53 protein-coding genes are annotated in these 56505 nt (G+C 68.7%); 29 read left to right on the forward strand and 24 right to left on the reverse strand.

Annotation, left to right across the window (positions count from 1 at the left end):
* Window positions 1-749: 749 nt before the first annotated feature.
* The 3 genes from AB0B82_RS18210 to AB0B82_RS18220 are packed head-to-tail and all read right to left on the reverse strand — an operon-like array spanning window position 750 to window position 4230.
* Entirely contained in the window at window positions 750-1607 is an 858-nt protein-coding gene (locus tag AB0B82_RS18210) for a carbohydrate ABC transporter permease (RefSeq protein ID WP_360169197.1), read from the reverse strand.
* Between the two features lie 56 nt (window positions 1608-1663).
* A complete protein-coding gene (locus tag AB0B82_RS18215; RefSeq protein ID WP_360169409.1) occupies window positions 1664-2608 on the reverse strand; it encodes an ABC transporter permease subunit in 945 nt (314 codons plus the stop codon).
* A complete protein-coding gene (locus AB0B82_RS18220; RefSeq protein ID WP_360169200.1) occupies window positions 2608-4230 on the reverse strand; it encodes an extracellular solute-binding protein in 1623 nt (540 codons plus the stop codon). The genes AB0B82_RS18215 and AB0B82_RS18220 overlap by 1 nt, the downstream gene beginning before the upstream one ends.
* Window positions 4231-4277: 47 nt before the next feature.
* Here AB0B82_RS18220 and AB0B82_RS18225 point away from each other — a divergent pair, with 47 nt between their 5' ends.
* From AB0B82_RS18225 to AB0B82_RS18240, 4 genes are all read left to right on the forward strand, one after another.
* The gene (locus AB0B82_RS18225; protein ID WP_360169203.1) at window positions 4278-5354 is read left to right on the forward strand and encodes a sialidase family protein; all 1077 of its coding nucleotides are present in this window, start codon (window positions 4278-4280) and stop codon (window positions 5352-5354) included.
* Between the two features lie 14 nt (window positions 5355-5368).
* Window positions 5369-6304 carry a dihydrodipicolinate synthase family protein gene (locus AB0B82_RS18230; protein WP_360169206.1) on the forward strand — a complete coding sequence of 312 codons (936 nt, stop codon included), beginning with the start codon at window positions 5369-5371 and terminating at the stop codon, window positions 6302-6304.
* 26 nt (window positions 6305-6330) lie between these two features.
* Entirely contained in the window at window positions 6331-7041 is a 711-nt protein-coding gene (locus AB0B82_RS18235; protein ID WP_360169209.1) for an FCD domain-containing protein, read from the forward strand.
* A gap of 112 nt (window positions 7042-7153) precedes the next feature.
* On the forward strand, window positions 7154-8062 hold the full coding sequence (locus AB0B82_RS18240; protein ID WP_360169212.1) for a hypothetical protein: 909 nt from the start codon (window positions 7154-7156) through the stop codon (window positions 8060-8062).
* Window positions 8063-8173: 111 nt separating this feature from the next.
* Here the strand turns inward: AB0B82_RS18240 and AB0B82_RS18245 are convergent, their stop codons facing one another.
* The 3 genes from AB0B82_RS18245 to AB0B82_RS18255 form a co-directional block, all read right to left on the reverse strand.
* Window positions 8174-9814, reverse strand: coding sequence for a DNA repair helicase XPB (locus AB0B82_RS18245; protein ID WP_360169215.1), 1641 nt, complete (start codon window positions 9812-9814; stop codon window positions 8174-8176).
* 115 nt (window positions 9815-9929) lie between these two features.
* Entirely contained in the window at window positions 9930-12212 is a 2283-nt protein-coding gene (locus AB0B82_RS18250; RefSeq protein WP_360169218.1) for a helicase-associated domain-containing protein, read from the reverse strand.
* A complete protein-coding gene (locus tag AB0B82_RS18255; protein WP_360169221.1) occupies window positions 12209-12781 on the reverse strand; it encodes a kinase in 573 nt (190 codons plus the stop codon). The genes AB0B82_RS18250 and AB0B82_RS18255 overlap by 4 nt, the downstream gene beginning before the upstream one ends.
* Window positions 12782-12888: 107 nt before the next feature.
* Between AB0B82_RS18255 and AB0B82_RS18260 the strand changes: the two genes are divergently transcribed.
* On the forward strand, window positions 12889-13668 hold the full coding sequence (locus AB0B82_RS18260) for an alpha/beta hydrolase (protein WP_360169224.1): 780 nt from the start codon (window positions 12889-12891) through the stop codon (window positions 13666-13668).
* Here the strand turns inward: AB0B82_RS18260 and AB0B82_RS18265 are convergent.
* From AB0B82_RS18265 to AB0B82_RS18280, 4 genes are read right to left on the reverse strand one after another with little or no spacing between them, the layout of a single operon-like run.
* Window positions 13632-14006 carry a DUF427 domain-containing protein gene (locus tag AB0B82_RS18265; protein WP_360169227.1) on the reverse strand — a complete coding sequence of 125 codons (375 nt, stop codon included), beginning with the start codon at window positions 14004-14006 and terminating at the stop codon, window positions 13632-13634. The two genes, AB0B82_RS18260 and AB0B82_RS18265, sit on opposite strands and share 37 nt — an antisense overlap.
* A gap of 54 nt (window positions 14007-14060) precedes the next feature.
* A complete protein-coding gene (locus tag AB0B82_RS18270) occupies window positions 14061-14828 on the reverse strand; it encodes a metallophosphoesterase (RefSeq protein WP_360169230.1) in 768 nt (255 codons plus the stop codon).
* 19 nt (window positions 14829-14847) lie between these two features.
* Window positions 14848-16083, reverse strand: a complete 1236-nt coding sequence (locus AB0B82_RS18275) for an Nramp family divalent metal transporter (RefSeq protein ID WP_360169233.1) — start codon at window positions 16081-16083, stop codon at window positions 14848-14850.
* A gap of 60 nt (window positions 16084-16143) precedes the next feature.
* Complete coding sequence (locus AB0B82_RS18280; protein ID WP_360169236.1) at window positions 16144-16755, reverse strand: SIMPL domain-containing protein; 612 nt, start codon at window positions 16753-16755, stop codon at window positions 16144-16146.
* Window positions 16756-16833: 78 nt separating this feature from the next.
* Between AB0B82_RS18280 and AB0B82_RS18285 the strand changes: the two genes are divergently transcribed.
* Complete coding sequence (locus tag AB0B82_RS18285) at window positions 16834-17775, forward strand: DUF6454 family protein (RefSeq protein WP_360169239.1); 942 nt, start codon at window positions 16834-16836, stop codon at window positions 17773-17775.
* A 363-nt stretch (window positions 17776-18138) separates the two neighbouring features.
* Here the strand turns inward: AB0B82_RS18285 and AB0B82_RS18290 are convergent, their stop codons facing one another.
* Window positions 18139-19293, reverse strand: a complete 1155-nt coding sequence (locus AB0B82_RS18290) for an MFS transporter (RefSeq protein WP_360169242.1) — start codon at window positions 19291-19293, stop codon at window positions 18139-18141.
* Window positions 19294-19343: 50 nt separating this feature from the next.
* Between AB0B82_RS18290 and AB0B82_RS18295 the strand changes: the two genes are divergently transcribed.
* A complete protein-coding gene (locus tag AB0B82_RS18295) occupies window positions 19344-19781 on the forward strand; it encodes a helix-turn-helix domain-containing protein (protein WP_360169245.1) in 438 nt (145 codons plus the stop codon).
* Between the two features lie 2 nt (window positions 19782-19783).
* Here AB0B82_RS18295 and AB0B82_RS18300 read toward each other — a convergent pair whose 3' ends face one another.
* Window positions 19784-20665 carry a LysR family transcriptional regulator gene (locus AB0B82_RS18300; protein ID WP_360169248.1) on the reverse strand — a complete coding sequence of 294 codons (882 nt, stop codon included), beginning with the start codon at window positions 20663-20665 and terminating at the stop codon, window positions 19784-19786.
* Window positions 20666-20752: 87 nt separating this feature from the next.
* Here AB0B82_RS18300 and AB0B82_RS18305 point away from each other — a divergent pair, with 87 nt between their 5' ends.
* The gene (locus AB0B82_RS18305) at window positions 20753-21931 is read left to right on the forward strand and encodes an MFS transporter (RefSeq protein ID WP_360169251.1); all 1179 of its coding nucleotides are present in this window, start codon (window positions 20753-20755) and stop codon (window positions 21929-21931) included.
* Here AB0B82_RS18305 and AB0B82_RS18310 read toward each other — a convergent pair.
* From AB0B82_RS18310 to AB0B82_RS18320, 3 genes are read right to left on the reverse strand one after another with little or no spacing between them, the layout of a single operon-like run.
* The gene (locus AB0B82_RS18310) at window positions 21902-22861 is read right to left on the reverse strand and encodes a R2-like ligand-binding oxidase (protein ID WP_360169254.1); all 960 of its coding nucleotides are present in this window, start codon (window positions 22859-22861) and stop codon (window positions 21902-21904) included. The genes AB0B82_RS18305 and AB0B82_RS18310 overlap by 30 nt on opposite strands.
* The gene (locus tag AB0B82_RS18315; protein ID WP_360169257.1) at window positions 22858-23451 is read right to left on the reverse strand and encodes a TetR family transcriptional regulator; all 594 of its coding nucleotides are present in this window, start codon (window positions 23449-23451) and stop codon (window positions 22858-22860) included. Before AB0B82_RS18315 ends, AB0B82_RS18310 begins: the two co-directional genes overlap by 4 nt.
* Window positions 23452-23506: 55 nt before the next feature.
* On the reverse strand, window positions 23507-24448 hold the full coding sequence (locus AB0B82_RS18320; RefSeq protein ID WP_360169260.1) for a TauD/TfdA family dioxygenase: 942 nt from the start codon (window positions 24446-24448) through the stop codon (window positions 23507-23509).
* 112 nt (window positions 24449-24560) lie between these two features.
* Here AB0B82_RS18320 and larE point away from each other — a divergent pair, with 112 nt between their 5' ends.
* Both larE and AB0B82_RS18330 read left to right on the forward strand, forming a co-directional pair.
* Window positions 24561-26036, forward strand: a complete 1476-nt coding sequence (gene larE / locus AB0B82_RS18325; protein WP_360169263.1) for an ATP-dependent sacrificial sulfur transferase LarE — start codon at window positions 24561-24563, stop codon at window positions 26034-26036.
* Window positions 26037-26175: 139 nt separating this feature from the next.
* Entirely contained in the window at window positions 26176-26559 is a 384-nt protein-coding gene (locus AB0B82_RS18330) for a cold-shock protein (protein ID WP_360169266.1), read from the forward strand.
* Window positions 26560-26894: 335 nt separating this feature from the next.
* Here the strand turns inward: AB0B82_RS18330 and AB0B82_RS18335 are convergent, their stop codons facing one another.
* Window positions 26895-27629, reverse strand: coding sequence for a TetR/AcrR family transcriptional regulator (locus AB0B82_RS18335; RefSeq protein ID WP_360169269.1), 735 nt, complete (start codon window positions 27627-27629; stop codon window positions 26895-26897).
* Window positions 27630-27728: 99 nt separating this feature from the next.
* On the opposite strand from AB0B82_RS18335, the gene AB0B82_RS18340 reads away from it, so the two are divergent.
* Entirely contained in the window at window positions 27729-29282 is a 1554-nt protein-coding gene (locus AB0B82_RS18340) for an MFS transporter (RefSeq protein ID WP_360169272.1), read from the forward strand.
* A 134-nt stretch (window positions 29283-29416) separates the two neighbouring features.
* Here the strand turns inward: AB0B82_RS18340 and AB0B82_RS18345 are convergent, their stop codons facing one another.
* A complete protein-coding gene (locus AB0B82_RS18345; protein ID WP_360169275.1) occupies window positions 29417-31378 on the reverse strand; it encodes an MFS transporter in 1962 nt (653 codons plus the stop codon).
* A gap of 118 nt (window positions 31379-31496) precedes the next feature.
* Between AB0B82_RS18345 and AB0B82_RS18350 the strand changes: the two genes are divergently transcribed.
* Both AB0B82_RS18350 and AB0B82_RS18355 read left to right on the forward strand, forming a co-directional pair.
* Complete coding sequence (locus AB0B82_RS18350; protein WP_360169278.1) at window positions 31497-32279, forward strand: DUF3027 domain-containing protein; 783 nt, start codon at window positions 31497-31499, stop codon at window positions 32277-32279.
* Between the two features lie 23 nt (window positions 32280-32302).
* Window positions 32303-32656 carry a VOC family protein gene (locus AB0B82_RS18355; protein ID WP_360169281.1) on the forward strand — a complete coding sequence of 118 codons (354 nt, stop codon included), beginning with the start codon at window positions 32303-32305 and terminating at the stop codon, window positions 32654-32656.
* A 27-nt stretch (window positions 32657-32683) separates the two neighbouring features.
* Here the strand turns inward: AB0B82_RS18355 and AB0B82_RS18360 are convergent, their stop codons facing one another.
* On the reverse strand, window positions 32684-33013 hold the full coding sequence (locus AB0B82_RS18360; RefSeq protein ID WP_360169284.1) for a DUF2530 domain-containing protein: 330 nt from the start codon (window positions 33011-33013) through the stop codon (window positions 32684-32686).
* Window positions 33014-33095: 82 nt separating this feature from the next.
* Here AB0B82_RS18360 and AB0B82_RS18365 point away from each other — a divergent pair, with 82 nt between their 5' ends.
* Window positions 33096-34568, forward strand: a complete 1473-nt coding sequence (locus AB0B82_RS18365) for an NCS2 family permease (protein ID WP_360169287.1) — start codon at window positions 33096-33098, stop codon at window positions 34566-34568.
* Here AB0B82_RS18365 and AB0B82_RS18370 read toward each other — a convergent pair.
* Complete coding sequence (locus AB0B82_RS18370) at window positions 34529-35629, reverse strand: hypothetical protein (protein WP_360169290.1); 1101 nt, start codon at window positions 35627-35629, stop codon at window positions 34529-34531. The genes AB0B82_RS18365 and AB0B82_RS18370 overlap by 40 nt on opposite strands.
* A gap of 83 nt (window positions 35630-35712) precedes the next feature.
* Between AB0B82_RS18370 and AB0B82_RS18375 the strand changes: the two genes are divergently transcribed.
* The 3 genes from AB0B82_RS18375 to AB0B82_RS18385 all read left to right on the forward strand — a co-directional run bounded on the left by AB0B82_RS18375 (window position 35713) and on the right by AB0B82_RS18385 (window position 38969).
* On the forward strand, window positions 35713-36162 hold the full coding sequence (locus AB0B82_RS18375) for a MarR family transcriptional regulator (protein WP_360169293.1): 450 nt from the start codon (window positions 35713-35715) through the stop codon (window positions 36160-36162).
* On the forward strand, window positions 36159-37487 hold the full coding sequence (locus AB0B82_RS18380; RefSeq protein WP_360169296.1) for an MFS transporter: 1329 nt from the start codon (window positions 36159-36161) through the stop codon (window positions 37485-37487). Before AB0B82_RS18375 ends, AB0B82_RS18380 begins: the two co-directional genes overlap by 4 nt.
* Before the next feature lie 78 nt (window positions 37488-37565).
* Window positions 37566-38969 (forward strand): mycothione reductase, encoded by a 1404-nt coding sequence (locus AB0B82_RS18385; protein ID WP_360169299.1) that lies wholly within the window; start codon window positions 37566-37568, stop codon window positions 38967-38969.
* Here the strand turns inward: AB0B82_RS18385 and AB0B82_RS18390 are convergent.
* Window positions 38952-40394 carry an LLM class flavin-dependent oxidoreductase gene (locus AB0B82_RS18390; RefSeq protein ID WP_360169302.1) on the reverse strand — a complete coding sequence of 481 codons (1443 nt, stop codon included), beginning with the start codon at window positions 40392-40394 and terminating at the stop codon, window positions 38952-38954. The two genes, AB0B82_RS18385 and AB0B82_RS18390, sit on opposite strands and share 18 nt — an antisense overlap.
* A gap of 33 nt (window positions 40395-40427) precedes the next feature.
* Between AB0B82_RS18390 and thpR the strand changes: the two genes are divergently transcribed.
* Genes thpR through AB0B82_RS18420 form a run of 6 tightly spaced genes read left to right on the forward strand, consistent with a single transcriptional unit; the run spans window position 40428 to window position 45292 of the window.
* On the forward strand, window positions 40428-40991 hold the full coding sequence (gene thpR, locus AB0B82_RS18395) for an RNA 2',3'-cyclic phosphodiesterase (RefSeq protein WP_360169305.1): 564 nt from the start codon (window positions 40428-40430) through the stop codon (window positions 40989-40991).
* Window positions 40992-41034: 43 nt separating this feature from the next.
* Window positions 41035-41883, forward strand: a complete 849-nt coding sequence (gene efeU, locus AB0B82_RS18400; RefSeq protein WP_360169308.1) for an iron uptake transporter permease EfeU — start codon at window positions 41035-41037, stop codon at window positions 41881-41883.
* 26 nt (window positions 41884-41909) lie between these two features.
* Complete coding sequence (gene efeO / locus AB0B82_RS18405; RefSeq protein ID WP_360169311.1) at window positions 41910-43049, forward strand: iron uptake system protein EfeO; 1140 nt, start codon at window positions 41910-41912, stop codon at window positions 43047-43049.
* Window positions 43046-44335: an iron uptake transporter deferrochelatase/peroxidase subunit gene (efeB, locus tag AB0B82_RS18410; RefSeq protein ID WP_360169314.1), complete on the forward strand. Its 1290-nt coding sequence runs from the start codon at window positions 43046-43048 to the stop codon at window positions 44333-44335. The genes efeO and efeB overlap by 4 nt, the downstream gene beginning before the upstream one ends.
* 25 nt (window positions 44336-44360) lie before the next feature.
* Window positions 44361-44600, forward strand: coding sequence for a hypothetical protein (locus AB0B82_RS18415; protein WP_360169317.1), 240 nt, complete (start codon window positions 44361-44363; stop codon window positions 44598-44600).
* Window positions 44576-45292, forward strand: coding sequence for a hypothetical protein (locus AB0B82_RS18420; RefSeq protein ID WP_360169320.1), 717 nt, complete (start codon window positions 44576-44578; stop codon window positions 45290-45292). Before AB0B82_RS18415 ends, AB0B82_RS18420 begins: the two co-directional genes overlap by 25 nt.
* A gap of 95 nt (window positions 45293-45387) precedes the next feature.
* Here AB0B82_RS18420 and AB0B82_RS18425 read toward each other — a convergent pair whose 3' ends face one another.
* From AB0B82_RS18425 to AB0B82_RS18440, 4 genes are all read right to left on the reverse strand, one after another.
* Window positions 45388-46227 carry a carbohydrate ABC transporter permease gene (locus AB0B82_RS18425; protein ID WP_360169323.1) on the reverse strand — a complete coding sequence of 280 codons (840 nt, stop codon included), beginning with the start codon at window positions 46225-46227 and terminating at the stop codon, window positions 45388-45390.
* Window positions 46220-47197, reverse strand: a complete 978-nt coding sequence (locus AB0B82_RS18430) for a sugar ABC transporter permease (protein WP_360169326.1) — start codon at window positions 47195-47197, stop codon at window positions 46220-46222. Before AB0B82_RS18430 ends, AB0B82_RS18425 begins: the two co-directional genes overlap by 8 nt.
* A gap of 88 nt (window positions 47198-47285) precedes the next feature.
* Window positions 47286-48602, reverse strand: a complete 1317-nt coding sequence (locus AB0B82_RS18435; protein ID WP_360169329.1) for a sugar ABC transporter substrate-binding protein — start codon at window positions 48600-48602, stop codon at window positions 47286-47288.
* Window positions 48603-49151: 549 nt separating this feature from the next.
* A complete protein-coding gene (locus tag AB0B82_RS18440) occupies window positions 49152-50231 on the reverse strand; it encodes a LacI family DNA-binding transcriptional regulator (protein ID WP_360169332.1) in 1080 nt (359 codons plus the stop codon).
* Between the two features lie 107 nt (window positions 50232-50338).
* Here AB0B82_RS18440 and AB0B82_RS18445 point away from each other — a divergent pair, with 107 nt between their 5' ends.
* The 6 genes from AB0B82_RS18445 (at window position 50339) to AB0B82_RS18470 (ending at window position 56419) form a co-directional block, all read left to right on the forward strand.
* Window positions 50339-51967, forward strand: a complete 1629-nt coding sequence (locus AB0B82_RS18445; protein WP_360169335.1) for an acyltransferase — start codon at window positions 50339-50341, stop codon at window positions 51965-51967.
* Window positions 51968-52138: 171 nt separating this feature from the next.
* Window positions 52139-53215 (forward strand): hypothetical protein, encoded by a 1077-nt coding sequence (locus tag AB0B82_RS18450; RefSeq protein WP_360169338.1) that lies wholly within the window; start codon window positions 52139-52141, stop codon window positions 53213-53215.
* Window positions 53216-53367: 152 nt separating this feature from the next.
* A complete protein-coding gene (locus tag AB0B82_RS18455) occupies window positions 53368-53733 on the forward strand; it encodes a hypothetical protein (protein ID WP_360169341.1) in 366 nt (121 codons plus the stop codon).
* 117 nt (window positions 53734-53850) lie between these two features.
* Complete coding sequence (locus AB0B82_RS18460) at window positions 53851-55137, forward strand: SAM-dependent methyltransferase (RefSeq protein ID WP_360169344.1); 1287 nt, start codon at window positions 53851-53853, stop codon at window positions 55135-55137.
* Between the two features lie 56 nt (window positions 55138-55193).
* Entirely contained in the window at window positions 55194-56237 is a 1044-nt protein-coding gene (locus AB0B82_RS18465; RefSeq protein ID WP_360169347.1) for a hypothetical protein, read from the forward strand.
* 26 nt (window positions 56238-56263) lie between these two features.
* A complete protein-coding gene (locus tag AB0B82_RS18470) occupies window positions 56264-56419 on the forward strand; it encodes a hypothetical protein (protein WP_360169349.1) in 156 nt (51 codons plus the stop codon).
* Window positions 56420-56505 lie beyond the last annotated feature (86 nt).

Consider the following 56505-nt stretch of genomic DNA (forward strand, 5'->3'; position numbering starts at 1 on the left):
CCCTTGTCGGAGATGACCAGTCTTGGAGGACCGGACATCCCTACAAGGGCTGCACCCATCTCACCAGCCGCAACGCCGCAACTTGCGCCACAAACACAATCCCTAACCGAACGGCGTTGCGGTTAACCCATCGTGTTGGCCCGGACGACCGTGTTGGCCCGGGTGACCGTGTTGGCTCGGACGACCCTTTTTGGCTCGGGCGACCATGGTGGTTCGGGCGACCGTGTTGGCCAGGGCGATCTGCCGCGGCCGCGGTACCTCGGCACGAGCCGACGACCACCAGGTCAACGTGGTCACCCCGGTTCCCAGGCCGTCATCCACCACCGCGGCTCCGTCGGCCGCCGTTGTCTGCCAGGTTCGCACCACTGCTGCACGGCGACCGCGGAAAACGCTCCTAGATGATTGATGCACAGCCTGGTCTGGATTCGGTGGTCGTGGTGATGGAACCGGGGACGCTCGGGCGTGTGGCGTGGGTGGCGTGTGGCGTGTGTCAGGTCGACAGGACGTCTCCCGTGCCAGGGGCCACAGCTGAGCGTGAACCAGACACCGAACACACCCGCCCCGCACCACACTAACTGTCGAGCGTGCACACCTTCGGGCCGCGCATCAATCATCTAGGAGGATTTTCCGCGTGACAGTGGAGGATTCTGCCCCGCCATACGGAGAAAACCCTCCTTAGATCCGCTCCAACAGTCCCCGCGACCCGTCATACGTCAGTCAGAAGACCTGAATGTCCCTCGGGTTAGTGGTCAGCCCTTGACCGCACCGGTCAGCACCCCCTTCGCGAAGTGCCGCTGCAGGAACGGGTACACCAGCAGGATCGGCACGATCGAGATCACCAGGATCGCCATCTGGATCGACGCCTGCGGCGGCAGCAACTCGGTGCCGAGTTCGGCGCTGCCCAGCTGGGTGTCGTTGATGACGTACGTCCGCAGTACCAGCTGCAGCGGCCACAGCCGGGAGTCGTTCAGGTACAGCAGCGCGGAGAAGAACGCGTTCCAGTACGCCACCGCGTAGAACAGGCCGATCACCGACAGCGCCGCCTTGGACAGCGGCAGCACGATGTAGGTGAACGTCTTCAGCTCACCCGCGCCGTCGATCCGCGCGCTCTCGGTGATCTCGTTCGGCAGGTTCATGAAGAACGCCCGCAGCACGACCACGTTGAACGCGCTGATCATCGTCGGCACGATCAGCGCCCACAGACTGTCCAGCAGCCCGACACCCTTCACCGTCAAGTACAGCGGGATGATGCCGGGGGAGAACAGCATGCTGAACAGCACGACCAGCAGGATCGGGCGCCCGGCCACGAACCCCGGCCGGGACAGCGCGTAGGCCAGCAGACACGACACGGTCAGACTGAGCAACGTCCCGACGACCGTAACGAACACGCTGACGAACAGTGCCCGCGTCACCACACCGCCGGCGAACAGCGATTCGTACGCCGCGAGGTTGATCGACTCCGGGAACAGGACCAGACCACCGGACTCGTTGATCTGCTTGTTCGGGGCCACGCTGGTCGAGATCACGCCGACGAACGGCACGATCACGACCGCGCAGAAGACCAGCAGCACGATGCCCTTGAAGATCCGCATCGGCCAACTGGGCATCGGGACGCCCTGCACAATCCTCCGGGGCACAATCCTCCGGGGCACGATCTGTCGGCTCATTTCTGGTACACCCCCTGCTCGCCGAAGATGTGGGCGACCTTGTTCGCGGTCAGGACCAGTGCCACGCCGACCAGGCCCTTCACCAGGCCGACCGCGGCCGCGACACCCCAGGCGCCGCCGAGTACGCCGTTGTTGTAGACGTAGGTGTCCAGTACTTCGCTGACGTCACGACCGACCGCCTGCTGCTGCAGGATGATCTGCTCGAATCCGACCGTCAGTGAATCGCCGAGCCGCAGGATGAAGAGCAGGATGATGATCCCGCGCAGTCCGGGCAGGGTGACGTGCCACAGCTGCTTCATCCTCGAAGCGCCGTCGACGCTCGCCGCCTCGTACAGTTGCGAATCGATCTGTGACAGTGCGGCCAGAAACAGAATGGTCGCCCACCCGGTGTCTTTCCAGATGATCTGCGACGTCAGCAGCACGTGGAACAACTCGGAGTTGCCGATGATGTCGATCGTCGCCAGGTCGTGCGACCGTAGGTAGTTGTTCAGCAGACCACTGCCGCCGAGCATCTGCTGGAACAGCGCGACCACGATCACCCAGGACATGAAGTGCGGCAGGTACAGGATGCTCTGCGCGATCCGCTTGATCCGCTCGGAGAACAACGAGTTCAGCAGCAGCGCGAGCAGGATCGGCGCCGGGAACACGAAGACCGCCTGCAGACTGGTCAGAATCAGCGTGTTCTTCAACGCCCGCAGGAAGGCCGGGTCGCCGTTGAAGATCACGCTGAAGTTCGCCCAGCCCGACCAGTCGCTGCCCGCGATCCCGAGGAACGGCTGGTAGTCCTTGAACGCGATCACGTTGCCCAGCAACGGCACGTAGTGGAACGTGATGATCAGCGCGATGCCGGGCAGCGCGAACAGCAGTAGCACGCGGTCCCGCAGCAGCCGCCGGCCGAGGCTCAGCTGCTGCTGCGGGCGCCGGGCGGATCTCTGTAGCATCACTTCCCTGCCGTGTCGGCGAACGCCTGCTCGAGCTCGCCGCGAATCTTCTCGCCGCCCGAGGACAGGAACGTCTTGACGCCGGCCGCCCACTCCGACACCGGCTTCTTGCCCTGCACGATCTGGTTCTCCAGGTCGGTCAGCGCGCCGGTCAGCTGACCCCATTGCTTCGAGGCGGTGTCGGAGTACAGCCCGTACGACGCGTCGTACACGAGTCGCTTCTCGATCGCCGTCTGGATCTTGTGCTGGTTCTGCGGCACATCGGGCCTGCCCGCCCAGTACAGCGCCAGCGTCGAGTCGGAGATGTACTGCAGGCCGATGCCGGTCTCCACCACACCGGCCTTCGTCGGTACCGGGTCGGTGCCTTCGAGCGCGTAGTGCCGGCCGGGCAGTCCGTACTTGCGGAACAGGTACTCCTCGGTCCCGAACGGTGCGGCCATCCAGTTCGCGACCTTGAGCAGCGTCTCGACCGAGTGCTGGCTGTCCTTGCTGAACGCCGTGACGTTGTTGAGCGCGGCACCCATCCACACCTTGCCGTCACCGCCGTCGAAGCCCGGTACGTCGAGCATGTCGACAGCGAAGGCGTCGCCCGCGGTGTTGTCGGCGTAGTACTGGTTCCACGCAACGAAGCTGTCGTAGTCGAAGGATGCGATGCCGCCGTTGAACCACTGCTTGCGCTGCGCCGCCTTTGCGCTGAACGTGTCCGGGTTGACGACGCCCGCGGCAACCATCGAGCGGGCTGCCTCGAGCGCCTCTTCGTTGCCCTGGGCCTCGTACACCGAGGTGAACTTGCCGCCTTCTTCCTTCCACTGGTTGGGCATTCCCAGCATCATTCGCAGGTACGAGGTCGGTACCCGGGTCCAGGCCCAGCGATTCTCCTTCGGTGCGGTCAGCTCCTTGCAGAGATCGAGGAACTCCTGGAAGTTCTTCGGCGCCGGATCCTTGATGCCCTTGGCGGCGAGCAGGTCGGCGCGGTACAGCGGCAGCGACGTACGGGACATCCCGCGGGGCACCGGGACGCCGTAAATCGCGCCGTTGAAGACGCAGCCCTTCCAGTATTCGGCGGGAATGTTCGCGAGGAACGGGTACTGCTTCACCGCGTCGCCGGACAGGTGCTCGGTGAGGTCGGTCGCCTTGGCCTTCAGCAGCCCCGGCACCTGCGGTGTGCCCGGCGGGATGTTCAGGATGTCCGGCAGGTCGCCGCCGGCGATCCGGGTGGCGAACTTGTCCTTGTACTCGTCGTTCGACGCCATGCTGATCTGCAACTCGGAGCCGAGCCGCTTGTTCAGCTCCTGCCAGAACTGGTTCTTGTCCACGGCCGGCGGGATCGCGCCGGGGATGTTGGTCATGAACGTGATCGGCTTGCCGTCACCAGGCGCCTCGGCGATCGCCTTGACCGGATTCGCCGGGTACTTCAGGAAGCCGTCGAGCACGACGTCGGTGCCGGGCAGGTCCGGCGTGATCTCGCCGTAGCGGGTGTACGTGGGCAGCTTCACGGCCGCGTTCGCCGCGGCGGCGTTCTTCTTGTCGGACGCGCACCCCGCCAGCAGCGGCGTACCCGTGACCGCGACAGCGGCGGCAGCCAAACCGCCGCCGAGGAAAGATCTTCTGCTGACCGGCATGAGGCCTCACTTCCATCGGAGGCCCACACCATGACATAGTACGTCCTATGTCATCAAGTGTCGGTGTGCGGGAAATCGCGACGACGCCGGTGTTCGAGCCGGCGGGCAGCGGGTATCACACGTTCCGCATCCCGTCGGTGCTGGCGCGCGGGTCGTCGGTGCTGGCGTTCTGCGAGGGGCGCCTGCACGGAGTCGGCGACGCGGGCGAGATCGAGGTCGTGCTGCGCCGTTCGCTCGACGGCGGCCGCACCTGGCTGCCGCTGCAGGTCGTGTCGGCCGTGCCCGGCAAGACCTGTGGCAACCCGGTGCCGTTGGCCGATCCGGCGAGTGGCGACCTCGTCCTGGTCACGGTGCAGAACGGTGCGGACGCGGTCGAGATGTCGCTTGCCCGAGGCAAGGATCCGGTCGACGGGCGGCGTGTGTTCGTTCAGCGCTCGTCGGACGACGGCGCGACCTGGAGCGAGACGGTTGAGATCACCGCGCAGGTGAAGCCGGACGACTGGGGCTGGTACGCGACCGGCCCGTGCCACGGCATCACGTTGCGCTCCGGGCGTCTCGTCGTACCGGCGAACCACTCGTACGTCCCGTCGGAGCCGGTCGAGGACCTGATCCGGCTGAACGGCGGCCACTGCATCTACAGCGACGACGGCGGCTTCACGTGGGCGCTCGGGTTCGTCGACCGCAACGACGGCGCCGAGATCAACGCGAACGAGACAGCGGTCGCCGAACTGCCCGACGGACGGTTGTACTTCAATGCCCGCAACCACATGGGCACCGGGCCGGCCCGTGTACACGCCTGGTCGTCGGACGGCGGTCAGACGCTCGATGCGCCGTACGCCGGGATTCCGGAGATCACCGCACCGGGTGTGCAGGGCAGCGTGCTCTGTCTGCCCGACGGACGGCTGCTGTTGTCCACCCCCGTGAACCCCACGTCGCGCCGGGAACTGACCGTTTTCGTGAGCACCGACGCCGGCGTGTCATGGCGGCCGGCTCTGGTCGTCCACGAGGCCATGGCCGGGTACTCCGATCTGACGCTGCTGCCGGACGGCTCGGTAGGCATCTTCTACGAGGCCGGTGAGACCTCGTCGTTCGCCACCTTGCGCTTCGCCACATTCACCCTTTGAGGTTGGGAGACCCCTTGACCGCATCCGCCCGTCTGGCCGGCGTCGTACCGCCGCTGGTCACGCCGCTGACCCCCGAGTACGACGTCGACACCGCATCACTGGCCCGGCTGATCCAGTACCAGCTGTCCGGAGGTGTGGACGGGGTGTTCGTGCTCGGCACCTCCGGCGAGGGCACCTTCCTGACCGACGAGCAACGGCAGGTCGTGCTGGAGACGACTGTCGCGGAGGTGGCCGGACAGGTCCCGGTGCTGGCCGGTGTCATCGACACGTCGACCAACCGGGTCGCGGCGCATGTGTCGGCAGCGCTGAAGGCCGGCGTGGACGGGCTGGTCGCCACAGCGCCGTTCTACGCGGCCACGCATCCCGCGGAGATCGAGCGGCACTTCGCGCGGCTGTCGGCGCTGGCCGGCGAGACTCCGGTGTACGCGTACGACATCCCGCCGCGTGCCGGTACCAAGCTGCCTGCGTCGTTGCTGACCTCCCTGTACGAGCAAGGGCTGATCGCCGGGATCAAGGACTCTTCCGGGCAGGACACGTCGCTGCGGGAGCTGGTGCTGTCGCGGCGCGAGAAGCGGCTGGACGGCTTCGCGATCATGACCGGGTCCGAGGTGACGGTGGACTCCGCGCTGGCCTTCGGCGTCGACGGCGTCGTACCTGGGCTGGGCAACGTGGACCCGGCTGGGTACGTGCGGCTGTACAAGGCGGCCGTGGCCGGTGACGCCGACGCGGCGCGGGCGGAGCAGGACCGGCTGTTCCGTCTGTTCGGCATCGTCAACGTCGCGGACCGGTCGCGAATGGGCGCCAGCTCGGCCGCCCTGGGCGCCTTCAAGGCCGGCCTCTACCTGTTGGGCGTCGTCTCCTGCCCACTGACGGCGTACCCGAGCATCCCACTGAACGACACCGAGATCGAGGCGGTCCGGCCGCTTCTGCAGCGGGCGGGATTACACTGAGCGGTCCTAGTTAAGGGAGGCCGGCAGTGACAACGGGTGGGCTCAGCCGGGCACGCGGTGCGGCCGGAAACCAGTCGTTCATCCGGGACGCGATGAAGTCGTACATCCTGGAACGCGGACTGAAGGCGGGCGACCCGCTGCCCAACGAGCAGGAGCTGATGGCGCAGCTGGGTGTCGGCAGGCACCCGCTCCGCGAGGCGATGAAGGCGCTGCAAGCGGTCGGCATCATCGAGATCCGGCACGGGTACGGCACGTACGTCGGCGAGGTGAACCTGCAGTCGCTGGAGGATGGGCTGGCGTTCCGGATGTCGCAGTCGATGGCCGGCGACCTGCGCGACGTGCAGAACGTGCTGGAGGTCCGGCAGGCGATCGAGGTCGGTCTCGCCGACGACGTGGTCGCCTACTTCACCGAGCACGGGTACGACGCGCTGGAGCCGATCGTCGAACGGATGGAGGCGAAGGCCGCCGAGGGTGAGTACTTCCCGGACGAGGACTGGGCCTTCCATCAGGCGCTGTACGAACCGCTCGGCAACGCGCTGGTGATCGACCTGCTGTCGGTGTTCTGGCGGACCTTCGCTCAGGTCGACGCCCGACTCCCTGGCGCCCGCTACTCACCCGCCGACGCCGCCGCCTGGCACCGCGACCTCCTCGCCGCGCTCCAATCCGGCCACCCCGAAACCTACGCCCACTCGATGAAGTCCCACTTCCACGGCATCCACACGCGCCTCGACTCCTGACGGCGTGTGTCACCTTGACAGGACGTGTCGCCTCGCCAACCCGATCGGCCGGCGCCGCTGAGCGTGGCGCCCTCGACCGGGCGAGGACACGTCCTGTCGAGCTGACACACCTGTGGACAACGCGCCGCACGGATCGGCCGATCCGAGGCACCATCCTGGGATGGAATCGGTCAGTACGGTGCTCGGGCGCCTCGGCGGTTGGGCACCCCGCGGCCCACTGATCGCGGCCACCTCGCGCCGCGCCGTCGCGGCCGCGCTGAAGCGCGGTGAGATCGAACGGATCGCGCTGGGGATCTATGCACTCCCAGGTCTTTCGGTCGACGAAGCGGCGGTGCTCGCCTACGACGGGGTCCTGTCGCACATGAGCGCCGCGCAGGCATTCGAGCTGCCGCTGTTGCACGCGCCGGAGAAACCGCACATCACCCTGCCGCCCCACCGGCATCCCCGTCCGGGGCCGCCGGCCGTGTTGCACTGGGCTCCAACGAGCGCAACCGAACGCCGCGACCGCATTACCTCCCTGCAACGGACCGTCGTGGACTGCGCGCGTACGCTGCCGTTCGGCGAGTCGCTCGCCATCGCGGACGCCGCTCTCGCAACCGGTCGGCTCACGCAGGACGAACTGCTCGGGGCGACGGCGGCGCTGCGCGGTTATGGATGCCCGAACGCCGGCCGGGTAGCTGCCGCCGCGAGCGGTCTCTCGGAAAGCTTCCTCGAGTCCGTCCTCCGGTCGCTCTTGATCAGCGCGGGCATCGAAGGCTTCGAACCACAGATGCTGGTCACCTATGGATCGTTCCGCGCCCGCGTGGACCTCGGGCACCGCGTGGCGCTGCTGGCTCTGGAGGCGGAAGGCTTCGCATTCCATGGGTCCCGGCGCGACTTCGCAGCCGACTGCCGGCGCTACGACGAGCTGGTTGCCGCGGGATGGCTCGTGCTCCGGTTCACCTATGAGCAGGTGATCGGCGACCCTGCCTGGGTGGTCGCCACGGTGCGGGCCGCCCTGGACCAGCGCCTGGGCAAGTGAAGCTGTGCACTCTCGACAGGAGGTGTCCCTTGAAGCGGGGTGGGCGGCGCCGGGCTTGAGCGTGCGGCCGGCCCCGCCCTAACGACACGTCCTGTCGAGATGACACGGTGGTCAGGCGAAGAGGTTTTCGGCGTCGACGATGGTGTAGGCGTAGCCCTGTTCGGCGAGGAAGCGCTGGCGGTGGGCGGCGAACTCGGCGTCGATGGTGTCGCGGGCGACGATCGAGTAGAACCGCGCGGTGCGGCCGTCGCCCTTGGGGCGTAGCACCCGGCCGAGGCGCTGGGCCTCTTCCTGGCGCGAGCCGAACGTGCCGGACACCTGGATCGCGACCGACGCCTCGGGCAGGTCGATGGAGAAGTTTGCGACCTTGCTGACCACCAGGCGGGTGATCTCGCCGTTGCGGAACGCCTCGAACAACCGCTGCCGCTCGCGGACCGTCGTCTCGCCCTTGATCACCGGGCACTCGAGGCGCTCGCCGAGCTCGTCCAGTTGGTCGATGTACTGACCGATCACCAGCAGCGGCTCGTCGGCGTGATGCTCCGCGATCCGGCGGACCAGCTTCGACTTTGCCGGTGTCGACGCGGCCAACCGGTACCGGTCCTCTGGCTCGGCGGTCGCGTACACGAACCGCTCGGTCTGCTCCAGGTCCACCCGGACCTCGACGCAGTCCGCGGGCGCGATCCAGCCCTGCGCCTCGATGTCCTTCCACGGCGCGTCGTACCGCTTCGGGCCGATCAGCGAGAACACATCGCCCTCGCGGCCGTCCTCGCGGACCAGCGTCGCGGTCAGCCCGAGCCGGCGCCGGGTCTGCAGGTCGGCGGTCATCCGGAAGATCGGCGCGGGCAGCAGGTGCACCTCGTCGTACACGATCAGGCCCCAGTCGCGGGCGTCGAACAGCTCCAGGTGCGTGTACACACCCTTCCGGCGCGTGGTCATCACCTGGTACGTCGCGATCGTCACCGGGCGGATCTCCTTGCGCGCACCGGAGTACTCGCCGATCTCGTCCTCGGTCAGTGTCGTCCGCCGGAGCAGCTCGTCCTTCCACTGCCGCGCGGACACCGTGTTCGTGACCAGGATCAGCGTGGTCGCGGACGCCTGTGCCATCGCGGCTGCGCCGACGATCGTCTTACCGGCGCCGCAGGGCAGTACGACGACACCGGAGCCGCCGTGCCAGAACGAGTCGGCCGCCTGCGACTGGTACGGACGCAGGTCCCAGCCGTCCTTCACCAGGTCGATCTGGTGCGCCTCACCGTCGACGTACCCGGCCAGGTCCTCCGCGGGCCAGCCGATCTTCAGCAGGGTCTGCTTGAGGTGACCGCGCTCGGACGGGTGCACGACGACGGTGTCGTCGTCTATGCGCGCGCCGATCATCGGCTTCACCTTGTTGCTGCGCAGCACCTCCTCCAGCACCGGGCGGTCCGTCGTGACGAGGACCAGGCCGTGGTGCGGGTGCTTCTCGAGCCGCAGCCGCCCGTAGCGGTCCAGCGTCTCGGCGATGTCGACCAGCAGCGAGTGCGGCACCGGGTAGCGGCTGTAGCGCAGCAGTACGTCGATCACCTGCTCGGCGTCATGTCCCGCGGCGCGCGCGTTCCACAGCCCCAGCGGTGTGAGCCGGTAGGTGTGCACGTGCTCCGGCGCCCGCTCCAGCTCCGCGAACGGCGCGATCGCCTTCCGGCAGTCGTTCGCGTCCGGATGCGCCGTCTCCAACAACAGCGTCTTGTCCGACTGCACGATCAGTGGACCGTCTGTCACCCGCAGCTCCTAACCTCGCCCCGACCCTCCATTGTGCCTCCCCGCCCAAAACCCCCGCGGCCCCGTCGGCTCGCCCACCCGCCGCACGCCCGGAACACGCGGCGGTCGGGGTCGGTCACTCGACGGCTCGGGCGGCGGAGATGCGGTGGAGGGCGTAGGTGCGGGGGTTGTCGGTGGTGTCGTCGTAGGCGGTGAGCCAGCCGTCGGCGACGCGGACCGGTTCGACGATCCTTTCGGACGAGTGGCCGTTGTGGTCGACGTAGGCGATCCACGTGCGGGTGTGGGCCTCGGCCGCGTTGGTGAGCACGGCGATCGTCGCGGCGGGCGCGGTCGGCGTGATGAGGCCGTCGTCGCCGGGGCGTTCGGCGGCGACGCGGTCGCCGGCGCGGACCTTTTCGATGACCGCCTTCACCTGGTCCTCGGTGAGGTCGAACGCGGTCTCGTTGAAGTCCCGGCTGGTACGGCGGCGCGGCGCCTCGCCCCGCTGCGGCGCACCGGTCACATGCAGGGCCCCGTCGAACGTCTCCGCCAGCGGCGCCAAACCGGCGTCCCGCAACCGGCTCAGCACCATGTCCGGCGGTGACGGCGACACGACGACCGTCGGCGCCAACCGGCGGAACCGCACACCGGGCAGGTTCGTGTTGAGCAGTTGTGTCAGCACGTCCTCGTCGTCGCAGCGCAGGTACGTTGAGGCCGTCCCGAGTCGCAGTACGCCGTGCCGTCGCGCCACGTCGTCGATCAAGTACGCCAGGGGCTGCGGCACCGGCGTCCGCGAGTGCTCGGCCAGCCACGCGTGCAGTTGCTCCGCCGTCTTCCCGAGGTCGAATGCGCGCCGTACCGAGCTCTCACTGAACCGGTAGACCCCCGCGCCACCGTCCGACTCCACGTCAGCCATCGCTGACAGCTCGTCCTGCACGGAGCGCACCAACGGACCAGGAGCCACCGCGGTGAGGTCCGCCTGTAGCAGCACCTCGGACACCGGCTCCGGCATCAGCGGGCTGATCGCCTCGGCCAACTCGTCAGCTGTCGGCTCAGCGCCCAGCAACGGCTTGGTGTGCTTGGCCAACGCACCCAAACCGGTCAGCCCGAGCAGCGCGGCCTCCGACACGCTCCACTCGACCAGGTCGTCCCGGAACTGCCCGCCGCGCCGCGGACGATGCCACGCCACCCACGTCACCACGGTCTCCGTTGCGGGCGCCGTACCGGCACCGGCCTCGGCCAGCGCCTGCAACGTCAGCAGGCGAATCTCGGGCGCCAGCAGCCGCTCCAGGTCCGGGGCCAACGCGTTGATCAGCCGCTCGCGTGCAGCCGCGGTACTACCCGTGCTGTCACGTCGGCCAATGAGCCCGATGGCCCGCAGCCCGGTGAACCACGCCATGGCGAGCTGAGCCCAACGATGCGCGAGATCGTGCTCCAGCCAGTCGTCGTACGCACTGGTCGGCAGCCACAGCTCGCTAGTGCCGACCTCGACCGGTGCAACGAGTCCAGCGGCGTACGCCATCTCGAGCACCGCCGCTGCCGTGTGCTCCTCCGCGCCGATCTTTCCGGCCAGACTGCGCAGCTCACGGACGCCGATCCCACCTGTGCGCAGTACGGGCGGCGGCTCGGTCCCCAGCTGCTCCAGCGCTCGATCGACCAGCCGTACCAGGTCCAGCGCCGCACCAGCCGCAGCCCGGTCCGCGATGGTGGCCGACACCTTCTTGCCGTCCAACGGCGGCGGCACCGGGCGTGTCGACGCCAGCACGCGCCCGCCCCGCAGGTGCAGACCGATCTGCCGTGGCAGTACTACGGTGTTCGCGTCCTTGGGTACGACGAGACCGCGCGCGAGCAGGCGCTCCACGGGTGTACGGGCGGACGCGATGGTCACCGGCCGGTCAGCCTTCTCCACCGAACCGGTCGGCGGACCCCAGGTCAGTTTGTCGAGTACGGCGCGCGCGTCCGGACCAGCCTCCTCGATCAGCTTGTCCAGATCGCCGAAGTGCCGTGTTGTCGTCGGACCGAGGCCGGCCGGTGTCGGACCGAGCAGCTCGTGCACCGCGCGGATCGGACGCAGGTCGTCCTCGGTACCCCAGACCAGCGCGAGGTCCATGAGCTCGGTCACCCGGGGCCGGACAACCTCCTCCGGCTGACCGACACCACGGGCCAGCGTCGGCAGGTCCACCGGCTCCGGCAGCGCGGACAGTGACTCCAGCAGGTCCACGCCGAACTCGTCCAGCCGGTTGATCGCCCGCGCCGCCGACGCGTTGCTCGTCGCGCGGGCCGCGAGCTGCCCGGTGTCCGCAGGGATCGGCAGCGCCAGGTCGGGGCGCCGGCGCAGCAGCTCACCGAGCGCGGCGTCGCCCCAGCTCCGCAACGCCTCGGCGAGGGTACGGGGGCGGGTGGGCTCGGTCGTGCTCATCCCTCCAACGGTACGGGATCGGCTCCAAGGTCGGTCAGGACGCGGGCCACCGTCTCGTCCAGCGTGCTGTCCGGCCCGATCACGGTCTGCTGCACACCGTCCAGTACGTCGCGTTCGCGGTACCAGTCCTGCATCATGCCGGCGTCGACACCGGGCAGGTCCCGAGTGCCGTGCCGTACGACGGTCTCCGCGAACGGGATGTCGAAGTAGTAGTGCAGGGTCGTTCCGCGATGGTCGGCGGTGAGCTGCCGGAGCATGTCGCCGTATCGCCCGGCGTCCAGAATGCCCTCGAGCACCACGTCGTACCCGTGATCGAGCGCGTAGCGGACGTTCAGGTCGATGAGCCCGATATTCACGCCGCCCGGTACGTCGTGCTCGCGCAGCAGGATGCGGCGCAGATGATCCTGCTCGACCCACGCCGTACCGCGGCCGAGCCGTTGGCGCAGCGCCCGCGCCGTGGTCGACTTCCCCGAGCCGGAGTTGCCGCGGAGTACGACGAGCCGCGTACTCGGGCTTCCGGTCGCTCCGACGTGGCCGAACCGGTCGCTGTGGTCGATTCTGGTGGTCATCGCGCAGCAGTGAACCAGCCGGACCAGTGCGCGCGCCAGCGACATGTCGAGGAACGCCGGCCGGCTCCGACGTCGCGGACGACAAACCTCGAGCAAGGAGCTTCACGATGGAGAAGGTCACTTCCGCGGACGGTACGACGATCGCGTACGACCGCCTGGGCAGCGGTCACCCGCTGATCCTGGTCGGGGGAGCGCTGTGCGACCGGCACGCGCTGCGCCCGCTGGCCGACGTACTGGCGAAGCACTGCGACGTGATCACCTACGACCGGCGCGGCCGCGGCGATTCCGGCGACACGGCGCCGTACGACGTCGAGCGCGAAGTGGAGGACCTGGCGGCGCTGATCGGTGTTTTCGGCACGACGCCGGCCGTCTACGGGCACTCGTCCGGCGCGGCGCTGACGGCGATCGCGGCGAGCCAGTTGCCGTTCACGCGGGTCGTCCTGCACGAGCCGCCGTACGGACCGGACGACGTGGACCTGGCGGACGACGACAGTGGCGACCGCGTCCTCGAACTGATCCGCGAAGGCCGCAATCGCGAGGCGGTCGAGCTGTTCATGCTGATGACCGGCGTACCGCAGGCCGACGCGCTCGCCGTGGCCGCGCTACCCGGCATCCCGGAGCTCGCGCCGACGCTCGCCTACGACTTCGCCGTGATGGCCCACGAAGCCCCCACGCCGGTCGCAACACTCCGCGCCGTCACACAGCCCACCCTGGTGATCGCCGGGACCGCGACCGCGCCGTTCATGTCCGACGCGGCCCACCGCATTGCCGAGATCCTGCCGAACGCGACCCTCACCGAACTGCCCGACGAACGTCACGTCGTCGAGCCAGAGGTCCTCGCGCCGGTCGTTCAGGCGATGATCTCGACCGACACCCTGTCCGGGTAGAACGCCACGTGCTCGCGGATGTCCGCGACCGCGTCGTACGGCTGCTCGTACGTCCAGACCGCGTTCTCACCGGCAGCGCCGGCCGGCACCAGGCTGTAGTACGACGCGTCGCCCTTGTACGGGCAGTACGTCTGGTGCTCGGTGCGCTCGAGCAGGGTGAAGTTGACGTCCTTGCGCGGGATGTACTGCACCGCCGGGTAGTTCGCCTCCTGCAGCGACAGCGCATCACGGGTGTCCGCGACCACCTGGTCGCCCAGCTTCACCAGTACGCGGTCCGGGTTCTTCGCGATGGTGATCGGGTGGTCCGGGCCAGGAATCTTCACGATCTTGTCCGCCATAACCACCGACAACCGGTGACCGCGCGACGGCATTCCCGGATCAGTCCAGCAGCGTCACTCCCCGGTCAGCTCGACGACCAGGCACGGCCCGCCGTCGAAGGCGCCGCCGTCGATGCCCAGCGCCAGCCCGTCGGCATACAGATGCGGACCGGTGAGGAACTGCGGGTCGATGCCGAGCTGGTCGGCGACGATGCTGTGACCGTGCACGATCCGGCGGCCGCCCAGGTGCTCCAGCAGCACCCGCGCGATCTCCGGACCACTCGGCCCGCGGAACGCGTACCGCGATGTCATCCGGCGCCAGATCTCCCACCACACCTCGATGTCGTCGGAGTGCAGGTCCGCCCGCGCCGCGGAGTTGATCTGGTCGATCGTGTCGCCCCACTCGACGTACTCGGCGGTGTCGGAATGCATCAGCAGCTGGTCGGCGTCCAGCGCGAGCACCGGCCGGTCGAGCAGCCAGGCCACGTCGTCGTCGGTGAGCAGCTCCTGGTCCCGGTCCAGGCCGCCGTTCAGCGCCCAGGAGCGCTCGAAGCTGCGCAGCGTGATGCCGTCGTGCGGGACGTAGGTGTCACCGAACTTGAACATCCCGAGCGCGAGGATCTCGTGGTTGCCGAGCAGCATCCGGACCGCGCCGTCCGGCGCCTGGCCGATCAGGCCGCGGACGTAGCGCAGCACGCCGATCCCGTCCGGGCCGCGGTCGAAGAAGTCACCGAGGAACCACAGCCGCGCGTCCGTGTCCGCCCAGTTGCCGTCGGCATCGGTGAGACCGGCGGCGTGTAGTGCGGCGGTCAGTTTCTCCAGGTGGCCGTGGATGTCGCTCACGGCGTACACCCGGGTCACGTCATCCCCGCAGGGTCAGCACGATCAGTACGACGTTGAGAGCCGTGACGGCGGTGGCTACCAGGCATGCGGCGAGCGTAGTCGCCAGGCGGTTGACGAAGTCACCCATGACGCGCCGTGACGCCGTCAATCTCACCAGCGGCCAGAGCGCGCACGGGATGCCGAAGCTCAGCACCACCTGGGAAACCACCAGCGCCCGGCTCGGGTCGATACCGATGGCGAGAACGAGCAGTGCCGGTACCAGTGTGATCAGCCGCCGCACCGGAAGCGGGACGTGACGCCGCCAGAAGCCGTCCAGGATCACCGAACCGGCGTACGTACCGACAGAGGACGACGCGAAGCCGCTGGCCAGCAGAGCGAGTGCGAACAGCAGTGCGGGGAGCTGGCCGAGCCGCTCGCCGATCGCCAGGTGCGCCGCGTCCAGCGAATCCGCACCTGTGCCCTTCAGGGCAGCCGCAGCCAGCACGACCATCGCCAGGTTGACCGCACCCGCGAGCGCCATGGCGACCGCCACGTCCACCCGGGTGGCCCGGAGTACTCGCGATTTGCCTTTCTCGGAGCGGATCGTCTTCCAATGGCGGTCCGTCACCAGCGCGCCGTGCAACCAGATCGCGTGCGGCATCACGGTCGCGCCGAGCACGCCGGCCGCCAGTACGAGCGACTCGGTGCCGTCCAGCCGCGGCACCATGCCGCCGATCACGCCGCTTGCCGACGGGTCCGACTTCACAGTGGAGACGACGAAGCCGACCAGTACGACGGCGAGCAGCCCGATGATCGCCGCCTCGAACGGACGCTGACCGCGCTTCGACTGATAGATCAGCAGCGCGAACGAGACCACACCGGTGATCACGCCGCCGAGCAGCAGCGGGATGCCGAACAGCAGGTTCAGGGCGATCGCACCACCGACCACCTCGGCCAGGTCGGTCGCGATTGCCACCAGCTCGGCCTGCGCCCACAGCCCGGTCGACGTCGACCGCCGGAACTCGTCCCGGCACAGCTGCGGCAACGTGCGTCCGGTCGCGATGCTCGCCTTGGCCGCCAAGTACTGCACCAGGACGGCCATCAGGTTGGCACCGACGACCACCCAGCACAGCAGGTAGCCGTATGTCGCACCGGCGGCGATGTTGGTGGCGAAGTTACCGGGGTCGACGTACGCGACGGCCGCGACGAACGCCGGCCCGAGCAACAACAGCCCGGATCGGTTGAGTTGCCGCCGCAGCGGCGCCGGTGCGTACATGAGAGAAGTCTCTCTGTCTGAACCGGCCGCGCAACCCCTGTGCTCGTTTTGAGACGCGCGTTACGCCCAGGCGAAGTGCACTTGCAGAGTGACCTCGACGGTGTGATCGCCCGGTACAACGTTGACAGCGGCGTCGAACGCCGCCTTGGACTGCAGGGTCTCCCGGATCGGGAACTGGCTCTGACTCTCGGAGATCGCGGCCACCGGCCCCAGCGTGAAGCCCGCCAGCTCGGCCAGGTGCTGGGCCTTCTCCCTGGCCTGCCGGAACGCCAGCTCGCGCGCCTGCTTCAGCAACTCGGTCTTGTCCTCGATGTCGAACTGCAGCCCGTGCAGCGTGAGGCTGTTGCCGACAGCATCGACAGCCGCGTTGAGCAGAGCTCCGAACCCGGTCAGGTCCTTCGTCTCCACCTGCACCGTGTGCGAGGCGCGGTACGCCGGATCCGTCCCCGGCTCGCGGTACTCCTGGAACACGTTGACCGCGTTGGTCCCCAGCTGACTGTCTTGTACGCCCTGAGCCCGCAGTGCGGCCAGCACCGCCTCGGTCCGCTCCCCGACGGTCCGCACTGCCGCGGCAACGTCCGGCGCCACCTGCTCCACCCCGAACGACACCCGCAACACGTCCGGCGTACTGCTGACCTGACCCGACCCGACAACGCTGACCCCTGTGTCCATAACGGCCAGTCTGGCATCACCTGCGCGTCATCTGGGCATCTCACACTGCAGCATCGACTTCGAGCTGAGGAGACCCCGATGCGCAGACGGCTGCTGACGATCGCCACACTGATCGGTGTGTCGCTCACCGGTTTGACCAGCGCCCAGGCCGGCGGGCGAGATTCCGACGTCACCCGGGGCTTCCAGGCCACGGACCGCGGTACGGCGTGGACGCTGGTGCAGCGCGTGCCGCTGAAGTTTCCGACGTACCACCCGCAAGGCATCGCGCTGGTCGGGGACCTGATCTTCCTGAGCAGCGTCGAGGTGCTCGAGGCGCCGGTGAAGTATCCGGATCCGGTCGACGGGTACGACCGGACGCCCGGGAAGGGGATCGGGCACCTGTTCATCCTCGACCGGCAGGGGAACCTGAAACAGGACATCCGGCTCGGTGAAGGTACGGCGTACCACCCGGGCGGCGTGGACTTCGACGGCAAGGACGTGTGGATTCCGGTCGCGGAGTACCGCCCGAACTCGCGGGCGATCGTCTACACGGTCGACCCGAAGACCTACCGCGTCACCGAGCGGTTCCGGGTGCGGGACCACGTCGGCGGCGTGGTACGCGACCGCACGACCGGGCAGGTCCACGGGGTGAGCTGGGGCTCCCGCACGCTCTACCACTGGACTCCGACCGGCAAGCAGCTCGGCAAGGCCGCCAACGAGTCACACCTGCTCGACTACCAGGACTGCAACTACGCCGACCGCGGCAAGCAACTGTGCGGCGGCGTCACCAGCCTCGCCGGCCCGGGCGGCACGTCGTACGACCTCGGCGGCCTGGCCCTCTTGGACCTGCGCACGAACCGCATCCTGCACGAGATCCCGTTCCCGTACTTCTCACCCACCACCAACCACAGCGCCACCCGCAACCCCGTAGCCCTCGAAACCACCGCCACCACGCTCCGCCTCTACACCGCCCCCGACGACGGCGAAACCCCCGGCGGCACCGAACTCCAGATCTACGAAACCCCCCTCAAACAGGGCTGACCCCGCGCCGCATCCAAGAGCCGCCCGGCCCAGCGTCGTACTACTGTCTCGGCCCACCGGACCGGCTGCTTTCAGCTCTGCCACCGCCTCGGCATGGTTGTCGGACTTCTTCGTCCGTCCCGCGAGAGCCAGGCAGATCGCGTCCTTGGAGTTGATGCCTGAAGTGGCAGCGTTGGATGCGGCCGCGTTGTACAGCTCGAGATCGTTGGTGAGTTCGGCGGCTTCGAGGAACTCTCGGGCCTTGGACAGGTGGGCTCGGGCTTCGTCGAGGGCGGTCATCAAGAGGCCCTCTGCGTGAGGGTTTGGCGCGGGGTGCTGCCGGTGATGGGGACGGCGTCGTGACGTAGCTCGGTGATCAGACGCTCACCTCGTCGGATGACGAGATGCGCGCGAAGTCTGTCGAGCTGCTCGGACTGACATGAGCAGCGCGCCGGCGGCGCCGGTCCCGCCGAGCAGGCAGACCGCCGTCCAGCCGGCCCACTCGTAGAGCGAGGTCGACACGATCGCGCCCAGCCCGCTGCCCGCCGAGTAGAAGATCATGTAGCCGCCGATCAGCCGGCTGCCCGCGTCCGGCCGGTAGATCATGCTCTGGTTGGTGACGTGCATCGCTTGGGTCGAGAGGTCCAGCAGGATCGCCCCGATCGCCAACGCCAGCAGGGTTTTCGGTGTCCACGCGATCACCAGCCAACTGGTTGCCAACAGCACCGATGCGAGCAGTGTGATCTTCGTACCGAGACCGCGGTCGACGAGCTGCCCGGTCGGGCCGGCCGCCAGCGCGCCGGTCGCGCCGATCAACCCGAACAGACCGATCGCGGTGTGCGACAGCCCGCGCTCGGTGAGCGGCAGCGCCATCGAGCTCCACAAGGTACTGAACGACGCGAAGATGAAGAACGCCCGCAACGCAGCGATCCGGAACACCGGCTCCCGCCACAGTCCGGCCGTGCTTTGCAGCAGTTCGCCGTACCGCAGGCCGCCCGACGGCTGCGGCGCCGACCGGGGCAGTACGAGCGTGAACGCGAGGCAGAGCGCGCACAGAACCAGGTAGACGGATCGCCAGCCGGCCAGATCGGTGAGGGTCCCGGAGAAGGTTCGCGCCAGCAGGATGCCGGTGATGATGCCGCTGGTGATGGCACCGACCGTCCGCCCGCGCTCCGCCGGATCACTCAGCGCAGCGCCGTACGCGACCAGGGACTGCGTGACGACGGCCAACCCGCCGACCGCGACGAGGCCGAGGAACAGTACGGCGGCACTCCGGGCCAGTCCGGTCGCGAGCAGTGCGACCGCGAGCAGCACGAACTGCCCCTGGATGAGCCGGCGCCGGTCGAGCAGATCACCCAACGGGACCAGGAAGAACAGGCCGAGCGCGTACCCGAGCTGGGTGACGGTGACGAACAGCCCGACCCGCGCCGGGGCGATGCCGAGGTCCGCGCCGATCGTGACCAGTAGAGGTTGGGCGGCGTACACGGTCGAGACGGCGACACCCGCGGCGACGGCCAGGACCAGTCTGTTTGGTTGCATTTTGCTACCGTAAACGGATTTGGTAGCATGTTGCAACCAGGAGGTGCGGGATGGTCAAACGGACCAGGTTCGACGAGGAGAGCTGCCCGGTCGCGCGGTCGGTGGACGCGGTCGGCGACTGGTGGTCGCTGCTGATCGTCCGGGACGCGTTCGACGGCAGTCGCCGGTTCGGCGAGTTCCAGCGCGGGCTCGGGGTCGCGAAGAACATCCTCAGCACGCGGCTCCGCGCGCTGGTCGACGCCGGAATCCTCGAGCAGGTGCCGGTCGGCGCGCGCCACGAGTACGTGTTGACGCCGAAGGGCGAGGCGCTGTTCCCGGTGATCGTGGCGCTGCGGCAGTGGGGCGAGGCCTATGCGTTCGACCCCGGCGAATCGCGGTCAGAACTACTGGATCGCCGTGATCAGCAGCCACTGCGGCCGCTCGAGATTCGCGCGGCTGACGGCCGCCTGGTGACCGCGGCCGACACGGAGGTCCGTAAACCTGCCTGAGGTCAGCGCTGCTCGAGATGCTTGGCGAAGGCGCGGATGGACGGCGTCTCCTCACCGCGCCGCCACACCAAGGCGAAGGCGGAGTCCGGGTAGCCGGTCAGCGGGATGCTGACGATGTCGGGTCGGTGGTTGCGCGAAGCGGTCGCGCGGCAGACCAGCATGCCGCCCTGGTCGGCGGCGATCAGGGACAGTCCCTCGGAGAAGGTGTGGACCTCCGGGCCGCGGCGGATCAGCGCGCCACGCGGTGTCTGGGTCGGTGCCTGCGCCTGCCGCCAGTACCCCGGAGCCGGCGGCGCGATCGAGATCAAGGTCTGGCCGGCCAGGTCCTCGGCGTCGATCGACGACCGCCCGGCCAGCGCGTGCCGCGAGGAAACGGTGAACGTCTGCGGCTCCTGCGAGAACACCGGACCGACGATCAGATCGTCCTCCGCGATCGGCAGCAGAACGATCGCCGCGTCGATCTCGCGGCGGCGCAGCGTGCCGAACGGATCGTTGAGCGGGAGTTCACAAACGCCGATCACGCAGTTCGGGTTGCGAGCCTGGAAGGCGGACACGGCGTCGAGGATCTGGTCGCTCGCCGACCCCTGGAACCCGACCCGCAGCTTGCCCTTGGCGTTGCCCGCGTAGTCGCGCGCCTCGTCGATCGCCCGCTCCAGCGCGGTGTACGCCGGCCGCAACGACGTGAGGAACTCCTTCCCCAGCGGAGTCAAGGTGACGCGGCGGCTGGTCCGCTCGAACAACGGCCCGCCGATCCGTCGCTCCAGCGCGCGCAGCAGTTGGCTGACCCGGCTCTGCGAGACGTACAGGCGCTCCGCCGTACGGCCGAAGTGCAGCTCGTCGGCCAGCACGAGGAAGGCTTCCAGTTCGCGGATCTCGACAGCCATGACGCCAGCCTGATCGATTAATCCAGCTAATACAACCAGCAGCGGACCGCCGTTGTTCGGGCCCGCGCGCGAGGGTCGACTATGAGCATGACCACGACCTGCGTCGACCAGCCGACCACCCCCACCGTCAGCGCCGGGACCCGCGCCTGGGCGGCGTCCGTCGCGATGGCCGTCACGGTCTTCATCGTCGTCACCGCCGAAATGCTCCCCGTCGGTTTGCTCACCCCGCTCGGCGCCACCCTGCGCGTCAGCGAAGGCACAGCCGGCCTCAGCCTGACCGTTACCGGCCTGGTCTCCGCCTTCGCGGCGCCGGTCCTGCCGCCGCTGCTTGGGTCACTCAACCGCCGGGCCGTCCTGGTCGGCCTGATGTTGCTCCTGGGCCTGTCCGCCTTCGTCGCCGCGACAGCTCCGGTCTTCGCCGTCTATCTCGCGGCCCGCGTTCTGATGGGTGTCTCGATCGGCGGAGTCTGGATGCTCACCATCGGCCTCGCGCCACGCATTGTCCCGGTGCATGCGGCCCGATCGGCAACCTCCCTGATCTTCGCGGGCATCGGAGTCGCCTCCGTGCTGGGCATCCCGGCCGGTGCGTACGTCGGTGAACTCCTCGGCTGGCGCTGGGCGTTCGCCGGCACCGGCCTGCTGGCCATCGCCGCAACCGTTGCCCTGAGCATCCTCTTGCCGAGTCTCGAACCGGAGCGTCCGGTGCGGTTGTCCGACGTACGGGAAGTCCTGCGGATCAAGCAGGTTCGGGCCGGTCTGGTGCTCGTCGTCCTGATCGTGACCGGACACTTCGCGGCCTACACCTACGTCCGCCCGTTGCTCGAACCGCACACCGGTACGGCGTTGATCGGCACGCTCCTGCTGGCGTACGGCGTCGCGGGTGTCATCGGCAACTTCGTCACCGGGGCGCTCCGCCCGTGGCCTGCCCTGGCGGTCATCGCCGGCGGCATCGCAGTCACGTCGTTGGTCATGCCCATCGTTGGCGCCACTGTTGCCGGATCCCTTGTCCTGCTGGTGATCTGGGGCTTCGCGTACGGCGGGACGAGTGTCAGCACGCAGGCGTGGGGACATGCCGCGGCGCCCAGTGCCCCCGAATCGACCTCCGCCGTACTGGTGGGGGTGTACAACGGATCGATCGCACTGGGCGCCTTCACCGGCGGCCAGGTCGTCGACCGGCTCGGGACGACCGCGGTCACCTGGCTCCCCGCGGTCCTCGCGACCGCGGCGTTCGGGGTGCTACTGGCGAACCGCCGCCAGCGCGGCTGAGTCCTCGTCGCCGAAGGTGTCCTCGAGGTGCTCGGGGGAGTAGTCGAGGTCGATCCCGGCCACGTCGGCGCCGACCGCGGACTCGATCGCCCCGAGGCGCCGCGTCGCGCGGTCACCGGCGTACGACATCAGCGCGGTCGGGTCGATCTCCGGCGGCAGTTCGGGGGAGTTGTCCATCGCCCACTGGATCTGGGTCAGCGCATGCGGCAGCAGTTCCTCCATCGTGTCGGTGACAACCTTCCAGTTCGACTCGTCCGCGGCGACGTGCCGGCGGCAGGTGAACGTGCCCCACGCCATGTGCCGCCGCTCGTCGTCACCGATCCGCCGGATCAGCTCCTGCATCCCGGGCAGTACGCCGCGCGACGTGCACAGCAGGTTCCACGCGTGGTACCCGGTCAGGGCGAGCGTCCCCTCGACGACGTGGTTGTACGTCACCGACGCGCGCACCTGGTTCGCCGGTGACGGGTCGTCGGCCAAGGATTTCAGCGCGACCGGCAACGCCTCGTAGAAGATCGCGCGGTACCCGGGGTTGTGCTCGACGTAGCGATGCAGGTCCTCGGTGACGCCGATCGCGTCCAGCCAAAGCCGGAAGACCGCGGTGTGCTTGGCCTCCTCGAAACAGAACTGGGTCAGGTACAGCTCGTCGCCGAACCGGTCCTCGGCGGCCATCGCCTGCAGGAACGGCTGCAAATCCTCGGTCACCGCCTCCTCGCCGGCGATGAACTGCGAGCACAGCATCAACGCGTTGTCCTTGTCGTTGTCGCTCAGCTGCTGCCAGTCCTCGGCGTCCTGACCGAAGTCGATGTCCCGCGGGTTCCAGAACTTGCGGTTGCCCTTGTCGAACAGCCGCAGCGGCAGCGCATCCCAGTTGAAACCGCCGGACCGCAGCGAGTTGAAACCCTGCCGGTGCAGGGGATTCGTGATGGTCATGCGTGCCGCCTCCTGGACTCGACGAGAAAGGGAGCGAGGACGCGAGCCAGCTGCGCCGCCACCTGCGCCGGGGGAGGGCCCGGCGTGACGATGTGGCTGATGACGACGCGCAGCGCGACGTCGACACAGCTGGTCGCGTCCTCCGCGGGAACCTCCGGCCAGTGCTCCCTGACATGGGCATCCAGCCGGAGGTGGGCAAGCTCCAGCACCTGCTGCCCCCGTGTGGTCAGCAGTTGACTGGCCTGGTCCGATCCCGGCTGACTCAGCGCCGCCTTCACCAGCGGGTTCTCCCCGGCCAGTGTGAGCGCCCGCTCGACCGCGGCCCGGAGGCCGTCGATCGGGTCGGAGTGCTCGGCGAGCGCCGCGTTCACGTCCAGCAGGAACCGTTCGGTCTCGCGCGCCGCGAGTGCCTCGACCACGCCCCATTTGTCCCCGAACTCGTTGTAGACGGTCTGTCGGGAGACCCCGGTCCGTTGTGCGACCGCGGCCATCCGCAGACCGTCGTATCCGCCGGCGACGACGGCCTCGTGAGCGGCGTCGAGCAGCTCGTCACGAAGGCGTCGCTTGGTCCGGTCGGCGAACGAGTCCATGCCGACGAGGGTTTACAAAAAGCTCGCTGGTGTCAAGTGTTCGGACAGAGTGGGCTCAATTGTCAAGTGCGGAGAAGTGTGCGGCGTCGCCGGTGCGCGGCGTACTGCGGACGCCGTTGACGCTGACCGGAACGTCGCCGGCGAGCGTGATCCGGTGCAGGCGCCGCGGCTGGTCGTCGTAGTCGGCGACGCCGTAGTGCTGCGTCGCGCGGTTGTCCCAGATCGCCAGGTCGCCCGGCTGCCAGTGCCAGCGCACGGTGTTGTCGAGGTTGGTGATCCGGTTCTGCAGCAGTTGGTACAGCGCGGTCGTCTCGGCGCTGCTCAGTCCGACGAACCGCCGGACGAAGTGGCCGAGGACGAGCGACCGCTCGCCGGTCTCCGGATGTACGCGGACCACCGGGTGCTCGGTCTCGAACCGCTTGGACTCGAACTGCTTGTGGTGCTCCTCGAACTTCACGTCGACACCGCCGATCCGGCCCTCGTCCGCGTGCCCGGCGTAGTCGTACACGTTGCTGTGCACCGCCCACAGCTGGTCCACGAGCGCCTGCAGCGGCAGCGGCAGCTTCGCGTACGCCGACACCGTGTTGGCCCACGTGGTGTTACCGCCGTACGGCGGAAGCGTGACCGCGCGAAGCAGGCTGATCGCGGGAATCCGGTCCACGAACGTGACGTCGGTGTGCCAGCTGTTCGCCTTGCTGTAGTCGGAATCGATCGGCAGTACGTTGGCCGCACCCTCGAGGCTCTTCGAGGTCGGATGCGCGAGTGTCGGCGTCCCGAGCAGCTTCGCGAACGCGAGCTGTCCGGCGTCGTCCAGGTGGCGCTGCTCGCGGAAGAAGATCACCTTGTGGTCGAGCAGCGCCTGCCGGATCGCGGCGACGGTCTCCGGTGCCAGGTCGCCGCCGAGCGCGACGTTGCCGATCACGGCGCCGAGCGCGCCGCCGACCTTGGTGACGGTGATCTCGGCGGCTTGCTGCTGTTCGGTGAGTTGCGCGGTCATCATGACTCCCCACGGTCGGTTAACCTCCATAATCCGATCGATTTACTGGACATAACGCTCGTTTCGAGATGCGAGACCGGCGCTGTCGGTGCGAGCACGTAGGGTTGGGGACGTGTCAACCGCCGCGCTCCAGCCCACTCCTGATACCGCCGACGTTCCGGAGTTGGTGGTCGGATTCGACCTGGACATGACGCTGATCGATTCCCGGCCGGGTATCCAGGCCGTCTGGGACCTGCTGGCCGCCGAGACCGGCGTGCCGATCGACACCGACCTGGTGGTCAGCCGGCTCGGGCCGCCGCTGACCTGGGAGATGGCGAACTGGTTCCCCGCCGACCAGGTCGAGGCGATGGTCGCGCGCTACCGCGAGCACTACCCGTCGCACGCGATCAGCGGCAGCCTGCCGCTGCCCGGCGTCGCCGAGTCGCTGGCGGCGATCCGCGCGCTGCGCGGCCGCACGATGGTCGTCTCGGCGAAGTACACCCCGTCGGTCCGCCTGCACCTGGAGCACCTCGGGCTGGACGTCGACGAGACCGTCGGTGACCTGCACGGCGCCGAGAAGGGGACGGCGCTGCGCGCGCACGCGGCGACCATCTTCGTCGGCGACCACACCGCCGACATCGACGGCGCGCACGCGGCCGGTGCGCTCTCGGTGGCGGTCGCGACCGGTCCGTTCACCGCGGACGAGCTGCGGGCGTACGGCGCCGACGTCGTACTGAACGATCTGACCGAGTTCCCCGCCTGGCTCGACGCGTACGTGCTCGAGCAGCGGCTCGAGGCGCTGATGCGTCGGCTGTCGTCGTACGACAAGATGGTGGTCGCGTTCAGCGGCGGCGCCGATTCGGCGTTCCTGCTCGCGGCCGCCGCCCGCGCGATCGGCCCGGCGAACGTGGTCGCGGCGACCGCGGTGTCGCCGTCGCTGCCGGCCGCGGAGCTGGAGCCGGCCGCCCGGTTCGCGGACCAGATCGGTGTCCGGCACGTCACCCCGCACACGCACGAGATGGAGCGCGAGGGCTACCAGGCGAACTCCGGCGCCCGCTGCTACTTCTGCAAGGCCGAGCTGATCGAGACCCTGCAGCCGATCGCGGACGAGTTCGGCATCACCGCGATCGCGACCGGGACGAACGCCGACGACGCGATCGCCGGCTTCCGCCCGGGGATCCGCGCCGCCTTCGAGCGCGGGGCGCTGACCCCGCTCAAGGACGCCCGGCTGACCAAGGCGCAGATCCGGACCGCCTCGCGCAGCTGGCGCCTGGAGACCTCCGACAAGCCGGCCGCGGCCTGCCTGTCCAGCCGGATCGCGTACGGCATCCGCATCACTCCGCACCTGCTCGCCCGCGTCGACCGCGCGGAGCAGGCGGTCCGTTCGCGGCTCTCGTCGTACGACGTGCAGAACGTCCGCGTCCGCGATCTCGGCGACAGTGCCTCGATCGAGATCGACGCCGTACTGCTCGACCAGGTCGACCACGACGCGCTGGTGAATGCGGTCATGGCCGAAGGGTTCCCGACGGCCACGGTCGACCCGCGCGGGTTCCGTTCCGGCTCGATGAACGAGCGCCTCGCCGAGCCGGACAAATACCGGAACCTGTAGGGGGTGCGGGCGGGCTGCCGGATCAGGTAGTTTCCCGGAGGCGCCGCGGCGCCGGTTCACGTACGCTGGGTTTCCGATCGGGCTGCAAGCTCGGCCGGAAACCCATCGATTGACTCGATTGACGACTGAAGAGGTCCCCGTGCCCGTTGGCAAGGTGAAGTGGTATGACTCCGAAAAGGGGTTCGGATTCCTCAGCAAGGAGGAGGGCGGGGACGTCTACGTCCGCGCCGAGGCTCTGCCGTCGGGCGTGACCACGCTGAAGCCGGGTCAGAAGGTCGAGTTCGGCGTCGTCGAGGGCCGCAAGGGTGAGCAGGCGCTGCAGGTCCGCCTGATCGACCCGCCGCCGTCGGTCGCCAAGGCGCTGCGCCCGAAGCCCGAGGAGATGCAGGTCGTGATCGAGGACCTGATCAAACTCCTCGACCGGATCGGCGAGAACTACCGCCGCGGCCGCCACCCCGACAACAAGTCCGCCCGCCAGGTCGCCACCGTACTGCGCGGCGTAGCCGACAAACTCGACTACTGACCCGGCGCCCCGACATCCCGACCGCCCTCACCCCGGCGCTCGGGCAGCTCCGCTGTCTGCCGTACGGCACAACCCTCCACTTCAGTGGGCAACCCCTCAAGTGGAGGGTTGCCCACTGAAATTTTGGCTGGGCAACCCCCTACTTCGATGGGCATCCCTTGGAGTGGAGGGTTGCCCCATTCGACTGGGGGGTGCCCATTCAGGTGGGGGTTGCCCACTGAAATTTTGGCTGGACAACCCCCTACTTCGATGGGCATCCCCTTGACTGGAGGGTTGCCCATCGAAGTGGAGGGTTTGCCCGTTCGGGGGGCCCGCTGAAGTGGAGGGTTGTCGAGTCAGGGGGTTTGGCGGGTGATGCGGGCTTCGATGCCGTCGAGGACGGTGGTCAGGCCGAAGGTGAATTCTCCTGTGTCGAAGTCGCCGGCGTAGCCCTCGTCGGGAGGTTGCTGCAGGGTGGCGGCGATTCCGGGGAAGCGGTCCGCGGTCGCCAGGTACTTGAGTCGCTCGGTGTACAGCTGGTCGGCGGCGCGGACCGCGGCCGGGTCGGTCAGCATGTTCACGGACAGTTGCGCTGCCCCGCGGACGTAGATGTTCACCAGCAGCATCGCGGACAGCCGTTCCCCCGGCGTGAGCGGCGTACCGTCGAACGCGGCCAGGCCCGCCTCCATCCAGGCCAGCTGGTTCGGTGACAGCGGCGGCTCCTGCACCGGGATCTGCAGGATCCACGGGTGCCGCCGCAGCCCGTCGCGGAACGCCTCTGCCCAGGCGGTGATCTTCCCGCGCCAGTCGTCGGCGGGGTCGAGCGTGGGCGGTACGCCGAACGCGTGCTCGAGCATCACGACGTACAGGTCGTCCTTGGCGTCGACGTACCGGTAGAGCGACATCGTCGTGAAGCCGAGCTCGGCCGCGACCTTGCTCATCGAGACCGCGGGCAGTCCGCCCGTGTCGGCCAGCTTGATCGCGGCGCGCGCGATGTCGCTGATGTGGAACGCCGGCTTCGGCCCGGGGCGGCTGCGGCCCTCGATGCCCCACATCTGCTGCAAGACCCTCGGCAGCTCGCTCTCGTCCATGTCGCGCAGTCTATCTGTTTACAACATAGACAGTCTCGTCGTATGGTCTGTGTACGGCGCACACAGTGTGCGTCATACACAGATCATCGGAGGGGTGTCATGGAGTCGACCGAACGGGCGGGACGCAAGGAGTGGATCGCGCTCGGCGTGCTCGCACTGCCGCTGTTGCTGGTGTCGATGGACGTGTCGGTGCTCTACTTCGCCGTCCCGTTCATCTCCGCGGACCTCGGCGTCAGCGCGACCGAGCAGCTGTGGATCTTCGACATCTACGGGTTCGTGCTGGCCGGGCTGCTGATCACCATGGGTTCGCTCGGTGACCGGATCGGCCGGCGCCGGTTGCTGCTGTTCGGCGCGATCGGATTCGGGCTGGCGTCGGTCGCGGCGGCGTACGCGCAGAGCCCGGAGCAGCTGATCGCGGCCCGTGCGGTGCTCGGGATCGGCGGTGCGACTCTGATGCCGTCGACCCTGGCGCTGATCCGCAACATGTTCCACGACGCGCAGCAGCGCTCGAAGGCGATCGCGTTCTGGAGCGCGGTGATGATGGGCGGGATCACCCTCGGGCCGGTGCTCGGCGGGTTCCTGCTCGAGCACTTCTGGTGGGGCTCGGTGTTCCTGATCAACACCCCGGCGATGCTGCTGCTGGTCGCGCTGGCGCCGGTGCTGCTGCCCGAGTTCAAGGCGGCGCAGCGCGGGCGGTTCGACCTGCTCGGGTCGGTGCTGTCACTGGCCGCCGTACTGCCGCTGATCTGGGGGATCAAGGAGCTCGCGGCGCACGGGCTGTCGATGCTGCCGGTGGCGGCGATCGTGGCCGGACTGGTGTTCGGCGTGCTGTTCATCCAGCGGCAGCGGACCGCGGCGCACCCGATGCTCGACCTGTCGATGTTCCGCAACCGTGCGTTCAGCGGGTCGCTGGCGGCGAACACCATCGGCACCCTGGCGCTGGTCGGCAACGCGGTGTTCCTGACCCAGTACCTGCAGTTGGTGCACGGCCTGAGCCCCTTCCGCGCCGCGCTGTGGTCGCTGGCGCCGTCCGTACTCGTCGGTGGCGCTGCGCCGCTCGCCACCTCGCTGGCCCGAAAGCTGGATCGCGCGTACGTGATCGGTGGCGCGTTCGTGCTGGCAGCGTCGGGGTACGGCGTGCTGACCCAGATCCAGGTGGACTCGTCGCTGGTGGTGCCGCTGGCCGGGGCCGGTCTGCTGGCGGCCGGCCTGGTGATGGTGATGACTCTGGTGACCGAGGCGGTCGTCGGTTCGGTCGCGCCGGAGCGGGCGGGTTCGGCGTCCGCGGTGATGGAGACCTGCGCGGAGTTCGGCGGGGCGCTCGGGATCGCGATCCTGGGCTCGATCGGTACTGCGGTGTACCGCGCCGACGTGCCGTCCGATCTGCCGGCCGATGTCGCGGCGCCCGTCCGTGAGGGGCTGCCCGCGGCGACTGCTGCGGCCGCTCAGCTGCCTGCACACATCGCCGACTCCGTGCTGGCGACCGCGCGGCACGCCTTCACTCACAGCATGAGCGTGGTCGCCCTGGTCGGCGCAGTCCTCCTGCTCACCACCGCGATAGCGGCCACCCTCACCCTCCGCGGCACCAGCCACGCACCGGCACCGGCCGCAGAGCCGGTCGCCGAGGAGGCAGACCTAGTCCCCACCCCGTAAGAACCGAGGCGCCGCCCCACGCTCCCTCAGTCCACGGCGGAGGCAGCGCTCCACCCACACCTCTGGGGCCCGCGGAGGCGGCGCCCCCGGCACACCCCTTGACCCGTTGCGGGTTTGAGGGGTGCGCTGCTGAGTCAGCGCGGTGGGTGGCGGGGGGTGTTGCGGTGGCGGTGGTGGGGATCTGGTCGCTGGTGGTCTTCGGTGGGCTCCTCGGACCAGGCCGGAGGCTCCTCGCCGGAATGTTCGCCGGAATGTTCGGCGGTGTGTTCGTCGTCGTCCGGCTGGCCGCTCCACCAGCGACCGACGGGCTGCTGGGGCGGGGGTTGGCGATCGGTGCGCCACTCCACGGTTGGTTCGTCCTGCGAGGTCGAGCGGCGCTCGCGGTTGGCGCGTTGCTCGGCGACGCTGAGGATCGTGCGCGTCGTGCGCTCCGAGTGCTCGTCACTGCGGTCGTCACTGCGGTCGTCACGGTGGTCATCGCTGTGGTCGGCACGGTGGTCGGCACGGTGGTCGGCAAGGTGGTCGGCGAGATGGTCATCGGCGTGCGGCGCAGGCTTGTGGGGCCTCGATCCCGATGACGGACCGTGCGGACGTGGCCCACCCAGACCGCCTGGCTGCAGCGGCCCCGGCGCGGTCCGGGAACTCGGGCGCATCCGCAGTACGAGGACCACGACGATCAGCAGCACCCCCGCCAGGAATCCGAACCCGAGCCGCGGGATCAGCGGCAGCACGATCCCGCAGCCGCCGCCGAGCACCCACGCCAACTGCAGCACCGTCTCCGACCGCGCGAACACCGACGTCCGCACGGACTCCGGCACGTCCCGCTGGATCATCGCATCCAGCGACAGCTTGCCGAGCGAGCTGCACAACCCGGCCACCAGACCGAGCACGATCAGGATCGGCAACCCGTACAGCACCGCGACCGCCACCGCGACGGTCGCATCGGCGAGCAGTACGACGAGCACGACCGCCTCGGGTTTACGGGCCTTGAGCAACGAACCGAGCAGCGTACCGAGGCTGTTGCCGAGACCGGCCGCCGCGATCACCGCACCGGCCGCGACCGCGCCCTTCACCCCACTGACCGGCTGATCGCGGAGCAGGAACGCCAAGTACATGGTGAGGAACCCGGACACGAACCGCAGTCCCAGGTTGCACCGGATCCCGCGTGCCACCGCGGTGGTGATCGCGCGCCGGCGCGCGTCGCGTCCCGCCGTACCGGTGAGCTCTTCGTCGGCGGGGGAGTCGACCGCGGCCGGCAGCCGGATCGCGAGAATCAGGCCGACGATGTAGACCAGTGCCGCCCAGCGCAGCGACCACTCCGGCCCGATCGCGGCGAACGCACCGGCGATCCCGGCGCCGACGGTCGCGCCCGCGACACCGGCGAGCGAGATCCGTGAGTTCGCGGTGACGAGCGTGATCTGCGGTGGCAGCAGCCGCGGTACGGCGCTCGCGCGCGTCACGCCGTACGCCTTGGAAGCGACCAGGCAGCCGAGCGCCGCCGGATACAGCCAGGCAGAGCCGTTGCCGGCGATCGACGACGCCAGGCTCCAGACCAGGAACGCCCGGGCGCCGAGCGTCACGCCGATCGCCCAGCGGCGGCCGTGCCGGAACCGGTCCAGGAGCGGACCGATGAGCGGCGCCATCAACGCGAACGGCGCCATCGTCAGCAGCAGGAACAGCGCGACCCGGTCGCGCGCCTCACCGCTCGGCACGGTGAAGAACACCGTGCCGGCCAGCGAAACCGCGAACGCCGTGTCACCCGCCGCGTTCACGGCGCCGAGCTCGATCAGCCGTGACAGGCCCGACTCGCCGGCGCCCTGCGCGCTGGTCAGCCCGCGGATCCGGCGGCCGGTCGCCCGGCCGACCTTCCCGCTGACGGCCGCGGCCTTCTTCGAGGCCGAGGCGACACCTTCGGCGCCGACCTTCGAGGCGTGCCCGACCTTCTTGCCCGCCGTACCCATCCGGGCGCGCGCGCCACTGAGCCGCTGACCGGCGGTCTTCGCGCCAGGGTCCGGCTTCGCGCCCGCGCCGGACTTCGGCCGCGCGCCGGACTTCGGCTGCGTGCCGGGCTCCGGCTTCGGGTCGGGAGACTGCATGCAACCATCCTGCCTTGTACCGGGGACAGAGGGCAGGCACGGCGCGGATCAGGGCGCGGATCGGAAGGGTCCGACGGCGGTTCGGGTTCCGGTGCCGGGCGTGCGAGAATGGGCGATTGTGACCCCCGTCAGAACGCCCGAACCGGTCCGTGCCAAGCCCGACGCCGTCTGCGTCGCGGCGGTCGAACCGGCGCGCGAGGCCGCGATCGCCGAAGCCGGCGCCGCGCAGGTCGGGGAGCACCTCGGTCATCTGGTCGAGGGCGAGCGCCTCGTCACGCACTACTTCGCCTCCACCCACCCCGGGTACCGCGGGTGGCGCTGGGCGGTCACGGTCACCCGCGCGGCCCGCGCCAAGCACGTGACGGTCAACGAGGTCGTGATGCTGCCGGGCGACGACGCGGTGGTCGCGCCGGAGTGGGTGCCGTGGTCCGAGCGCGTCCAGCCCGGCGACCTTCGCCCGGGCGACCTGTTCCCGACGCTGCCCGAGGATCCGCGCCTGGAGCCGGGGTTCACCGACACCGACGGTGCGCCGGAGGAGGTGCTCGCCGTGGTCGAGGAGCTCGGGCTCGGCCGTGAGCGCGTGCTCTCGCCGTACGGGCGGGACGACGCCGCCGAGCGCTGGTACGCCGGGGACTTCGGGCCGGCGTCCGCGATCGCACAGGCCGTTCCGTACAAGTGTTTCTCGTGCGGCTACTGGATCCGCCTGGCCGACAGCCTCGGCCGCGCGTTCGGCGTCTGCGCGAACGAGATGGCGCCCGGCGACGCGCACGTGGTCGCCTTCGACTACGGCTGCGGCGCCCACTCCGACGCCACGATCGACCTGCCGGAGGCGCCGACTCCGGAGCACGCCTTCGACACCACGGGCTACGACACCCTCGAACTGGCCGAATCCGAGGACTGATCCGCTGCCCTAGACTCGCCCGCGTGAGTCTCGAATGGGAGCAGGTTGTCGTCCACTCGCTCGACCCGGTGGCCCTCGGCCAGTGGTGGGTCGAAGCCTTGGGCTGGGTGGTCGTCTACACCTCCGACGACGAGTACGAGATCCGGCCGGCGCCGGACCGCGGGCCGAGCATCGACTTCGTCCGGATCAACGAGACCAAGTTGGCCAAGAGCCGGCTGCACCTCGACTTCCGCCCGGACGACCAGGCGGCCGAGGTGGCGCGGCTGGTCGAGCACGGTGCGCAGCGCGTCGACATCGGCCAGGGTGACCAGCCGTGGACCGTGCTCGCCGATCCGGAAGGCAACGAGTTCTGCATCCTCGCCGCCCGCACCGAGTAGTACCGAGCCTGCGTGACCAGCGGTCGATCAGTCCGCTGACTCACCGCGCTTCTCGGCGGCCTGGATCGCGTTCCAGCGGCGCTTGCAGTACCAGAGGCCGATCAGGCCGAGGCCGAACCCGGCCACCGGGACCCACAGCCACCAGTCGAGGCCGTCGGCGTCGAGCCGGCCGCGGAAGAACAGCAGGACGACGAACGCGACCGCCCACACCACGATGCCGGTGATCACGCTCGGGATGCCGGACAGGTCGAGCGGCTTGACCTCGGCGTGCACCAGCTCGCCCCGGGCCAGCTGACTGGTCGGGTCGGTGCGCTTCTTGTCCGTGCGCTGCTTGGCCGGCCCCTGCTCCTGCGTCACGCCACCTACCTTAGCCGCGTCCACCGACACGGTTTCCCGATAGGGCTCGCAACTGCCCGGTAGGACCTGGCACGATGCGGTCATGAGCTCGCCCCAGGCCGACACGGCCCGCTCCGGTTTCGGTCCCCTCGACGCGTTCTTCAAGATCAGCCATCGCGGTTCGACGTTCGGTCGCGAGATCCGTGGCGGGCTGGTCACGTTCTTCACGATGGCCTACATCGTCGTGCTGAACCCGCTCATCATCGGCTCGGTCAAGGACGGCAGCGGCCAGTTCGTCGGCGGCGGCACCGATCAGGCCGCGGCGATCGCCAAGATCGCGGTGGCGACCGCCTTGGTCGCCGGTGTGGTGACGATCCTGATGGGCCTGGTCGCGAACTTCCCGCTGGCCCTGGCCACCGGCCTGGGCCTGAACGCGTTCATCGCGTTCTCGGTCGCCACCAAGATGACCTGGGCCGACGCGATGGGCCTGGTGGTCCTCGAGGGCCTGATCATCCTGGTCCTGGTCCTCACCGGCTTCCGCAGAGCCGTGTTCGAGGCCGTACCACTGCAGTTGAAGGTCGCGATCAGCGTCGGCATCGGCCTGTTCATCGCGTTCATCGGCGTGGTCGACGCAGGCTTCGTACGGCGTCCGGCGGCGCCCAGCGGACCGCCCGTCGAGCTCGGTATCGCGGGCAATCTGCGTGGCTGGCCGGTGCTGGTGTTCGTGGTCGGCCTGCTGCTGATCGTCACGCTGTACGCCCGCAAGGTGAAGGGCGCGATCCTGATCGGCATTCTCGTCTCGACCGTGCTGGCGATCGTGATCGAGGCCGTCGAGAAGATCGGCCCGCGCACCGAGGACAACCCGGGCGGCTGGGGCCTGAGTGTGCCGAAGCTCCCCGAGAAGTGGTTCACCACACCGAACCTGGACACGATCGGCGAGTTCAACCTGTTCGGCTCGTTCGAGAAGATCGGCGTGGTGTCGGCGCTGCTGCTGATCTTCACGCTGATGCTGGCCGACTTCTTCGACACGATGGGCACGATGACCGCGATCGGCGCCGAAGCGGGGCTGAACGACGAGAACGGCATCCCGCCGAACTCGCAGCGGATCCTGATCGTCGACAGTGTCGCCGCGGCCGCCGGCGGCGCCGCATCGGTTTCGAGCAACACGTCGTACATCGAATCCGCCTCGGGTGTCGGTGAGGGCGCGCGGACCGGGCTGGCGAGTGTGGTGACCGGGATCTGCTTCTTGATCTCGATGGTGGTCGCGCCGCTGGTCACGCTGATCCCGTACGAGGCCGCGACGCCGGCGCTGATCCTGGTCGGCTTCCTGATGATGACCCAGGTCAAGGGCATCGACTTCGACGACATCGAGGTCGCGTTCCCGGCGTTCCTGACGATCGTGCTGATGCCGTTCACGTACTCGATCTCGGCCGGTATCGGCGCCGGCTTCGTGTCGTACGTGGTCCTCAAGGCGGTCCGCGGCAAGGCCCGTCAGGTGCACCCGCTGATGTGGGTGGTCTCGGCGCTGTTCGTGATCTACTTCGCGATCGGCCCGTTGACCGACTGGCTGACCTGACGCAGTTCGAGGTAGGCGGCGCGCGCGGTGAACACCGCGCGCAGCTCGTCACCGACCCGGTCGAGGAACTCGGTGCGGTACGTCGCATCCGTCAGCAACGCGATCGAGTAGTACAGCCCGGTGAAGTTCGCGATCCCGACGGCGACCTTCACCATCGAGGCGCTGAGCAGCAGCGGATGGCCGATCAACATCACCTGGTACGACCAGGCGCCCGGTGAGACGGCCCACTGCTCGTAGATCTCCGCGCTGATCGCGAGCATGCCGAAGGCAACGAAGAACAGACCGACGCCGGCGCTGACCACCAGCACCTGCAGCCATTGCCGGATCACCAGGCTGATGCTCACGTTGACCCGCTGGATCCGGCGCAGCGGCGGACCGGACCCCACCTCCTGCTCGATCTCGTCCACCTCGCGCGGCAGCCGGATCAGCAGGAACAGCGTGCTGAGCACGGTGAACGCGATCATCGAGAACACGATGAACTCGACCGGCATCCCGGCGAACACCTGCCACATCTCGGTGTTGACGAACAGCACGAGCGAGAACACCAGCAGCAGCGGCAGCGCGCGCACCAGGCTGGCCACGGACGCCGCCAGCTCACTCGCGAGCCGGCGGATCCCCCACAGTGTGGTCCCGATCAGGCCGTAGCCGACCACGACGTACACGGCGCCGATCAGCAGCAGGTTGCCGGCCGCGACGCCGAAGAACTGCTTGAACTGACCCTCGGTGACGACCGGGAGCAGTGCGGGCAGCAGCACGAACACCGCCAGTTCCGGGATCCCGAAGCGGGTCGGCAACGACCGGAACGGCCGGCCGCGGAACCCGTTCAGCAGGCCGAACCCGACGATCAGCACGACCAGTCCGCCGATCGCGGCGAGCAGGTTCTGCCACCAGTGCCAGTCCAGGGAGGTGGCGCCGAGCATCTCGGCCAGGAACACCAGCACGAGCAGCGGCGCCGCCCGCGTGAAGATGTCGTGCGTCGGCGAGAAGTCCTCGATGAACAGCGGCAGTCCCGCCTGCCGGAACCGCTGCTCGTACCGTTCCAGCTCGGCCGTCGTCCCCATGACCGCGAACTCTAGCGGAGCGGGAATACCATCCGTAGCCAATGGGTTTTAGTTAGCAAAGGTAATGAGTTAAGCTAACGAACATGCCCGAAGTCGTAGCCCAGCAGGTGAAGAGTGACGTCGGGCTGGCGAGCGCGCTGCGGTCGTCCACGCTGCGGTTGTCCCGGCAGATCCGCCGGCAGCGCGAGCCCGGCCACGACCTCACCGCGAACCAGCTCAGCGTGCTCGGCGCGCTGGCCAAGCACGAGGCGATGACGATCGGCGAGCTCGCCGCCCACGAGCAGGTGAAGCCGCCGTCGATGACGCGGATCGTGACGAACATGGCGGAGGCGGGCCTGGTGGTCCGCCGGCCGCATCCGACCGACAAGCGCCAGATCATGGTCGAGCTGACCGCCAAGGCCGACGAGCTGATCCTCGCCAACCGGCGCCGCCGCGACGAGTGGCTGCAGACGAAACTGAAGCAATTGACCCCCGAGGAGCGCGACATCCTGCGCAAGGCAGCACCTGTTCTGGAACGGTTGGCGGCTCGATGAGCCCGACCTTCCGTGCCTTCAAAGTCCGTAACTTCCGTCTCTACGCCGCCGGCGCGATCGTCTCGAACGTCGGCACCTGGATGCAGCGCGTCGCCCAGGACTGGCTGGTCCTGGAGCTGACCCACTCCGGTGCCGCGCTCGGTATCGTCACCGGCCTCCAATTCCTTCCCGCCCTGCTGCTCGGGCCGTACGCCGGTGTGCTGGCCGACCGTTTCCCGAAGCGGCAGCTGCTGACGATGACCCAGATCGCCATGGGTAGCGTCGCGCTGCTCCTCGGCGGACTGACCGTGGCCGGGGTGGTCCAGCCCTGGCACGTCTACCTGCTCGCACTCGTTTTCGGCATCGGCACGGCGTTCGACGCCCCGGCCCGGCAGGCCTTCGTGGTCGAGATGGTCGGCAAGGACGAGCTCGCCAACGCCGTCGGACTGAACTCGGCGTCCTTCAACGCCGCGCGGCTGCTCGGCCCAGGCCTCGCCGGGGTGCTGATCAACTTCATCGGCACCGGTCCGGTGATCATGATCAACGGCATCACCTATGTGGCGGTGATCGTGTCGCTGCGGATGATGCGCGTCTCCGAGCTGCACACGCCGAAGCCGGCCACCCGTGAGAAGGGCATGATCCGCGACGGCATGCGCTACCTGTGGCGCCGGCCCGACCTGATGATGGTGCTGGTCGCGGTGTTCTTCGCCGGGACCTTCGGGCTGAACTTCCAGATGACGTCGGCGCTGATGGCGACCGAGGCGTTCCACAAGGGCGCGGGGGAGTACGGCATCCTCGGCTCGATCCTCGCGATCGGGTCGCTGTCCGGTGCGCTGCTCGCGGCCCGCCGGGTGCGGATCCGGGCGCGGCTGGTGATCGGCGCGGCGATCGCGTTCGGCATCGCCGAGGTGATCAGCGCGCTGATGCCGTCGTACCTGACGTTCGCGCTGGTACTGCCGATCGTCGGCCTGACGTCGCTGACCATGCTGACGTCGGCGAACGCGACCATGCAGCTGAGCATCGAGCCGACCATGCGCGGCCGGGTGATGGCGCTGTACATGACCGTGCTGATGGGTGGGACGCCGATCGGTGGCCCGTTCATCGGCTGGATCGGCGAGGTGCTGGGTGCCCGCTGGTCGCTGATCGTCGGCGGCGGGCTGACCGTGCTCGGCGCGGTCGGCTCGGTGCTGTACTTCTCCCGCCGGCGCGGCCTCGCGATCCGCCCGCGGCTGCTCCCGCGCCCGCACCTCGAGGTGCTGCCGCAGACCGAGCTGCTCGGCGAGAAGGCGGTCCTCGAGGCCGCTGAAGCACCCAACCGCACCTCCAGGTATGCAGAACCCGCCTGACGACGGCCGACACGCCGTCCGAAAGGGACTTCTGCCTACCTGGAGCTCCGCGTTTGCCCGTCAGCGTCACAATGGGGTGTGACTCATTACGACCTCGTGGTCATCGGGACCGGCTCCGGTAACACCATCGTCAACCGGCGGTTCGCCGACTGGAAGGTGGCGCTGGTCGAGCGCGGCACGTTCGGCGGTACCTGCCTGAACGTCGGCTGTATCCCGACCAAGATGTTCGTGCACGCGGCCGACGTCGCGGCGACACCGTCGGTGAGCGCGCGGTACGGCGTCGACGAGGAACTGATCGGCGTCCGCTGGACCGACGTGCGGGACCGGATCTTCGGCCGGATCGACCCGATCGCGGTCGGCGGCTCCGAGTACCGGCACCACGACCCGGACAACGCCAACGTCACCGTGTACGACGGGACCGGGCGGTTCACCGGCCGGAAGGAACTGACGGTCGACAACAAGGACGGGTCGACGAGCGTGTTCAGCGCGGACCGGTTCGTGCTCGCGACCGGCAGCCGGCCGATCGTGCCGCCGATCCCCGGCCTCGAGGAGACCGGGTTCCACACCTCGAACACGATCATGCGGCTCGAGCAGCTGCCGCGCCGGCTGGCGATCATCGGCAGCGGTTTCGTGGCGGCCGAGTTCGCGCACGTGTTCGCGTCGTTCGGGGTCGAGGTGACGGTCGTGGCCAGGTCGAGCACCTTGCTGCGCACCGAGGACGCCGAGATCGCCGCGCGCTACACCGAGATCGCGCAGGACAAGTACGACGTTCGGCTCAACCACGAAACGATCCGCGTCGCCCGCCGCGACGACGGGTCGATCGCGCTCACGATGCTGCACCCGGCCGGCGCCGACGAGCTCGTGGTCGACGAACTGCTGGTCGCCGTCGGCCGCGAACCGAACTCGGACCTGCTGAACCTGGACGCGACCGGCGTCGAGGTGGACCACGAGGGCCGCGTGGTCGTGGACGCGTACCAGCAGACCACCGTCGACGGGATCTATGCGCTCGGCGACGTGACGAACCCGCACCAGCTCAAGCACGTGGCGAACCACGAGGCCCGCGTGGTCAAGCACAACCTGCTGAACCCGGACGACCGGATCGAGGCGGACCACCGGTTCGTCCCGCACGCGGTGTTCAGCGCGCCGCAGATCGCCTCGGTCGGTCTCACCGAGGAGCAGGCGAAGGAGCGCGGGATCTCCTACGTCTCGGCCGTTCAGCGGTACGCCGACATCGCGTACGGCTGGGCGATGGAGGACACCACCGGTTTCGCCAAGGTGCTCGCCGATCGTGACACCGGCCAGATCATCGGCTGCCACATCATCGGCCCGCAGGCGCCGACCGTGATCCAGCCGGTGGTCCAGGCGATGAGCTTCGGCCTGGATGCGTACTCGATGGCCCGCGACCAGTACTGGATCCACCCGGCGATGCCCGAGCTGATCGAGAACGCCTTGCTCAAGCTGGAGCTACGGCCGAAAGGCTGAGATCACGTCGGCCGCCGCATCGAGCGTGCCGAGGTCGGGCAGGCTGATCATCACCTCGGCCACGCCGGCCTCGGACAGTTCGCGGAACCGGCCGATCTGATCGTCGACGGTGCCCGCGTTCACGGCCGCGGCGTACTTCGCCGGGTTGACGTTCCGCGGTCGCAACCGCTGGACGAGCTCGTCGAGTTGGCGGGCGTCCTTGCCGATCAGGGTCGTCGACAGATGCGTCAGCTCGATCGGCCGGTCTCCGAGCTGGGCGGTGGCCTTGCGGACCGCGACGACATCACCGAAGACGTTTACCGCGTCGGCGTACCGCCCGGCCAGTCGCAGCGTCCGCGGTCCACTCCCGCCGACAAGGAGCGGCAGGCGGTCCTGCAACGGCCTTGGATAACAGGTGGTGTCCGGTACGTCGAGGACCTTGCCCCGGAACGGTTTGTTACCCGGACCCCACAAAATCGGCAGCAACCGCAAGGCATCCTCGAGCAGGGCGTACCGCTCGCCGACCGGTGGGAACGTCCAGCCGTACGCCTTGTGCTCCGCCTCGAACCATGCGAGCCCGACACCACAGACAGCGCGCCCGCCGCTGAGTACGTCGAGTGTCGCCGCGATCTTTCCGAGATGCGCCACGTTGCGGTAGGTGATGCCCGAGACCAACGTGCCCAGCCGGACCCGGGAGGTGCAGGCCGCGAGATACCCGAGCGTCGTCCAGCTCTCCAGGAAGTCGTCCCACGCGCGGCCCACCTGCGGGATCTGGCGGAAGTGGTCCATCACGTAGATGGCGTCGAACCCCGCGGCCTCGGCGCGCTGCGCCACCTCGCGCACCCAGGCGGCGAGACCGGCGCGGCCACCGGGATAGCTGCTGACCTGCAGTCCGAACCGCAACCCCACCGGCGCTTCGGATTGCCGGGTCTGCGCCGCGGCCGATTCGACGAAGACGTCCGGTACGACGCGTGCGGCGGTCGGCTGCAGGACATCGTCGTACCCCTCGTCCGGAAGCTTCTTCTGCACCGACGTCCAGATCCGGAGTTGGTTGGTCAGAGCGTCCGCGGGGATGCGTTTGGGGCGTTCACGGTTCCGGCGCCGGCATTCGTCCGCGGGCGTGTCGAAGGCCACCGCGACACACGCCATCCCCGCCTCGCGCGCCAGCCCGAGCCACCGCATCCGCCTGTCCCGGTCCAGTCCGAGCGTGTCGATCACCGTCGTCAGTCGCCGCCCGATGCGTTGCCGTACGACCTCTTCCAGCAGCGCGAACGCATCCGAACTGGCGGTGATGTCGTCCTCCCCGGCACCCACCAACGCCCGCAACCGATCACTCGACACGATCAGCTCGGGCGCGAACTGCGCGGCCGCCCAGGTCGACTTTCCGGACGCACCGGGGCCGACGAGCACAACCACACAAGGTGACGGCAGCTTGAGTTCGGCCACAAAAGCAGTTTCCACCACCGTTAGGCTTTTCGGATGCGATTGTTCGTGGCCGTCGTGCCACCTCTCGAAGTAGTGGAGGATCTGAGCGAGTTCGTCGAGCCGCGCCGGGAGCATCCGGACGACGTCATCCGGTGGGCCCGGGACGAGCACTGGCACATCACGCTGGCGTTCCTCGGCGACGTACCGGACTGGAAGACCGAGGAGCTCGAGGAGCGGCTGGAGCGGGCCGCCAAACGGCAGAAGCCGTTCGAGTTGCAGCTCGACGGAGCGGGCGCGTTCCCCGGAGTACCGGACGCCCGGGTGCTGTACGTCGGGGTGCGCGATGAGACCGAATCGCTCCGGCACCTCTCGATGACCACCCGTGCCGCCGCGAACCGCGCCGGCGTCACAGTCGAGGGCCGGAAGTTCACCCCGCACGTGACAGTCGCGCGCCTGCGCCGACCGGTCGATGTCACCCGCTGGGTGCGCATCTTCGACGGCTACCGGAGCCCTACGTGGCGGGCCGGAAGCGTGCAGTTGATCGAGTCCCGATTGGGCGCGGGCCCGGGCAACAGTTCGGCGTACATCACAGTAGGCGAATGGGATTTCTTAGGTTAACCTCAGCAAGGTTAGCCGTACCTAAGCCGAGAGAGTCCCCGCCATGCTCGCGAACTACCTGATCGGACTCCGTGAAGGGCTCGAGGCGTCGCTGGTGATCAGCATCCTCGCCACCTTCCTGGTCAAATCCGGCCATCGCGATCGGCTCAAACTGGTCTGGATCGGTGTCGGCGCGGCGCTCGCCGTGGCCGTCGCCGCCTGGGGCCTGCTCCAGTTCGTCACCGCGCTGACCGCGAGGTCGTTCACCGCCCAGGAGACCATCGGCGGCGTGATGTCGATCCTCGCGGTCGGCTTCGTCACCTGGATGATCTTCTGGATGCGCAAGGCGTCGCGGAGCATCGCCAGGGAGCTGCGCGAGCGGATGGGGCAGGCCCTCGAGATGGGCTCCCGTGCCGTGGTGATCCTGGCCTTCCTCGCGGTCTTCCGGGAGAGCATCGAGACCGCGTTCATCGTGTACGCGTCGGCCGCCACCGCGACCACCGCCGGGCCGTTCGTCGGCGTCCTGCTCGGGCTCGCGTCGGCAGTGCTGCTCGGTTTCGCGATCTACAAGGGTGCGGTCCGGATCAACCTGGCGGTCTTCTTCAAGTGGACCGGCGCCGTGCTGATCCTGGTCGCGGCCGGCATCTTCGCCTACGGCTTCCACGACCTGCAGGAGGCGAACATCCTGCCCGGCCTGAACACACTGGCCTTCGACATCTCCCACGCGATCCCGCCGGACAGCTGGTACGGCGTCCTGCTGAAGGGCATCTTCAACTTCAACCCGGCGCCGACCGTGGTGGAGGCGACCGCGTGGCTCGTCTATCTGGTGCCGGTGCTGGTGCTCTACTTCCTGCCGGTCAAGAGCTCCCCGCCACCCGCCGTCTCGGCGACGACCGCGCACAAAGCGGCCTGAAATCCCACCTGTCCTCCAGGAGAACCATGTCCAGCTCATCGGCCCGCGGGGCCTTCATCATCGGTGTCGTCCTCGGTCTCGCCGCGCTGACCGCGTGCGCGGAGGAAGAGCCCGCGGCCAAGGACGACGGCACCGGCCCGGTGGCGGTCAAGGCGTCGGACTCTTCGTGCGAGCTGAGCCGGCGTGAGGTGAAGTCCGGTACCAGCACGTTCACGGTGACCAACGGCGGCAGCAAGGTCACCGAGTTCTACGTGTACGCCGAGGGCGACCGGGTGATGGGCGAGGTCGAGAACATCGGACCGGGCCTGAAGCGGGACCTGATCGTCGAGCTGCCGACCGGCAAGTACCAGGCGGTCTGCAAGCCCGGCATGGTCGGCGACGGTATCCGCGGCGACCTGACCGTCTCCGGCGACGCGCCCGCGCAGGTCGACACCGACGCCGTACTGAAGCAGGCGACCCAGAGCTACCAGCGGTACGTGAACTCGCAGGCGGGCGCGCTGGAGGAGAAGACCACGGAGTTCGTCGCCGCGGTGAAGGCCGGTGACGTCGCGAAGGCGAAGGCGCTGTTCCCGGTGTCGCGGACCTACTGGGAGCGGATCGAGCCGGTCGCGGAGTCGTTCGGCGACCTCGACCCGAAGATCGACGCCCGGGTCAACGACGTGGAGCCGGGCACCGAGTGGACCGGGTACCACCGGATCGAGCAGGCCCTGTGGGTGGCCAACTCCACCAAGGGGATGGAGAAGTACGCCGACCAACTGCTGACCGATGTGAAGACAGTGGTCGCGAAGGCGAAGACCGTTCAACTCACTCCGCTGCAGCTCGCGAACGGCGCCAAGGAACTGCTCGACGAGGTGGCCACCGGCAAGGTCACCGGCGAAGAGGACCGCTACTCGCACACCGACCTGTGGGACTTCCAGGCCAACGTCGAAGGATCGCAGGCGGCGATCCAGGCGCTCCGACCGGCCCTGCAGAAGCGCGACGCCGCACTCGTGACCCAGCTCGACACCCAGTTCAAGGCCGTCTTCGCGTCGCTCGACAAGTACCGCGAGGGGGACGGGTTCAAGCCGTACACCGCCTCCGAGCCGGAGAAGAAGGCGCTCGGCGCGGTGGTCGACGGGCTGGCCGAGCCGGTCAGCAAGGTCGCCGGAGTGATCGCGCAGAAATGACCGACGAAGCCAAGGTCCCCGCGGACGGCACCGCTCGACCTGAGCGGCGCGGCATCTCGCGCCGCGGGTTGTTCGGGGCGGCGGGTGCAGCGGTCGCCACCGGAGTCGCCGGGTACGCCGCGCACTCGGCGCTGGCCGGTGCGGAGTCGCACGCCACGGACACCACCGGTCCGGTCGAGTTCCACGGCGCGCACCAGGCCGGCATCACCACGCCGGTCCAGGACCGCCTGCACTTCGCCGCGTTCGACGTCACCACGACCAAGCGCGACGAACTGATTGGCCTGCTGAAGGAGTGGACCGCCGCGGCGGCGCTCCTCACCGCCGGCCGCGACATCGGTCAGTACGGCGCGGTCAACGGACCGAGCGAGGCGCCACCGGAGGACACCGGCGAGGCGGTCGGCCTGCCCCCGGCGCGGCTCACGATCACGGTCGGCTTCGGGCCGTCGCTGTTCGACAAGCGCTTCGGGCTGGCCGCGAAACGTCCGGCGGCGCTGGTCGACCTCCCGCATTTCATCGGCGACGACATCGACCCGGCGCGGTCCGGCGGCGACATCGCGGTCCAGGCGTGTTCGGACGATCCCCAGGTCGCCGTGCATGCGATCCGCAACCTGGCGCGGATCGGTTTCGGGCGCGCCGCCGTACGGTATTCGCAGCTCGGCTTCGGCCGGACGTCGTCGACGTCGCGAGCGCAGGCGACCCCGCGCAACCTGTTCGGGTTCAAGGACGGCACGAACAACCTGAAGCTCGAGGATGCCGCCAAGCTCGAGCAGCAGTTGTGGGTGCAGCTCGAGGACGGTCCGGACTGGATGGTCGGCGGTGCGTACCTGGTGTCGCGCCGGATCCGGATGAACATCGAGATCTGGGACCGGACATCGCTCGGCGAGCAGGAGGCGATCATCGGCCGCGGCAAGGGCACCGGGGCGCCGCTCGGCAAGGCCGACGAGTTCGACGCGATCGACTTCGCCGCGAAGAACGCCGACGGTGAACCGAGGGTGCCGATGGACGCGCACGTCCGGCTCGCGCATCCGCAGTTCAACGACGGCGCCGAGCTGCTGCGTCGCGGCTACAACTTCGTGGACGGCTCCGACGGCCTCGGCCGCCTGGACGCCGGGCTGTTCTTCCTCGCCTACCAGCGCGACCCGCGCAAGCAGTTCATCCCGATCCAGAACCGGCTGGCGAAGAACGACACGCTGAACGAGTACATCCACCACGTGGGCTCCGGCATCTTCGCCTGCCCGGCCGGCGTGGCCCCGGGGTCGTACTGGGGCGAGAAACTGTTCTCCTGAGCCGGTCGCTCATTAGATTGTGGCGGTGAGCAACCATCAGGGCGGCTACCAGGGTCAGCCGCCGTACGGAGGACAGTCTCCGCAGCAGCCCCCGCAGCAGCCCTCGCCGCAGCCGCCGTACGGGCAGCAGCCTTCGCAGCAGTACCAGCAGCCGGGGCAGCAGTTCGGCCAGCACTACGGACAGCAGCAGTACGGCGGTTACCCCCGCCCCCGCCTCCGCCGCGGAAGGCGGGGCCGATCGTGGTGGCGATCGTCGGCGCACTGATGCTGATCGGTGCCGGTGTCTTCGTGGTCACCCGGTTCACTGGTGGCTCGGACGATGCCGCCGACGGTTCGGCCAAGCCGGTCGCGCCCTCGACGAGGGCGACCGAGCGCCCGGTGCAGGAGGCTCCGACGGAGCAGCCGAGTATCGGGGGCAGCCCCACCGCTGGTGAGAGCCCCAGTGCGAGTGGCACTCCGAGCGCGCTGGCCGCGCCGTGTAACGGGTGCCTCCCGGGCGTCACGGTCAACTCGCTCGTCACGGCCTTCAGATCCAAGGGTTACGTCTGCAAGCTGGACCGCCGTTGGGAGTGCAACAAGGGCACCGTCGACGTCTACATCAGCCCGCATTACTCGAAGCCGAAGTACGCCGAGTACGTCGACGTGAGCGGCAGCGGCAGCGCCCGTGTTCAGAGCTGCCCGCAGTGCCCCAAGGCTGCCGGCGCATCGCTGAAGCAGGGCCTGCCCGCAGCGCTGGCGTCCTTCGTCAAGGACGCGTCCGTGCGGCAGCAGATCGTGACGTTCGCGATGCAGGGAGCCGGTATCCCCACCTCCGGACCGAGTTCGACCCGGGACACCAAGATCGGCGGCTACCGCCTCTCGACCCAGGGCTACAGCGGCGCAACCGTCGGCAAGAACGGGAAGTACGTCACCTTCTACTCGACTTCGATCACCATCCGCGGCGTCGCCGAGTACTGAGCGACCGCAGCGCCGCACCTCGACGATCGCCCCCGTGGAACGGTCGCCACGCTCAGGCGGCCGTTCCACGGAACGCTGATGAGTGCTGGATCTGCCTACTTGACCGCGCCGGCGGTGACCCCGGCGACGAAGTGCCGCTGGGCCAGCAGGAAGCCGATGACGACCGGGATGCTGACGACCAGGGCTGCGGCCATGATCTGGTTCCAGTAGATGTTGGTCTGGGTGGAGTACTGCCGCAGACCGACCGACAGCGTGCGGTTCGCCTCGGTCGTCATCACCGACGCGAACAGGACCTCGCCCCAGGCGGTCATGAACGAGTAGATCGCCACCGCGATCACACCCGGCCGGGCCGCCGGCAGCACCACCCGCCACAGCGCACCCATCGGGCCGCAGCCGTCCACCAGCGCGGCCTCGTCCAGTTCGCGCGGGATGCTGTCGAAGTACCCGGCCAGCATCCAGATCGAGAACGGCAGGCTGAACGTCAGGTACGTGATGATCAATCCGAGCCGCGTCCCGACCAGCTGAATCCCGAACTCGTTGTTGATGTTCACGAAGATCAGGAACAGCGGCAGCAGGAACAGCACGCCCGGGAACATCTGGGTCGACAGCACGGTCGTGGTGAACACCGTCCGCCCGCGGAACGTGAACCGCGACACCGCGAACGCAGCCAGAATCGCGATCGCCACCGAGAACAGCGTGGCTGCGACCGACACGATCGTCGAGTTCACGAAGTACCGCGCCAGCGGCACCGTCTTCCACATGTCGATGAACGGGTCGATGGTGAGGTTCGACGGCCACCAGGTGAACGCACCCTGCACGTCCGACAGCGGCTTCAGCGACGAGGTCGCCATCACGTACAGCGGTACCAGGACGAACAGTCCCAGCACGAGCAGTACGACGCCGCGGTAGATCTTGAATCCTCTGGTCTCACGCACGACGCGACCTCCTTCCGGTGAGCAGCAGGTAGGCGCCGGTGACGATCATCAGGAAGATCAGCAGCAGCACGGACATCGCCGCGCCGGTGCCGAAGTTCCAGGTCAGGAACGACGCGTTGTAGATGTGGAACGTGATCAGGTCACCGGCCGGCGGCTGCGCCGTACCGAACAGGACGTACGGCGTGTTGAAGTCGCTGAACGTCCACAGGAACAGCACCAGGACCAGCACCAGGTTGACCGGCCGCAGCGACGGCAGCGTGATGTTGCGCCACTGCCGGAGGTTGCCGGCGCCGTCCACCGACGCCGCCTCGTAGAGGTCGCGCGGAATGCTCTGCATGCCGGCCATCAGGGTCAGGAACGCGAACGTCCACAGCTTCCAGCCGGCCACCATGATCAGTGAGATCAGCGCGTTGCCGCCGATCAGCCAGAACGTCCGGCCGTCACTCAGGTGCAGCTGCTCGAGGACGTGGTTCACCGCGCCGGTGTCGCGCTGGAGCATGAAGTTCCAGGTCAGGATCCCGGCGTACGCCGGGAGCGCGTACGGCACCAGGAACAGCGTCCGGACCAGGCCGCGGCCGCGGAACTCGGGCTGCAACGCCACCGCGGCGGCCATCCCGAGGACCCAGGAGAACGCCACCGTGGTCAGCGAGAACACCACCGTCACGCCGAAGGACTTCAGCAGCCCCTGGCCGACGGCGTTGTTGAAGTCCAGCGCGACCTTGTAGTTGCCGAACCCGGCGCTGGGCGCGGCGGACCAGTTCGCGATGAAGAACTTGGTCAGTTTGACGAAGCTCATCCAGATCCCGACCAGCATCGGGATGATGTGAATGAACAGCTCCAGCAGCACGGCGGGGGCGAGCAGCGCGTACGGCAGCCAACGGTTCAGGCCGGGGCGGTGCTCGAGCCGGTTCGGCTTCTTCCTCGGCTTGGCGGCCGGTGCCGGAGCGGCGGTTTCTGTGGCGACGGACATCCGGGTTGGTCGCCTCCTGTCTGTTCGGATCGGTGCTGTTGACGCGGGCAGTGGCCCGGACGACGGCGTCCGGGCCACTGGGAGTGCGTCAGCTGCTGGCCGCCACCTGGTCCTCGGCGGTCTTCAGGGCCGCCTTCACCTCGTCGGCGGACACCGTGCCGCCGGTGGCGATCTTGGCGAACATCGCGTTCATCGCCTTGCCGACGGTGCTCTCGAACTGGTCCTCGGCCGGCACCAGCGGCAGCGGCTTGGACTTGGTGTTGTAGACGTCCTGGAAGGTCGCCGCCTCGGTCGCGTCGTCGGTGAACACCGGCTTCGCGTCCTTCAGCACCGGCAGCGACGCGAACGGCTTGCCCAGCGTGGTCTGGGTCTGCGCGTCGGTCATGTACTTGACGAACCTCAGCGCCGCGTCCTTGTTCTTGGTGTTCTTGAAGATCGACAGGTTGATCCCGGCCACGTGGCTGGCCACCTGCTCGCCACCGGCCGGAGCCGGGAACGGGACGACGCCGTACTCGCCGGCCTTCATGCCGTTGGCAACGATCGAGGAGTCCGCGTTGTTCTGGTTGATGACCATCGCGACCTTCTTGGTGGCGAAGTCGTTCACCGACTTGGTGCCGTTGTCGTACTGCGCGTTCGACGGGTTCGCGACCTTGTCCTTCTGCATCAGGTCGAGGTACCGCAGCACGCCCTGGACGTTGCCGTCACCGGTGAAGGTCGGCTTGCCCTCGGCGTTGAACCAGTCGGCCTTGTTCTGCGCGGCGTTGATGAACGCGAAGTGCACGTTCTCGGTGTAGCTGCCGGCCGCGAGCGCCATCCCCCACTGGTTCTTCGCCGGGTTGGTCAGCTTCTTGGCCGCGGCGACCATCTCTTCCCAGGTCTTCGGCGGCTGCAGGCCGGCCGCGGCGAACATCGCCTTGTTGTAGTACAGGCCGTAGGCCAGGCCGTACAGCGGAACCGAGGTCGGGTCGGTGCCCTCCTTGCCGCCGGTCGCCAGGGCCGTCGGCACGAACTTGTCCTTCCCGCCGATCGCGTTCATCGCGTCGCCGTCGAACGGCAGGAACGCGTCGGTGGCCTGCAGCGAGGCCGCCCAGGTGTTGCCGATGTTGACGACGTCGGGCGCCTGGCCCGAGGTGATCGCGGTCTGGATCCGGGTCTGCAGGTCGTTCCAGCCGATCACCTCGAGGTTGACCTTGATGCCGGTCTCCTGGGTGAACTTCTGCAGGACCGGGGTCAGCACCTCCTTGTCGTTGTCCAGGCTGGTGCCCTGGTTGCTGGCCCAGTAGGTCAGCGTCTGGTCACCACCGCTGCCGCCGGAGGAGTCATCCCCGTCGCCGCCACCACAGGCGGCGAGGCTGATTCCCATGGCGGTCGCCGCAACCGCGGCTACAAGCGAACGCAGTCTCACGTCGGACTCCCTCGTCCCTCTCGAAGCCCCCGCGGACCTGCGGGGGCGGATTCGGCCCCATACTGGCCTAACCGGTTAAGTTCTGGAACCCTAACCGGTTCAGTTCAGGGTTCTTCGTTACGACCTCGTGACCCACCAACCTCCACCCGCGGCAGCGGTAAGCGCAATCCAACACCCTGCGCGATCGCCCGATTTCACACAGTCTTCAAACTGCCCGAATCAGGTCACCCGCTCCGCCGTACGGCGCCTTCCGCGGCGATCGGCAACCGTCACACGCCGTACTGCGCCGATCGGGCAACCGTCGCACCCCGTGCTGCGCCGATCGGGCAACCGTCGCACCCCGTGCTGCGCCGATCGGGCAACCGACGCACCCCGTACTGCGCCGGTCGGGCTGCACCCGCCGCCGGTTCGCGAACCCTCCAGTTCGACGGGCAACCCCTCAACTGGAGGGTTGCCCATTCAAAATTTCAGGGGGCAACCCTCCACTTGAGTGGGCAACCTGGCGCGTGCAGGGCCGGGCGCGGCCCGGCCGGGCACGCAGAGTGGTGGTCAGGCGGGGGCGGGGCCGGAGGATTCGCGGTGCCGGAGTTCGCCGGCCGGGGCTTCCTCGTGCAGCGTGGTCTCGCTGGTGATGGTGCGCAGCAGCAGGTCGGCGGCGGCGCGGCCGCGTTCCATCGTCTTCTGGTCGACCGCAGTGATCCCGGGCCGCGCGAGTTCGCACAGCGGCGAGTCGTCCCACGCCACGATCGACACCTCGCCCGGTACCGCCGTACCGAGGTCCATCGCGACTCGCAGTGCGGCGACCGCCATCAGGTCGTTGCCGAGCACGATCGCGGTCGGCGGATTCGGCCCGGTCAGCAGTTGGCGGGTGAGTTCGGCGCCGTCGTCGTACCGGTAGCTGCCTTCGATGTGGCGCACCGTGATGCCGTGCGCCTTCGCCTGGTCGAGCAGCGTCTGTACCCGGAGCCGCTCGTGGATGAACGTGAACGGGCCGCTGATGTGCGCGATGTTCTCGTGCCCGAGTTCGACCAGGTGGTCGAGGACCAGCGTGACGGTCTCCTCGGGCGAGCTGATCAGCCGGCCGACCGTGTCGTCGGGCGCGTTCGAGCTGACCACCACGCACGGTACGCCGAGTTCGTTCAGCAACCGGATGCGCGGATCGTGGTCGAGCTCGTCGAACAGGATGAATCCGTCGACGCGACCCTGCCGCGACCAACGGCGCAGTACGTCGAGATCCTCGCCGTGCTCGCCGGTGAGCCGGAGCAGCAGCGACGAGTCGACCTCGTTCAGGTACTGCTCGATGCCGACCAGCGTGCGCATGTAGAACGCTTCGGTCGAGATCAGCGTGGGTTCGCGGGCGATCACGATCCCGATCGTGCGGGTGCGGCTCGCGGACAGCGCGACCGCGGCAGAGTTCGGGTGGAACCCGAGCTCCTCGGCCAGGTCGAGCACCCGCTGCCGGGTCTCCTCGCTGACACCGGCGCGGCCGTTGAGGGCGTACGAGACCGACGCCTTCGAGATGTGCAACCGGCGCGCCAGGTCGCTGATCGTGACCCGCTGACCGCGACGCGTGCCGCCGGCCGGGCCGTCGCCGGCCTCGCCGTCCGTCACGGATCCGTTCGTCGTCATCGCCCGGCCGCCCCTCGCGCAGACGGAAAAGTGTTCATGTCAGACGGGAGGTTAGCAGCGGCTTTTCGCCCCTAGCGGTCTCAGCGGGTTTTGGATAGCGTTTTCCCATGCTGCCGAACGAGCCGTTGCGCCTCGATTTCCTGCCCTGGGAGTACGCCCGAAAGGCTACCGACGCCGAGCGCGAACGGCAGGCCGAACGGCAGGCGCGGCTCGGTGGGGCGGTCGACCTCGCGGACGACGTGTACGTCGCCGAGTCGGCTGCGGTGTACTGCGACGAGCTGCGGATGGGGGAGCGTTCGTACATCGCGGCGCACGCGTACGTCACCGGCCGGATCGTGCTCGGATCGGACTCCACGATCAACCCGTTCGCAGCGGTCCGCGGCGTGGTGACGATCGGGGACGGCGTGCGGATCGGCGCCCACACCTCGCTGCTCGCGTTCAACCACGGCACCGCTCCCGGCGAGCCGATCTTCAAGCAGCCGCACACCGCGCTCGGGATCACCATCGGTGACGACGTCTGGATCGGCTCGAACGTGACGATCCTGGACGGCGTTACGGTCGGCCCGCACACGATCATCGGCGCCGGCGCGGTCGTCACCAAGGACATCCCGGCCAACACCGTCGCGGCCGGCAACCCCGCCCGAATCCTCCGCTCGCGGACAGGAGCCTCCATGTCAGGTGATCTACCGGCCCAGCTGCACGCGTTCGCCGCCAAGGCACGCGCGCAGGTCGACGACGTGATCGCGCGCTGCTGGGACGGCAGCCGCTTCGTCGACCGCCCCGGGATCGACCGCGAACCGGAGATCCGGCCGTGGTGCGACGCGGTCGAGATCGCGGACCTGCTGGTTCGGCGGACGCCGGCCGGTCACACCCGCGACGACCTGGTTCGGCGACTCCGCGCGCGCCAGGATCCGGCGACCGGACTGGTATCACCAGGAGACCTGTCCGATGACGGTCTGGGCAAGCCGTCGGATGCCGAACTCGCTGTGCTGCAAGGCCCCGCGAGCTATCACGTGCTGTGCGTCGGGTATGCCTTGCAGGTGCTCGGGTCCGGTTTCGAGCACCCGATCACAACCGACTTCAGCTTCGACCAGCTCGACGAACTGCCCTGGGAGCGGAGGGCCTGGTCGGCGGGTTCGGGGATCGACGCACTCGGTACGGCGCTGGCGCTCAACGTCCGCGATCACAAGGAATCCGGTGGTCTCGAGGCGCTGATGGGATGGCTGCTGACGCACGTCGATCCGTCGACCGGGGCCTGGGGTGCACCACATCCCGACGACGGTCTGTTGCAGGTCGTCAACGGGTTCTATCGGCTCACGCGCGGTACGTACGCGCAGTTCGGCCTGCCGCTGCCGTACCCGGAGCAGGCCGTCGCCACGGTACTTGCGCACAGCAACGATCGGCGAATGTTCACCGGTGACAACTACAATGCGTGCAACGTCCTCGACGTGATCCACCCGCTCTGGCTGGCCCGGAAGCAGACGAAGTACGGCGAGCAGGAGGGCCGCGCCTGGGCCGAGGCGCAGCTACGCGCGATCCTGACGCGCTGGGTCGACGGGGAGGGGTTCGCGTTCGCGCCCGACGGCACCGACGACCGGGCGATCCCGGGCCTGCAAGGCACCGAGATGTGGCTGGCGATCATCTGGCTGCTGTCGGACTACCTGGGTCTGTCGGACGCGCTCGGTTACCGTCCGCGCGGGGTGCACCGACCGGAGCCGCTGGTCAACCTCCACTGAGGCCGTCTCGTCCGCAGGCGGCGACCCTGTGGCGCGTGGCTCGGTGGGCGCCGCCTACCCTGACGGTGTGGATCCGCGCACGCGCCGGTTGGTGACCTCGCTCGTACTGGCCGCCCTGGTCGTCATTGTCGTCGTGGCGGCTCTGCTGCGCTGACAGTAACCTGTGGCCCCATGAGCACCCCCGCCACCGGTGAGCGTTCGTCGTACCTGCTGCGGGCCGGGCTGGTCCGCAACGTGCGATCGGGGGAACACCTGACCACTTTCGTCGTGTCCGGGGTGGCGACGGTGCTGGTGACCCGGCTGTTCCTCAGCCTGAGCGGGTACCCGCAGATCGGTGGCAAGGGGCTGCACATCGCCCACGTGTTGCCCGGCGGCCTGCTGATGCTGATCGCCATCTCACTGCTGCTCGGGTACGTCGGCCCGGTGGTACGACCCGCGGCCGCGACGATCGGCGGGATCGGGTTCGGGCTGTTCATCGACGAGGTGGGGAAGTTCGTCACCTCGGACAACAACTACTTCTACAAGCCGACGGCCGCGATCGTGTACGTCGTGTTCGTGCTGATCGTCCTCGGCTTCCGTTTCCTGACCACGCGGCGGCCGATCGACCCACGCGAGGAGCTGGCGAACGTCGTCGACCACGCCGTCGAAGGCGTCGCGGGCGGCCTGTCCAGGGCGCGCCGGTCCGAGGCGGAGGAGTTGCTGAGCGTCGTACCGCCGCAGATCGAGGGACGCCGGCAGGCCTCCGCCCTGCTGGCCGCCTGCCGCCCGGACGAGGTCGAGCTGCCGGCTCCGGTGCAGTCCGGCTGGCAAGCGTCGCAGCGCTGGTTCGAGCGGCTGGCGACGCATCCGAAAGCTCCGTCGGTCCTGGTCGCTGCGCTGGCGGCGCAGTTCGTCGTGTCGCTGGTGATCGCCGCCGTGCTGGGCGACGGCCTGGACCGGCTTCCAGTGCTCGGGGTGGCGGTGGGGAGTTTGCTGTCGGCAACGTTCACCGTCCGCGGCTGGCTGGCCCTGCGGGCTCGCAACCGAGCGCGCGCGGTCCGCCTGTTCGAACTGGCCGTCCTGGTGTCGCTCCTGATGACCCAGGTGTTCCAATTCGCCGCCACCCAGTTCGCCGCCGCCGGCGGCATGCTCCTGGACCTGGTCATGCTCGGATTGTTGCGAGCCGAACGCGACCGGATGCGCCGCACCCTCAACCCCAACCCGAAGACCCTCCGCCTGCCACCCAACCCTGACCAGCCCCCGGCCTAGCTCCTGCCCACCGGCCCGCGCCATCGCACCCACCGCGACGCTGGGACGGGCGGACGTTTGTCCACAGGTGGGAATTGGTGCGTCGAGCACGGCTGTCATCGCGGCATCTTCTCTGTCGACCACGCATCCCCCGAGAACGGAGACGACCAGCGATGATGCGCGTGATGCTCGAGGACGCCGACTACTGCGACGTGCCGGCCGACCTGATGACGTTCGACGACGGCGCGGTGGTGTTCTGGCGCGACGGCGAGGAGGTCGGCCGCCACCGTCAGGCCCGGATCCGCTCGCTCGAGCCGCTCAACCCCCGCTCGATGACCCGCCGGATCGAGCGTGCCCGCAAGACCCACCCGAATGCCTTCCGCCCCTGGAGCCCCGAGGACGAGCAGACCCTGATCGAGATGTTCACCAAAGGCGCCACCAAGGACAAACTCGTCGCTGCGCTCGGCCGTCAGGAGGGCGGTATCGCCACCCGGCTGCGCGCTCTCGGGCTGCTCGAGGACGACCAGCGGTTCCAATAGCCCACCCAGCGCCAGGGCGAGGTCGAGGAGGGTTGATCGCGGTGAGTTCGGGAGTTCCGACGGTGAGCGGGCGAGACACTTTTGTGATCGACCCGAGTGGTCGGGGACAATGGCGCGGTGCAGCCAGACGTGCGGTCGGACGAGCCGGCGCGACCGGAGGAGTCCGGAGCGCTGGGGGTGATCCGCGCCACGTTGCTCGACCGGAGCGGTCTGGTGCGGGCCCTGGCGTCGGGTCGGCGGCGTGGATCGCAGCCGCCGTCGTACCTGCGGCTCGAGGCACGGTACGTCGACCTCAAGGGGCACCGGCACTTCCAGATCACCGAGTTCGACGAGCGGCAGGCCCACACCCGGAACGTGCCCGCGGCGGAGCTGGAGAAGGCCGTCGACGAGCTGCTCGACCAGCCGTACGGGTCGTGGCACGTCGAGACGACCAGCGAGACGCTGCGCCTGCGGTACACAAAGAAGGGCAAGGAGCTGCTGCACCGGCAGGAGGATCACCGCGAGCAGCAGACCACTCACGACCGGGTGAAGCGCCGCGTGCTCGACCCGGCCGCGCCGTTCCTGATCGAGCTCGGGATCAGCGACCACCAGGGGCGGGTGAAGCCGTCCCGGCAGGCGAAGTACAAGCAGATCGAGGAGTTCTGCAAGCTGCTCGCCCCGGCGCTCGACGAGGCGGTGTCGGCCGGCCGGATCGCGACCGACCGGCCGTTGCAGGTGGTCGACCTCGGCTGCGGCAACGCCTACCTGACGCTGGCGGCGTACCACCTGCTGACCGCAGCCGGTCACGACGTGCGGATGACCGGCGTCGACCACAACCCGGCGGCCCGCAAGCGGAACACGGGGGTGGTCGAGGCCCTCGGCTGGCAGGACCACCTGCGTTTCCTGGACGCGACGATCCAGGGCGCGGAGCTGGACGTCGAGCCGGACGTAGTGCTGGCGCTGCACGCCTGCGACACCGCGACCGACGACGCGCTCGCGCGAGCGGTCGAGTGGGAGGCCGCGCTGGTGCTGGCAGCTCCGTGTTGCCATCACGACATCCAAAAGCAGCTCAAGAGCGTCACACCACCGGCGCCTTATGCGCTGATGACCAGATATGGCATCGTTCGTGAGCGGTTCGCCGACGTCCTGACGGACTCCCTGCGGGCGGCGGTGTTGCGACAGGTCGGATACCGAGTGGAGGTCGTGCAGTTCGTGGACAGTCAGCACACGCCGCGCAATCTCCTGCTCCGCGCCGCCCGGACCGGCGCGAAGCCGACGGCCGATCTTCAGGCCGAGTACGAGGCGCTGATCACCGAATGGCAGGTCAGGCCCCGCCTGGCCGACCTCGTCCTGCCGGCCGACCGGCCGCCTGCCGAGGGCAGGCGAGACCCACGGGCCGAGTCGGGTGCCGGGGTGGTGTCGTGAGGCAACTCCGGACAGCGATCGCTCTGCTCGGGGCGACGCTTTGCACCCTCGCGGGTGTGGCACTTCCCACAACGACCGCCTCGGCCAGTTCCGCTGCGGGCCCGTCCGCGCCGGGGCCGAAGAAACTCTTCACGATCCGCGACGACCGGATCGACGAGTCGTCCGGACTCGCGAAGAGCGTCAAGCACCCAGGTATCTACTGGACCGTGAACGACTCCGGCGACACCGGCCGGGTGTTCGCGGTGGACTCCAGCACCGGGCGGGTGAAGGCCACTGTGCGGTTCGGCGCGAAGGTCACCGACGTCGAGGCCCTGGGCGTCGACCGGGAGGGCACGCTCTACATCGCGGACATCGGCGACAACAAGGAGTCCCGGGACCAGATCGAGATCTTCACGATCCCGGAGCCGGACGAGCTCACCGACGAGGCGAACGTCAAGTACCACCGGTACGACTTCACCTACCCGGACGGCGCGCACGACGCCGAGACCCTGCTGATCGAGCCGGGTTCCAACCAGCTGTACATCGTGACCAAGGCGATCAAGGGCACCGGAGCGATCTACGCCGCACCGGCCAGCCCGTCCTACGAAGGCACGAACGACCTCACCAAGCTCGCCCCGGCACCCTCCGGGGTGATCACCGACGGCACCTTCCTGCCCGATGGTCAACGCGTCGTCCTGCGCACGTACGCCGACATCATCACCGTCGCCTGGGGCGAAACCCCGAACGCTATCGCTCGCGGCGCCGCCCCACTCGGCCAAGGCGAGACCGTCGCGGTCGGTCCCACCGACGGGACCGTCCTGGTCGGCAGCGAGGGCACGAACGCGGCCGTGTACCAGCTCAAGGTCCCGGCCAAAGCGGCGGCCTCCAAGCCGCCCGCGACGACGGCTAGCCCCAAGCCCGGCACGGCCCCCGCCAGCGCCGACTCGGACGCCGGCAAGAGCCACAACCTCCGCTGGATCATCGTCGGCGCCGCCGTCTTCGCCCTGATCGTCACGATCATCACGTTCCCACCCGGCCGCCGCGAGCGCTTGGACCGCGAAGCCGAAAACGCCCGCCTCACCGGCCAATCACCCGCCACCTCCCGCCGCCAACCCTCCTGACCCACCCGCACGCCTAGCATCACGGTATGCCTCTGCTCGTGGAGCCGGCATTGCCCGAGGGAACGCTGCGAGGCATGCCGCAGCCGCAGGTGGCCGTCGAAGGCGGGTTGTTGTTGCGGCCGTGGGCCGCGGGCCGTGCGGTCGCGTGCGGTGCCCGGTCTGGACGGAGCGCCGATGTGTGACCTCCGCACGACCGGCTACTCCCGCGTGACGTGCGCCCCCTGTTGGGTGCGCCCGGGTGCGTGGATGGAGAAGGAACAGCCGCCGG

Source organism: Kribbella sp. NPDC048915 (genome assembly GCF_040649595.1).
Taxonomy (GTDB): domain Bacteria; phylum Actinomycetota; class Actinomycetes; order Propionibacteriales; family Kribbellaceae; genus Kribbella.

What these genes read in the sequence shown, in the direction of transcription:
- AB0B82_RS18335 (WP_360169269.1), bottom strand. Translation starts at nt 27,629, where the DNA reads ATGGACGAGAGCGAGCTGCCGAGGGTCTTGCAGCAGATGTGGGGCATC.
- AB0B82_RS18320 (WP_360169260.1), bottom strand. Translation starts at nt 24,448, where the DNA reads ATGACCGCGCAACTCACCGAACAGCAGCAAGCCGCCGAGATCACCGTC.
- AB0B82_RS18225 (WP_360169203.1), top strand. Translation starts at nt 4,278, where the DNA reads ATGTCATCAAGTGTCGGTGTGCGGGAAATCGCGACGACGCCGGTGTTC.
- AB0B82_RS18345 (WP_360169275.1), bottom strand. Translation starts at nt 31,378, where the DNA reads ATGCAGTCTCCCGACCCGAAGCCGGAGCCCGGCACGCAGCCGAAGTCC.
- AB0B82_RS18265 (WP_360169227.1), bottom strand. Translation starts at nt 14,006, where the DNA reads ATGGCGGACAAGATCGTGAAGATTCCTGGCCCGGACCACCCGATCACC.
- AB0B82_RS18220 (WP_360169200.1), bottom strand. Translation starts at nt 4,230, where the DNA reads ATGCCGGTCAGCAGAAGATCTTTCCTCGGCGGCGGTTTGGCTGCCGCC.
- AB0B82_RS18375 (WP_360169293.1), top strand. Translation starts at nt 35,713, where the DNA reads ATGCCCGAAGTCGTAGCCCAGCAGGTGAAGAGTGACGTCGGGCTGGCG.
- AB0B82_RS18275 (WP_360169233.1), bottom strand. Translation starts at nt 16,083, where the DNA reads ATGTACGCACCGGCGCCGCTGCGGCGGCAACTCAACCGATCCGGGCTG.
- AB0B82_RS18305 (WP_360169251.1), top strand. Translation starts at nt 20,753, where the DNA reads ATGACCACGACCTGCGTCGACCAGCCGACCACCCCCACCGTCAGCGCC.
- AB0B82_RS18285 (WP_360169239.1), top strand. Translation starts at nt 16,834, where the DNA reads ATGCGCAGACGGCTGCTGACGATCGCCACACTGATCGGTGTGTCGCTC.
- efeU (WP_360169308.1), top strand. Translation starts at nt 41,035, where the DNA reads ATGCTCGCGAACTACCTGATCGGACTCCGTGAAGGGCTCGAGGCGTCG.
- AB0B82_RS18210 (WP_360169197.1), bottom strand. Translation starts at nt 1,607, where the DNA reads ATGCCCAGTTGGCCGATGCGGATCTTCAAGGGCATCGTGCTGCTGGTC.
- AB0B82_RS18280 (WP_360169236.1), bottom strand. Translation starts at nt 16,755, where the DNA reads ATGGACACAGGGGTCAGCGTTGTCGGGTCGGGTCAGGTCAGCAGTACG.
- AB0B82_RS18315 (WP_360169257.1), bottom strand. Translation starts at nt 23,451, where the DNA reads ATGGACTCGTTCGCCGACCGGACCAAGCGACGCCTTCGTGACGAGCTG.
- AB0B82_RS18370 (WP_360169290.1), bottom strand. Translation starts at nt 35,629, where the DNA reads ATGGGGACGACGGCCGAGCTGGAACGGTACGAGCAGCGGTTCCGGCAG.
- AB0B82_RS18445 (WP_360169335.1), top strand. Translation starts at nt 50,339, where the DNA reads ATGCTGCCGAACGAGCCGTTGCGCCTCGATTTCCTGCCCTGGGAGTAC.
- AB0B82_RS18430 (WP_360169326.1), bottom strand. Translation starts at nt 47,197, where the DNA reads ATGTCCGTCGCCACAGAAACCGCCGCTCCGGCACCGGCCGCCAAGCCG.
- efeO (WP_360169311.1), top strand. Translation starts at nt 41,910, where the DNA reads ATGTCCAGCTCATCGGCCCGCGGGGCCTTCATCATCGGTGTCGTCCTC.
- AB0B82_RS18470 (WP_360169349.1), top strand. Translation starts at nt 56,264, where the DNA reads ATGCCTCTGCTCGTGGAGCCGGCATTGCCCGAGGGAACGCTGCGAGGC.
- AB0B82_RS18300 (WP_360169248.1), bottom strand. Translation starts at nt 20,665, where the DNA reads ATGGCTGTCGAGATCCGCGAACTGGAAGCCTTCCTCGTGCTGGCCGAC.
- AB0B82_RS18295 (WP_360169245.1), top strand. Translation starts at nt 19,344, where the DNA reads ATGGTCAAACGGACCAGGTTCGACGAGGAGAGCTGCCCGGTCGCGCGG.
- AB0B82_RS18380 (WP_360169296.1), top strand. Translation starts at nt 36,159, where the DNA reads ATGAGCCCGACCTTCCGTGCCTTCAAAGTCCGTAACTTCCGTCTCTAC.
- AB0B82_RS18250 (WP_360169218.1), bottom strand. Translation starts at nt 12,212, where the DNA reads ATGAGCACGACCGAGCCCACCCGCCCCCGTACCCTCGCCGAGGCGTTG.
- AB0B82_RS18455 (WP_360169341.1), top strand. Translation starts at nt 53,368, where the DNA reads ATGATGCGCGTGATGCTCGAGGACGCCGACTACTGCGACGTGCCGGCC.
- AB0B82_RS18215 (WP_360169409.1), bottom strand. Translation starts at nt 2,608, where the DNA reads ATGCTACAGAGATCCGCCCGGCGCCCGCAGCAGCAGCTGAGCCTCGGC.
- thpR (WP_360169305.1), top strand. Translation starts at nt 40,428, where the DNA reads ATGCGATTGTTCGTGGCCGTCGTGCCACCTCTCGAAGTAGTGGAGGAT.
- AB0B82_RS18310 (WP_360169254.1), bottom strand. Translation starts at nt 22,861, where the DNA reads ATGACCATCACGAATCCCCTGCACCGGCAGGGTTTCAACTCGCTGCGG.
- AB0B82_RS18450 (WP_360169338.1), top strand. Translation starts at nt 52,139, where the DNA reads ATGAGCACCCCCGCCACCGGTGAGCGTTCGTCGTACCTGCTGCGGGCC.
- AB0B82_RS18340 (WP_360169272.1), top strand. Translation starts at nt 27,729, where the DNA reads ATGGAGTCGACCGAACGGGCGGGACGCAAGGAGTGGATCGCGCTCGGC.
- AB0B82_RS18255 (WP_360169221.1), bottom strand. Translation starts at nt 12,781, where the DNA reads ATGACCACCAGAATCGACCACAGCGACCGGTTCGGCCACGTCGGAGCG.
- efeB (WP_360169314.1), top strand. Translation starts at nt 43,046, where the DNA reads ATGACCGACGAAGCCAAGGTCCCCGCGGACGGCACCGCTCGACCTGAG.
- AB0B82_RS18365 (WP_360169287.1), top strand. Translation starts at nt 33,096, where the DNA reads ATGAGCTCGCCCCAGGCCGACACGGCCCGCTCCGGTTTCGGTCCCCTC.
- AB0B82_RS18260 (WP_360169224.1), top strand. Translation starts at nt 12,889, where the DNA reads ATGGAGAAGGTCACTTCCGCGGACGGTACGACGATCGCGTACGACCGC.
- AB0B82_RS18290 (WP_360169242.1), bottom strand. Translation starts at nt 19,293, where the DNA reads ATGCAACCAAACAGACTGGTCCTGGCCGTCGCCGCGGGTGTCGCCGTC.
- AB0B82_RS18440 (WP_360169332.1), bottom strand. Translation starts at nt 50,231, where the DNA reads ATGACGACGAACGGATCCGTGACGGACGGCGAGGCCGGCGACGGCCCG.